Here is a 46265-nt window from a genome sequence, read left to right as displayed (position 1 = left end):
CTCCCAACTGAGCTACACACCCGTTTTAAGTCTTACAACTGAGCCAAACGCTCACATTTAATTTAGCCTTTAATGGTGCCGCCACCAAGAGTCGAACTCGGGACCCTCTGATTACAAGTCAGATGCTCTACCAACTGAGCTATAGCGGCTAAACGCTAAATTAATTTTCCAATTACTCTAAGAGTAAAAGTGGTGCCGCCACCAAGAGTCGAACTCGGGACCCTCTGATTACAAGTCAGATGCTCTACCAACTGAGCTATAGCGGCATTACATGACGCAGTTTACTTTTACATACACTTCCTATTAGGAAATGGTGCCGCCACCAAGAGTCGAACTCGGGACCCTCTGATTACAAGTCAGATGCTCTACCAACTGAGCTATAGCGGCTTTAATAAAAGCAAAATCTTTTTTTATTTCTACTCTTTATCACTAAAGAATAAGAAACTTTGACCAAGTAATGGTGCCGCCACCAAGAGTCGAACTCGGGACCCTCTGATTACAAGTCAGATGCTCTACCAACTGAGCTATAGCGGCATTTCTATTCTTGGTCGGGACGGCAGGATTTGAACCTGCGACCACTAGCACCCCATGCTAGTGCGCTACCAGGCTGCGCTACGCCCCGAAAACTAACAACGACACTGTCGCTGTCAGCGGGTGCGTATATTACTATAACGAACTGAAAAGGGAAGACTTTTATCTGTTTTTTTTCAATTCAATTAGATAAATAAAATTAAACAGATCATTCGCTTAAACATTGATCTAAATATCATTCCAGTTTGTGGCGTTTTACTTATTACTCACAACAAATCATCTAAACAACATCCAGCAAATTACTCGAAATCTCTTAAATTAATAAGCACGTACAAAAAAGCCACCCTATTTAAGATGGCTTTTTATACAGAGACAACATCATTCCTGCATATAATCTTCTACTTTAGACTTAAGCTTTTGCCCAGGCCTAAAAGTGACGACAGTACGAGCGGTAATAGGAATTTCCTCTCCCGTCTTGGGGTTTCGACCTGGTCGCTGACTTTTTTCCCGGACTTCAAAATTCCCAAAGCCCGACAATTTAACTTGCTGCCTTTCTACAAGCGAATGACGAACGACATCAAAAAAACCTTCAACAAGATCTTTCGCGTCTTTTTTACTTAGACCAATTGCCTCTACTAAATTTTCAGCAATATCTGCTTTCGTCAACGATCCCATAAACTTATCCCCTTACAACGGCTCCCAACTGCTCAGACAATGCTGCAACAGCTTGTTCGACAGAGTTGTTCACTTCTTCATCACTAAGAGTGTGTGAAGGATGCTGCCACGTCAAGCCCAAAGCAACACTTTTTTTAGATTCATCAATACCCTGCCCTTGATAAACATCAAAAACCAAGACATTTTTAAATCCTTCTCCAGCCGACCCTACGATCACTCGCTCTAATTCGCTCACAGGAACCAAACGATCAACTAACAATGCCAAATCTCGTCTAACCTCAGGAAAACGTGAAACCACCTTATACTCTGGCAGAGTAGCACTCAGAACAGCATTCAATGCAATATCAAACACATAAACAGGCTGATTCGTCCCTAATGTTTTAGATAGCTGCGGATGAAGCTCTCCCATAAGGCCCACAAACAAACTATCTACATAGATATCAGCAGAACGTCCTGGATGAAGGAACTCACACTCAGAGCGCTTGTACGTTGGTTTTCCGCCGTCATTTAGCTCAAACAACGCTTCAACATGCGCCTTCAAATCATAAAAATCGACTTTTTCACTACCGTGATACCAAGCCTCAGCATTACGAACACCAGCAATAAGGCCAGATATTTGCTGTTGCTGATCTAAATCATCTAACGCATCCACAGAACCAATAAAACGACGCCCTGTTTCAAATAAACGCACACGAGGCTGTTGACGATTCTGATTATACAAATACGCTTTAACAAGACCTGGAATCAAGCTTGGTCGCATGACGCCCATATCAGCAGAAATAGGATTCTCTAACGGCACAGGTTCAATATGAGGCAAAAACTGTTTACTTAGATTCGGGTCAATAAAACTATACGTAATAGCTTCTTGATAACCTTGAGAAACCAAAATTGAACGTAAAGTTTGAATCGCCGTTTTACCTTCTGACAACGGTGTAAAGCTCACCGCCGCTTTAGGCATGGAAGAAGGCAAATTGTCATAACCATAAACACGGGCCACCTCTTCAATCAAATCAGCTTCAATAGCAATATCAAAACGATGAGATGGCGCTTTAGTTACCCAAGCCTCATCCGTCACTTCCAGCATTTCCAGACCAAGGCGTGTCAAAATATCAGTGACAAGGTCTTTATCAATCGAGATAGCTAGGTATTGATCTAACTTTTTACGACGCAAGGTAACAACCGCTGCATCAGGCAAAGAAGCTTCACTTACCACATGAGTAATAGGACCAGCCTGACCACCAGAAATCTCCAGCATTAATGCGGTAGCACGCTCAAGCGCCTTTTCCTGTAAGGTTGCATCAACACCACGCTCAAAACGATGAGACGAATCAGTGTGCAAACCATAAGAACGAGCCTTTCCAGCCAATGAAATAGGAGCAAAAAATGCACTTTCAAGAAAAACGTCTTTTGTTTCCGCGCTAACACCAGATCCTTCACCACCCATGACACCAGCAATGGCTAACGGTGCCTTGTCATCAGCGATAACCAGAGTATCTTCGCGAAGAGATACTTCCTGGCCATCTAACAACACTATTTTTTCACCAGCTGCTGCCATACGAACAACAATCGATCCAGACAAGTTTTCCAGATCAAATGCATGCATTGGCTGACCAAATTCGAGCATGACATAATTGGTAACATCAACTATCGGATCGATGGAACGAATCCCACTACGACGCAACTTCTCCACCATCCATAAAGGCGTTTGTGCGGTAACATCAACACCACGAACAACACGCCCCAAATAACGAGGACAAGCATCAACAGCATCCACTCGAACAGGGAATGTATCTTGAATCAGAACATCTCCAGCAACTACATTTACTGGAGTAAGGTCAACCTTGTTCAAGACACCGACTTCACGAGCTAATCCAGCCAAACTTAAGCAATCACTTCGGTTTGGCGTTAGATCTACATCAATAATTTGATCATCCAAACTTAGAAAAGCACGGAAATCTTCACCAGCTTTTGCAGCTTCAGGTAATTCCATGATGCCATCATTTTCATCACTCACGCCCAACTCAGAAGCTGAGCACAACATACCAAAAGACTCTATTTGGCGAAGTTTAGCCTTTTTGATTTTAAAGTCCGCACCCAGTACTGCACCAATCTTCGCGAAAGGAATTTTAATTCCTGCACGAGCATTCGGCGCACCACAAACAACTTGAAATATATCTGCACCATCCGACACCTGACAAACCTGAAGCTTGTCAGCATTTGGATGGGAATCTGCGCTGATAATTTCACCTACTACTACCCCCGAAAACTCAGACGCAACAGGTAAAACTTCATCAACTTCAAGACCAGCCATGGTTATTTGAGCCACCAAATCATCGCTACTGATATCTGGATTGACCCATTCTCTTAGCCAATTCTCACTAATTTTCATAAAAACATCCTAGATCCGACTGATTACTTGAATTGCTTAAGAAAGCGTAAATCATTCTCAAAGAACATACGCAGGTCATCTACCTTATAACGCAACATAGCAAAACGCTCTACGCCCATACCAAAAGCAAAACCGGTGTACTTCTCAGAATCAATTCCAGACATTTCAAGCACTTTAGGGTGAACCATGCCACAACCTAATACTTCCAACCAAGATTCTTCGCCCTTACTGTTAGTGCGCATAATATCCACTTCAATAGAAGGCTCAGTAAATGGAAAGTAACTAGGACGGAATCGAACTTTCAAATCATCTTCAAAGAAAACATTTAGAAACTCTTGCAAAATACCCTTCAAATCTGCAAAGGAAATATTTTCATCAATCAACAAGCCTTCAACTTGATGGAACATCGGCGTATGCGTTTGATCCGAATCACAACGATACACACGACCAGGACAAATAATTCGAATTGGCGGCTGAGTTTTTTCCATCGTGCGCACTTGAACAGGAGATGTATGGGTTCTCAGTACGGTTGTTGGATTAAAGTAAAAAGTATCCTGCATAGCTCGTGCTGGATGATGAGCAGGAATATTCAACGCCTCGAAGTTATGATAATCATCTTCAATTTCTGGGCCTGCTGCCACATCAAATCCAATACCACGGAAGAAGGTTTCAATACGCTCCATTGTTCTTGTTACTGGATGCAGACCACCCACTTCTTGACCTTTACCAGACAAAGAAATATCAATTGTCTCTGTAGCCAATTTAGCATTTAAAGCTGCCTTAACGAGACCAGCTTTACGCTCTGTAATTTTGCCTTGCACTTGATCTTTAGCTTCATTAACCATTTGACCAAACTTTGGTCTATCTTCTGCAGAAACATTACCTAGTTGTTTCAACAGAGCGGTCAAAGCGCCCTTTTTACCTAAATAATGCACACGTACATCATCCAGTGCGGACTCACTATCAGAAGCAGCAACTGCGCTTAGCGCATCAGCAAGAATCTGCTTTAGGTTCTCCATTTATACACTCCAAAAAATAAAATAGGGGAAGAGCGCTAGCTCTTCCCCTATCAAAGACTGCATTGAATAACTCGCTCTATTAAGATGAAATCTTTCAAGATTGAACTACTCTAAGGCTACGTCAGAAATTAAGCTAAGCTTGCTTTCGCTTTTTCAACGATTGCAGCAAAAACTTCTTTCTCGTACACAGCTAGATCAGCCAAAACTTTACGGTCAATTTCAATTGCTGCTTTTTTCAAACCAGCGATGAAACGGCTGTAAGATAGACCATTGATACGTGCAGCAGCGTTGATACGAGCAATCCACAATGCGCGGAATTGACGTTTACGCTGACGACGGTCACGGTACTGATACTGACCTGCTTTGATGACAGCTTGTTTAGCTACACGAAATACACGGCTACGTGCACCGTAGTAACCTTTAGCTTGCTTTAAAATCTTTTTGTGACGGCGACGAGCCTGAACACCACGTTTTACGCGAGGCATAATATAAACCTTATACTAATAAATTAATGAACTAAAAAATTGAGACTTAGATGTATGGCAACATGCGTACAATTAACGCTTTGTCGCTTTGAGCGATACTCTTCATTGCACGAAGATGACGCTTACGCTTAGTCGATTTCTTAGTCAAAATATGACTAGTATGAGACTGCTTATGTTTAAAACCATTCGCGGTACGTTTGAAGCGCTTAGCTGCGCCACTGTGTGACTTAATTTTGGACATGATAAAACCACTCTCGCATTCGTTAATGTTAGTGTAATTTCTTAATAACTAATGTTATTTAAAATTACTTCTTCTTTTTGGGGCCTAGCACCATAGTCAATTGACGACCTTCCATTTTCGCAGCTTGCTCTACTGCACCATATTCTTCTAAGTCTAAAGCGACTCGATTCATAAGTTGCATACCAAGCTCCTGATGGGCCATTTCACGACCGCGGTATCGTAGCGATACTTTAGCCTTATCCCCGCCTTCAAGGAAACGTATCAGGTTGCGGAGTTTTACCTGATAATCCCCTTCCTCCGTCCCTGGACGGAATTTCATTTCTTTAACCTGAATCTGCTTAGCATTTTTCTTTTGAGCGGCTTTTGCTTTTTTCGCTTCAAAAATATGCTTACCGTGATCCATGATTTTACAAACAATCGGATCTGAGTCAGTTATCTGCACTAAATCAAGGCTCGCTTCTTGAGCAGCTTTCAGTGCTTCCTCAATCGAAACAACACCAATTTGTTCACCATCAGCAGCGATTAAACGCACTTCAGTGGCTCGAATGTTCTCGTTGATTTGAGGACGCTGCTTACCAGCTGCACGTCCACGATTCATATTACCTTTTATAGCGCTATCTCCAAGTCTTGTTTACGGCTACGACGAGTCACTTCTTTTTGAAGTAAAGCTTCAAAATCAGAAACGCTCATCACTCCAAGATCTTCACCAGTCCGAGTACGAACGGCTACTTGGTTCTGTTCTACTTCTTTATCACCAACAACGATCATATATGGAACTCGTTGAATAGTATGCTCGCGAATTTTAAACCCGATCTTCTCGTTTCTCAAGTCAAGTTTTGCTCTAAAGCCATTTGAATTCAATCTTTTTTCTAATTCTGAGCAATAGTCAGCCTGACGATCAGTAATATTCATGATAATTACTTGCTCTGGCGCAAGCCAAACTGGGAAAGCCCCTTCTGTTTCTTCTATTAAAATACCGATAAAACGCTCCAACGAGCCAACAATAGCACGATGTAACATAACCGGAGTCTGGCGTGAACCATCTTCTGCCACGTATTTGGCGTCTAAACGAGTCGGCATTGAAAAATCAACCTGAATAGTACCACACTGCCATACACGACCAATGGCGTCTTTCAAAGAAAATTCAATTTTAGGACCATAAAACGCCCCTTCACCTGGTAATTCTTCCCAATCAAGACCAGCAGAGTTCAACGCATCAGCTAATGCCTTTTCAGACTTATCCCATACCTCATCAGATCCCACACGCTGTTCTGGACGAGTCGACAGACGATAAATAATCTTATCAAAACCGAAATCAGTATAAACTTCATGCAAAAGATCGATAAATTCAGATACCTCTTGCTGAATTTGACCCTCTGTTACAAAAATATGTCCGTCATCTTGGACAAAGTTACGAACACGCATAATACCATGCAAAGCACCGGAAGGCTCATTACGGTGACAAGAACCAAACTCAGCCATACGAAATGGTAAGTCACGGTAACTTTTCAAACCTTGATTATAAACCTGAAGGTGACACGGACAGTTCATCGGCTTAACTGCGTAGTCCCGGTTTTCAGAATGCGTCGTAAACATATTTTCATGATACTTACCCCAGTGCCCAGATTTCTCCCAAAGCACACGATCTACAATCTGTGGAGTTTTAACTTCTTGGTAATTGTTATCAATCTGCTGCTGACGCATATACTGCTCAACAGCCTGATACAGACGCCATCCTTTAGGGTGCCAAAACACCATGCCCGGCGCTTCTTCTTGAAGATGAAAAAGGTCTAATTTTTTACCTAACTTACGATGATCGCGTTTTTCCGCCTCTTCGATACGTGTTAAATAACCTTTTAATTCTTTTTTATCATTCCAAGCAGTCCCGTAAATACGTTGTAACTGCTCGTTATTTGAATCACCACGCCAGTATGCACCAGCCAACTTCGTCAATTTAAAATGACGTAGCACACGTGTATTTGGAACATGCGGGCCTCGACACATATCTGTGTATTCTTCATGAAAGTACAAACCAACTTCTTTAATTGATTCATCCATATCATCGATCAAGGCGACTTTATACGTTTCACCTCTTTCTTCAAATTGCTGACGCGCTTCAGAAATAGGTGTCATTTTTTTAATGACATCGTAGTCTGTTTTAACCAATTCGTTCATACGCTTTTCTATCGCCGTTAAATCTTCCGGCGTAAAAGGACGTTCATAAGCGATATCGTAATAAAAACCTTCGTCAATAACAGGGCCGATCGCCATTTTCGCGGTCGGATACAGCTGCTTAACAGCATGACCCATTAGATGTGCAAAAGAATGGCGAATGATCTCGACGCCTTCTGGATTTTTTCCTGTCACGATACTTAATTCAGCATCTTCAGAAATCAATTCACAGGCATCAACAAGTTGACCATTAATACGACCAGCAATGGTTGCTTTAGCAAGGCCAGGACCTATGTCCTCGGCAACTTGCATAACCGTTACAGAATTTGAAAAAGAACGTTGGCTGCCATCAGGCAAGGTAATTACAGGCATTTTATTCCCCTATCGGAGTCAGTGGTGCTCCATACTAAAGAGCACATGTAAATTTCAGCGCATAAACTATCATTTTTCAATTATTCATGCGAATCTAATTTAAATAACTCGTTTTTATCCGTATAAGCGCCATCCACAAAAATCAAGGCCTTTTTCTACCTTTCAGCCATAGACATTCTCTGTACTCAGAGTAAAATTAGCGTTTGTTTCATACAGACTCTACTTACCAAAAGGCAATATGCATCCTAATAATCTTGACGACTACTGCATTGAGACAACTCAAGCAGAACCTGACCTATTAATTGAACTAGTTGAAAAGACTTATTCAGATATGGGCTATCCAAACAAATTGTCAGGAAAAACGATTGGTCGCACATTAAAACTTCTAGCAAAGATAGCTAAGCCTAAACGTGCTCTTGAAATAGGTATGTTTACAGGCTATTCCGCGTTATCAATTGCAGAAGGCATGCCTGATGATGGCAAACTTATTTGCTGCGAAACAAACCCAAGAGCTATTGAGTTTGCTCAATCTTTTTTTGACCGTAGCGAATACGGAAAAAAAATCACTGCGATTTTTGGACCCGCCCTCGATACGATTGAATCCCTTGAAGGGGAATTCGACTTTGTCTTTATTGATGCTGATAAGCGCAACTACCTAAACTATTACGAAGCAGTACTACCGCTCGTTAGATCTGGTGGACTTATTATTATCGATAACTCCCTTTGGCAAGGACGAGTTCTAGACCCAAAAGAAAACAGCGACATTGCTGTCAACCAAGTCAACCGCCTAATAGCGCAAGACCTGCGAGTTGAAAATGTTCATCTAAATGTTCGAGACGGTCTCAACATCGTCATAAAACACTAAACCCTATTTTTTTTTTATAAACCCCACTTACCTTTGGGCTACCTTAGGTAAATGGAGCTTATATGCTATTTAAAAGATATTACGCAAGAGGCACGATTTTGGTCGTTTTTAAGATCACGAATAACATTACCGGAAAGCATTACATTGGCACTTCTTTTAACAGTGGCTTCCAACGTTTTGAACAATACATTGAAGCTACAAATGAAGGTTTAGACTTTCCTTTATACAATGACATTAGGGAGAATGGCGTTGAAGCATTTGTCGTTGAAGAGCTTTTCGAAACAAGTGACAAACAAGAACTTTATGAATTAGAGACTGATTACATCTCAATTTATAATGGTGAAAGCTTACGCGGTTACAAAATAGCGCAAACAGCTGAAAAAGCGGTAAACCTAAATACTGGTAAAAAAGCACTGTTTGACGCCAATGGCGTATCCACAGCAGAACAACCTAAAAAAACAAGAAAAACTGCGGTAAAAAAAACAGTAGCGCTCCCAAAAAAAACACTTGAACCGACTCCAACCACTAAATCCTTCTTCGGAGAGCTCATTGGCGAAGAAAGACTAGATACACCCACATCCTTGGTTGTTGAGAAAAAAAAGGCACCCGCTCGCACAAAAAGCAAAGCCAGTATTCAAAAAATGCTAAATGAAGCTGAAAGAGCTTCAAAGAAAGAGCGCGAGGAAAAATTAAAAAGTCAGCAACAAGCTGAAGCAGAAGAAATGGCCCTTATTATGGCGAAGGTTGACGTAACATCAAAATCAGCCACATCAGCGTTCCGTCGACGAAAAAGTTAATTTCAAATAAAACATACTAAAAAGCCCCAGCTGATTACTTCACAACTGGGGCTTTTTGGTTTCAAAAATCAATTTAAATAAAAGCTTAAGCTCTCGATTTTTTAAGCGTCTCAGAAATCATGAAAGCCAATTCCAAAGACTGATCCGCATTCAGTCGTGGATCACAATGAGTGTGATATCGGTCTGCCAAATCTGCCTCAGTAACCTCAAAAGAACCACCAACACATTCTGTCACATTCTGACCTGTCATTTCAAAATGAACACCACCGGCATAAGTACCTTCTGCATTATGCACTTGGAAAAATTGCTGGACCTCTTTTAACACATCATCAACACGGCGTGTTTTATAACCCGTTGATGCCTTCACCGTATTACCATGCATTGGGTCACTACTCCAAACTACATTCTTACCTTCTTTCTGAATGGCTTGAATCAGTTTTGGCATTCCATCTTCGACCTTATCCGCTCCCATCCGAACAATAACGTTCAAACGACCCGACTCATTGTCTGGGTTCAATACATCACATAAACGAACTAAATCTTCAGGGTCCATAGAAGGCCCAGCTTTAACACCAATCGGATTTTTCACTCCACGCAAAAATTCAACATGTGCGCCATCTAATTGACGAGTACGGTCACCAATCCATAACATATGGGCAGAGCAATCATACCAATCACCGGTCAAACTATCTTGGCGTGTTAACGCTTGCTCATAGGGCAACAATAAAGCTTCATGAGAAGTATAAAACTCAGTCTCTTTCAACTGCCCCAAGCCAGGACCTATTCCACAAGCTTCCATAAATTGCAACGCATCATCAATTTTACCTGCAACGCCGTGAAAACGATCACCTGCAGGACTCGTGTTTAAAAAGTCTAAGTTCCATTGATGTACTTGATGTAAATCTGCAAATCCACCTTGAGCAAACGCTCGAAGTAAATTCATAGTAGAAGCACTTTGATTATAAACTTGAACCAGTCGTTCAGGATCAGGAATCCGTGCCTGCTCAGTAAACTCAATACCGTTAATAATGTCGCCTCGATAACTAGGCAACTCAATACCATCGATCACTTCCATACCAGCAGATCTAGGTTTAGCAAATTGACCCGCCATTCGCCCCACTTTTACAACTGGGCACTTACCAGCATAAGTAAGCACAACCGCCATCTGCAACATAACTTTAAACGTGTCACGAATATTATTTGCGTGAAATTCAGCAAAGCTTTCAGCGCAATCGCCACCCTGCAGCAGAAATGACTGCCCATTAGCCACTTGAGCTAATGCTTTTTTTAATTGTCGCGCTTCGCCTGCAAAAACAAGCGGTGGCATTTTTTCTAAAGACTTCTCAACTTGAGCTAAATGCTCTACGTTAGGATAAACCGGCTGCTGCAAAGCCTCTCTCTCTCTCCAACTCGTCAATTCCCACTCTTTCATAGCTTTCCACAACCTTTCAATTATCTGTCATTTTTATAATATTTAACGTGCAACCACCCACAGTATCTCTGCATCTTTTGCCGATAAGGAAACAACGGCATGACCCATACTCGCGTCATAATACACACTATCACCTTCTTTTAATTCAATCGGCTCATAGAGTTCAGAGAAAAAATTAACTGTACCCTGTAAAACAAGAAGAAACTCTTCACCGTCATGGCGAACCCATTCTTTAAACTCAGCAAAAGACCTTGCTCGCACCTTAGTTTTAAAAGGCACCATTTTCTTACGACTAATTGAATAGTTTAAAAGCTCATGCTCATAAGTGGCAGTTGGATGCGGCTCTCCTTTTCCCTTGCGAGTTATATCTCTTCTACCGGCAATCGAATACTCACTTGCCTCAACAAACAACTGAGGCAAGTCCATTTCTAAACCATTAATTAACTTCTGAACAATTGTAAAACTAGGTGAAACCTGATCATTTTCAATTTTAGACAATGTAGAACGAGCAATACCAGTTCTCTTACCCACTTCCTCTAACGTCCAACCTTTAGCCAAACGTATCGCTTTCACGCGTTTCCCAAGCTCCAACGGTTCCACAAAACGATCTGGATCAGACGCTGTAGCTGTTTCTAATGACGGACGACTAACCATAATTTCCCAATACTAGCGCTCAAAAAAACCAACTCAAAATCAAGCGGCACTTTTACACTCTTTACCAGCCTATTTCTTTAACAAAGGCGTCATTGCTGAAACACATCGAGTAAGATCAAAGCCTTTACTAGACACATGCGCAGACAAATCATCATAACTCCCGCCTCGAGAATTATTAATCAACACCCATAAAACCGATGAACGCGTTCCTGTTCGACAAAAAGCCAGGGTCTTTTTCATCGTAGATAAAGCCGCGTCTTGAAAAAAAACATGTTCCTGAGAAAGTTTTGATAAATCAATAGGGTTACTAATATATTCAAGACCCAGCACCTCAGCAGCTTCTTGAAGGCTTTTTCCAGGTGGCTGATCCTCTGATTCTAACTCAGGGCGATTATTAATAATTCGCTCAAACCCTTGCTCTTTTAAAGCAGAAAAATCTTCTTTAGACAATTGTGGAGCAACAAAATAAAACTCATCTAATTGAATTGGATGACTCATACCTACTTCCTTTTTTTAAATTCACTTAAGATCGATATAACACCTTAATGAGATGGAAACCAAACTGTGTTTTAATAGGACCCTGAATTTTCAATAAGGGCCCACCAAACACAGCCTTATCAAAGGCCGGAACCATATCACCCTTACGAAACTCACCAAGATCCCCTCCCTTCTTCCCAGAAGGGCACGTTGAAAACTGTTTTGCCAACTTATAAAAATCCGCACCTTTATCTAATTTCAACTTAATTGATTCCGCTTCCGCTTTTGTTTTCACTAAAATATGGCACGCGCTTGCTGTAGACATTTATTGTCTCGACCTCACAAAAAATTGGATAAAACATGTTAACCTATTTATTATAAAAGAATTAACAATCATTAATCAGAAAAAGTAGCTATTAAAGCAAAGCTACCAGTATCGATAAATTAGGTAGCTTAACCAATGGATTCTTATACAGCAATCGGCGACCTCTCTTTTCTTCTTGTAGAACCTTCCGACACCCAAAAAAAAATCATTACCAAAGCCTTAAAAGATGCAGGCATAAAACAAATCGAGTACGCAAATAACATCCAAGAGACAATAGAATCTTTAAGCTCTTTTCCACCAGATCTTGTTATTTCATCAATGTATCTTCCTGACGGTTCTGCCAATGAACTAATTGACAGAATTCAAGCAAACAAAGCCACTGAAAATCAATGCTTTATGTTGATTTCCAGCGAAAGAAATAGAGACAATCTAGAGCACCTAAGGCAATCTGGTGTATTAGCCATTCTACCAAAACCATTTAATCCAAAAGATCTTCTGCGTGCTATTCACGCCACCCTAGATTTAATCGTGGAAGAAGAAATCAACTTAGAAATATTCGACCCTAGAACACTTCGAGTATTAGTAACTGATGATAGTCGAATGGCTCGTAAGCACATAAGCAAAACACTAAATTCAATGGGAATAGAAGACATACAGTTTGCCGAAAATGGTAAGGAAGCAATTGAACTACTTGCTCAATCAGAGTTTGATTTAATCGTTACTGATTACAACATGCCAGAAATGGATGGTAGAGAGCTAACTGAATCTGTTAGACAAGACCCAGAACTAGCTCATATCCCTATTTTGATGGTCAGCTCAAATTCTGAAGATAGCCAACTTTCAAACATCGCACAAGAAGGCGTTGACGCTATTTGCGGGAAACCGTTTGAACCAAGCGTCGTTCGCAAACTCTTAGCCCAAATATTAAATTAAAGATAAAAAAAGAGCTTCATAATGAAGCTCTTTTTAAAAAGTTAAATGCCAATTACTAGGCATTCATAAGCGCAGTCACAATAGACATATTAGCTTCTGGAAACTCATAAGACAATAAATCACCAATAGCCACCCAACGGACTTCCTGCCCTTCTTTCCCTACCGGGTCACCATCAAAACCAGTAACTTTATAAAAGAAAAGCTCAACCTGCTTATCACCATAGTCATGGGAGATTTTCTCAAAAAGAGCACAATCTGTGACAGAAATACCACACTCTTCTTTCAACTCTCTAAATAGCGCAATGGAAGCAGGCTCTGAAGACTCACACTTACCTCCTGGAAACTCCCATAAACCACCTTGATGCTGATTAGATTTCCTAAGAGCAATAAACACCTTATTATCACGAAGTATAATTCCGGCAGCCACTTTAACCAACATTAAGTACGATACTCAGCATTAATAGTGACATATTCATGAGAAAAATCCGTGGTCCAAACAATATCAGACTGTTGACCCATACCTAGATCCAAGCGGATATGTATCTCTTCTGGCTCCATGGCTTGCTTACCATGCTCTTCAAGATAATCAGGAGAACGACAACCATCGCGAGCAATTTCAAAACCATTAATATGAAGCTGAACACGATCCACATCCAAATCTTCAACTCCAGCTCGACCAACAACAGCTAATATACGGCCCCAGTTTGGATCAGAAGCAAACAAGGCCGTTTTTACCAATGGGGAGTGAGCTATCTCAAAAGCGACCTTAGTCGAATCTTCAATTTTTAAAGCACCAACAACCTCAACCGTAACGAATTTTGTCGCCCCCTCACCGTCTCTGACAATAGCGTGAGCCAGCTCTTGCATCACTTCTGTGAAAGCAACCAAAAAGGCCTGAGCCAATGGGTCATCAACTGATGTAACTATTTCATTACCCGCCAATCCAGTGGCTACAGCAATACAGGAGTCATTTGTTGAAGTGTCACTATCCACTGTAATACGGTTAAAGCTTTTATTAACAACATCCTTCAAAACAGATTGAAGCACATCAACACTCATTGCTATATCACTGCAAACATAACCAAGCATTGTCGCCATATTAGGGCGAATCATGCCAGCACCTTTTGAGATACCAGCAATAGAATAGGTACGACCATCAAAATTAAAAGTCCGAACAGAACCCTTTGGCAGGGTATCAGTTGTCATAATACCCAAACCAGCAGAGCGCCAATTGTCACCAGACAAATTCGCCAATGCAGTAGGAATAGCCGCAACGATTTTCTCAACAGGCAAAGGCTCACCAATAACACCAGTAGAAAAAGGTAAAACAGCTTCGAAATCCATTTCTACTTGAGACGACAAAGCCACACAAGTTTTTAACGCATTTTCAACACCAGACTTACCTGTACCAGCATTTGCATTGCCTGTATTTATCAATAAATAACGAGCATTTGTTGTTGCCAAATGCTTCTGACAAAGTCGCACAGGGGCTGCACAAAAAGCATTTTGAGTAAAAGCGCCCGCAACAGAAGCACCTTCACACAATTCGAAGATAACAACATCTTTCTTATTAGGCTTTTTAATTCCCGCTTCTGCAACTCCTATCCTAACCCCTTTAATTTCAGGGATTAGAGGAAATTCATGTAACCCTACTGCCATTTAAGCTTTCTCCAATTAAACTTACTCAAATCAAGCAAGACTACCATGACAATGCTTGTATTTTTTGCCTGAACCACAAGGACAAGGCTCATTACGACCAACCTTTGGATACTCTTGATCCGTAGCAGGATCAGCAGAAGGTTCAGAGGGTGAAGCCAAAGAGTCATGCACCATATTCATAGTGGTTTTCTCTTCTTGTTGCCGACGAGCTTCTTCAATTTTTTCAGCTTCATCAGCTGATTGAACTTTTACACGAGTAATAATTTGAATCACTTCAAATTTTATCTGCTCAAGCAAACCTTGAAATAACTCAAACGCTTCACGCTTATACTCTTGCTTCGGATTTTTTTGAGCATAACCACGCAAATGAATACCTTGCCTCAGCATATCCATTGTCTGAAGATGCTCTTTCCAAAGCGTATCCAACACTTGAAGAAGCACTTGCTTTTCAAAAGAGCGGAACCCTTTCTCTCCAGCGGTTTGCTCTTTAAGCTTATGATCACTAACAAAACTGTCTAGAATTTTCTGACGCAATGGTTCTTCATAAAGCTTTTTATCATCCTCAACCCATTGAACAATAGGAAGCGATAGACTAAATTCATTACGAATCTTCTCTTCCAAACCTTCAAGGTCCCACATATCAAAGATACTTTGTGGCGGGATAAACTCATCAATAAGATCGGAAACAACTTCTTCTCTCATCGCAGTAACAGCACCAGACAAGTCTTCAGAAACCATCATTTCAAAGCGCTGACGATAAATAACCTGACGCTGATCGTTAGCAACATCATCATATTCTAGTAGCTGCTTACGAATATCAAAGTTACGACCTTCCACTTTACGCTGAGCTTTCTCAATCGCATTTGAAACCATCTTATGCTCGATCGCTTCACCTTTCTCCATACCAAGCGACATCATCATTTTTTTGATGCGATCAGACATAAAGATACGCATTAAATTATCTTCTAAGGAAAGATAGAAACGAGACGACCCAACATCACCTTGACGACCTGCACGACCACGAAGCTGGTTATCAATACGACGAGACTCATGACGCTCAGTACCAATAATATGCAAACCACCGGCAGATAAAACAGACTCATTTCGCAATGCCCAATCAGCCTTAAGAGCATCAATACTTTCTTGACTTGCACTTTCGCCAAGCTTAGCCAACTCAACTTGCAAGTTACCACCCAAAACGATATCCGTACCACGTCCCGCCATATTTGTCGCTATGGTCACAGCACCTGGACGCCCAGCATCAGCAACAATTTCAGCTTCACGCTCATGCTGCTTAGCATTTAATACATTATGCTTAACATCTTTTTTATTGAGATAGTTCGATAACAATTCTGAATATTCAATAGATGCTGTACCAACAAGAACAGGACGACCTTGCTTTACGATATCTTCGATATCCAACACAATGGCTTCAAATTTATCTTCCGTAGACATATAAATTAAATCATTGAAGTCTTTACGCTGCACCTGACGGTTAGTTGGAATAACGATGACAGACAAACCATAAATTTGTTGAAACTCAAACGCCTCCGTATCTGCCGTACCAGTCATACCAGACAGCTTTTCATACAAACGGAAATAGTTTTGAAAGGTCGTTGATGCTAGTGTCTGACTTTCAGCTTGAATAGTCACACCTTCTTTTGCTTCAACCGCTTGGTGGATACCTTCAGACCAGCGACGCCCAGCCATAGTACGACCCGTATGCTCATCAACGATAACAATTTGGTCACCTTGAATAACATAATCAACGTCTTTCTTAAAAATAACATGTGCTTTTAAGCAGGCATGAACATGGTGCAACAAAGACAGATTAGCAGCCGCATAGAGACTTTCTCCTTCGCCCAACATATTTTGTTCTACCAACCAACTTTCAACAAATGAATGACCTTCTTCTGTCAATTCTATGCTGCGCTGAGATTCATCAAAAACATAATGCCCAGTAGGCTCTTCGCCTTCAACTTCAGAATCCTTTTGCTTAATCAAAAGTGGCGCCAGCAGATTAATTTTTCGATATTGTTCCGAACTATCTTCAACAGCACCAGAAATAATAAGCGGCGTTCTGGCTTCATCGATTAAAATAGAATCGACCTCATCCACAACAGAAAAATTCAACTCACGCTGAACTCTATCTTCCAAACGAAAAACCATGTTGTCGCGAAGATAATCAAAACCAAATTCGTTATTTGTACCGTAAGTGATGTCACACAAATAAGCTGCTTTCTTATCATCACGATCTTGACCAGAAAACACGACCCCAACACTCATGTCTAAAAATTCGTAAAGAGGCCTCATCCAGTTAGCATCACGACCAGCCAGATAATCATTTACTGTAACAACATGAACACCTTTTGATGATAATGCATTAAGGTATACCGCTAAAGTTGCTACTAGCGTCTTACCTTCACCAGTACGCATTTCTGCAATTCGACCTTCATTCAGAACCATACCGCCAATGAGCTGGACATCGAAATGTCGCATCCCCATTACACGACGACTACCCTCTCGAACAACCGCAAAAGCCTCAGGTAAAATCGATTCTAAAGATTCACCGCTCTCTAAGCGTTCCCGAAAACTACCAGTTTTTGAAGTTAAGTCATCATCAGACAGATTATGAAAAGATTCTTCAAGTTGGTTTATCTGTGTAACGACTTTTTTATATCGTTTTACTTCTCGGTCATTCTTTGTACCGACAATCTTTTTAATTACACTTCCTAACATCTTGCACTCAACATAGCCAATTAGTAATAAATACAGTCTATCATGGTAATGTGTGACAAAACATGAAATATCAAGGGACCATATACAAAAAAACCAGACATAAAGTCTGGTTTTTTAAGAAACTGCTTAAGATTTAATCACTCACTAGGCACCAGCAAATGCAGGCTCAACATAGGATATCGGATTAGTTTGTGACTCATCTTCAAAAACAACATATTCCCAAGCATCAGGTTGCTCAATCAACGCTAATAAAAGCCTATTATTTAAACCATGCCCAGACTTATAAGCTTTATATTCGCCAATTAGACTATGCCCTAGAAGATAAAGATCACCAATGGCATCAAGTATTTTATGACGAACTAGCTCATCTTTATAGCGCAAGCCTTCATCATTTAACACTCGATAATCATCAAGAACAATAGCATTATCCATGTTTGCGCCACGAGCAAGATTATTATTCTTAAAGTACTCTAGATCCTTCATGAAACCAAAGGTTCTAGCTCGACTAATCTCTTTAACAAATGTCGTCGTTGAAAAATTAAAAGAAGTACTTTGAACATCTTCCTCTATCGCAGGGTGCTGAAAATCGATAGTAAACGTCAAACGGAAACCAGCGGAGTAAGGTTCAATTGAAGCAAACTTATCGTCTTCGTCAACCCTAATAGGCTTCTTCACACGAATGAATTTCTTCGGTGCATTCTGAGCCTCTAAGCCTGCCGACTGCAGAAGGAAAACGAAAGGGCTAGCACTTCCATCCATAAGAGGAACTTCACTAGCACTTACTTCTACATAAGCATTATCAACACCTAGACCAGCCATTGCAGATAACAAATGTTCTACAGTACTAACCTTCACATCACCTTGACATAAAGCCGTAGCAAAATTCGTTGACCCAACCGATTTCGCATTACCATGAATCTCAACAACAGGGTCTAGATCCGTGCGAACAAATACAATACCGGTATTCACAGGAGCTGGCTTTAGTGTCAAATACACTTTTTCGCCGGAGTGTAAACCGACTCCAGTCGCTCGAATAATATTCTTTAGTGTGTGTTGGCGTACCATTATATTCCTACAATTTTATGACTGGTTACTCTTCTTTACAAATAGTACCAATAAGACATTTTTTATACAATCCAACATTTCAAAATTGCATCTTTTTTGCGCAAATTAATCCGCTTGTCGACGCAAAAATGCAGGAATGTCCAAATACGATAATTTATCGCCACTTGACTCAGAGGTAGAATCCGCAGATTCACTCTTCTCACCCAAGCTTTTCTCTACCACTTGCACTTTTGCTTCTGGTGCAAGATTTAACTCCGATTGAGCCATAACCGCTTCAGCCTCACGACTTTCAACAGCTTGCTCAACCTTAGTTATAACTGGCTGAGAGACAACAGATTCACCAACAGCAGCTTTCAGCTCAACTATCGACTTACCCTCTAAACCAGTAGCAACCACCGTGACTCGCATTTCATCACCAACATTGGGATCAATAGCACAACCAATCACGACGGTAGCATCTTCCGATGCATATTCTTCAATAATCCCACCAACCTCAGTAAATTCAGACAAACCAACTTCTTCGTTCGCTGTAATATTTACCAGCACGCCACGCGCACCTCTAAGATTGATATCTTCCAATAACGGATTATGTATTGCCGCTTCCGCAGCCACTCTAGCTCTATCATCACCAGAGGCAGAACCTGTCCCCATCATCGCCATCCCCATTTCAGACATAACCGTTCTTACATCTGCAAAGTCAACGTTGATCAAACCTGGGCGCATAATAAGGTCTGTAATACCTTGAACCGCATTAAATAAAACATTATTCGCTTCACCAAATGCTTTGAGCAATGAGATATTTTTTCCCAATACTGGCAAAAGACGTTCATTTGGCACTGTTATTAATGAATCGACATTTTCACGTAATTCTTTAACACCTTCTTCAGCTACCTTAGCTCGGCGGCGGCCTTCAAACGGAAAAGGCTTAGTAACAACAGCGACAGTTAAAATACCCAATTCTCGAGCCACTTTAGCAATAACAGGTGCCGCACCCGTCCCTGTTCCACCACCCATTCCAGCAGTAATGAAAACCATATCAGCACCAGTAAGTAGCTGGGTAATCTTTTCTTGATCTTCCAAAGCAGAGTCTCGGCCTACTTCGGGATTTGCACCAGCACCCAAACCTTTTGTTATTGTTGAGCCTAACTGCAAAGATATTCCTGTATCAAATCCTATTAACGCTTTGGAATCTGTATTAGCGCAAATAAACTCAACACCTTCCAATCTGTTTTGTAGCATATGGCGAACAGCATTACCGCCACCACCACCTACACCAATAACCTTAATAACAGCATTATCAGATAAATTCTCTTCGGCTAAATCAAAGACGTTCATGGGCTTATCGCTCCTCAATAATTTCACTATCAACCTTGACTAGATATAATTCTGAAACCAATGTTTCAGTTTCTGCCAAGCCTTCGCTGCACTGAAGGCCTGTCCAATTTCCTTAGGAGCCAGGATCGATGCTTCTCGTTTAGTTTGCGTCTTAGACATCATCCGTTTCGAGATCTCTGTTACTTCAGCCTCTTTACTACCATAAGCCAATAATCCAACACTTGTTGAATATATAGGGTTATCGACAATGCCTGACATACCTTTAGTACAATCTGGTACGGATAATCGAATTGGCATTTGAAAAATCTTCTCAGCCAAGTCTGCAGCGCCTTCCATAAGCGACGTACCACCAGTAATTACAATACCTGCAGGGATACGCTCCGCATACCCACTACGCCTCAATTCATCTAAAATTAAGTTGTAAATTTCTTCATATCTAGCCTCAACAACCTCGGTTAGAGCATGTCGAGTAATCGATCTTGGTTGACGATCGCCAACACTAGGAACCTGTAAAACTTGTTCTGCAGAGGCCATTGAAGACATCGCACAAGCGTATTTTACTTTAATTTCTTCAGCATGTTGTGTTGGCGTACGTAACGCCATAGAGATATCATTTGTAACTTGATCTCCAGCCACTGGCACTACTGCTGTATGATGCAATGCACCATCAATCCAAACGGCTATATCTGATGTGCCTGCACCAATATCAATCAAGCACACACCTAAATCTTTCTCATCTTCACTCAATGAAGATTCACTAGACGCCAATTGCGATAAAATGACACCATCCACACCTAAACCACAACGCTTAATACACTTTTCAATATTCATTACGGCATTCACCGCTCCTGAAATCAAATGTACATTTGCTTCAAGGCGAACGCCTGACATTCCCAGCGGATCTTTAATTCCTTCTTGGGAGTCAATATGGTATTCCTGGGGTAAAATATGAAGTACTCGCTGATCAGAAGAAATAGGCACGGCTTGAGCGGCATCAATCACCCGATCGATATCTTCTTGCTGAACTTCACCGTCTTTGACAGCCACGATACCATGTGAGTTCAAACTACGAATATGACTTCCAGCAACACTTACATAAACAGAATGTATATTACAACCTGCCATTAACTCAGCTTCTTCAACAGCACGTTGGATAGACTGAACTGTTGACTCTATATTGATAACAACCCCACGCTTCATTCCTTTTGAGCTATGAGAGCCAATACCGACAATTTCCAAGCCTCCATCAGCTAAAACTTCGCCAACTAAACAGATAACTTTTGATGTGCCTATATCCAAACCGACTATCATTTCACCTTCCCGGCAATACGTGTTTATGGTTGCTCTAATCTTGATAGTCAAAAACCTCAAAACAGACCAATATCAATTATTTTCTTTCCAACCGACAGCGACCCCATGTGGGTAACGGGCATCAACTGATGTAATTTGATCTATTCTACCCGATAAATCACTTTTATACACCGCTATAAATCGTTGTAATCTTTCTAAAATACCCTCCCTACCTAGCTTAACCTTAACACCGTTGGTAAAGATAATATTCCATGCCCCTCTCGGCTCCAAAGTAAGAGTATTAATCCGTAAAGAGGTTGAAGCAAGAACCTGACCTATCAGACCGAATTGTTCAAGAACAACATCACTTGAATCAGCAGGACCGTATAGTTTTGGCAATGACAAACTTGGCACCTCATCAGGAGAAATGACAACGGCTGAAGTCGATATTAACTGCCCATCCCTCCAGTATGCGAGAGGAGTATACTCATGGACAAGCACCTGCAATGTATTTGGCCAAACTTTACGAATTTCTGCACTTGCTACCCACTCCGATGACAATACAACAGACAGTACATCTGCCATCGGCACCGTCAAAAGGCTTTGATCGAACAAAGAAGAATAGTCAGATATCAACTGATCTTCTGATGAGTATTTCAAATCGCCCTTAATCTTAATTTCTTTAATAGCAAACCAAGTATCCGGCGAATCATCGCCTTGAAAAGTAGCGACCAATATCAATACAATCGCCCCAATTAATGCCGCTATCCTCATAAACTAATGACGTCCCACTTGATCCCAAGCATTTTTCGCAATATTCTCAACAAGTGAAGCATAGTCAATACCTACATATTTTGCCGCCATAGGTACAAGACTATGAGTTGTCATACCTGGCGCAGTATTAACTTCCAACACCCAAAAAACACCAGCCTGATCCCTCATAATATCGACTCGCCCCCAACCAGAACAACCAAGCGACCGATAGGCATCCAGGGCAAGCATCTGAAGTTCATTTTCATCATCACTATTCAGTCCGCATGGCAACAAATACTCAGTATCATCTGCCACGTACTTAGCCTCATAATCATAAAGCTTGTGATCTGGTGCCGGCTTCAACCCAATAGCGGGATAAGCAACGTCATCAATAACTGTAATGGTAAACTCTGGACCATCGACAAACTCTTCAACCAAGATATCTGAATCGTATTCAAGTGCTTTCAACAATGCTTCATCAAGTTCCAAGCGATTGACAGCCTTATTAATACCGATTGTAGAGCCCTCCCTAGAAGGCTTAACAATAACCGGGTAAGCCATTTTCGTTTCAATGACATCGGCGTCGGCTTGCCCAACAAAAGACAAATACGCTGGCGTTGGTATTCCAATACCACGCCAAAAACGCTTAGTTAATACTTTATCCATAGCTAAACCACACGCTAATGGAGAACTACCAGAATATGGTTTATCCAGCATTTCAAGTAAAGCCTGAACTCGACCATCTTCTCCCTCACCGCCATGAAGCGCAATAAAAGCGAAATCGAAATCAATGGACTGTAGCTGCACAACAGGATCTAAATTCTTTCCCGGACCATACAAATCAAGCTCAATCACTTGATATCCTTTTGAGCGTAAACCTTCCGCTACCAAAGGGCCGCTCTGCAAAGAGACTTCACGTTCAGCTGAACGACCACCATAAATAACAGCAATAACTGATTCTTTTAATGTACGAGACATTTTAAATACCACTTGCAGATAAGTTTTTAGACACGGAACCAATATCTCCAGCACCTTGAGTGATCAACAAATCACCTTCTCGCAACACATTACTTAAAATAGATCGAAGGTCAGCTTCACTACCAACATGAATTGGATCAACATTACCTCGTTGACGAATACTGCCACACAAAGAACGACTGTCAGCGCCGTTAATTAAGGCCTCACCCGCTGCATAAACATCCAACAAAAGCAGCACATCAACCTGTGATAACACTCGAACAAAATCTTCATACAAATCACGGGTCCTAGTATAGCGATGCGGTTGATACACCATTACCAATCTTTTTTCAGGCCAGCCCGCACGAATCGCTTTTATTGTCGCTAAAACCTCACTCGGATGATGCCCGTAATCATCAACAAACATCACTTCAGAACCATTAGAAAGTAATAAGGGTTTCTGTTCCTGGAAGCGACGCCCGACACCTTCAAACCCCATTAAACCGGCTTGAATAGCGGTTGCTTCCACCCCCAAATCTGTTGCAACAGCAATGGTTGAAAGCGCATTAAGAACATTATGACGACCCGGCATTGGCAAACGAATTTTTAGCGGCTCACCTTCTGGTCGATGCGCTAGAAATTCACAATGGCGCCCTGTCTGAAGGATATCCGTCGCATAAAAATCCGCTTTTTGATCAATACCATAGGTCAACACTGGGCGACTTAAAGATGGCAAAATTTCTCGTACATTTTCATCATCAACACACAACACCGCCAAACCATAAAAAGGCAAATTATGGATAAACTCAATAAAAGTATGTTTCACTTTCTCAAAGTCACCACCATAGGTATCCATGTGATCTTCATCAATATTTGTCACTATGACGGTTTGTGGCTGCAAATGAAGGAAAGACGCATCACTCTCATCCGCTTCTGCAACCAGGTAAGAGCTGCTTCCTAACTGAGCATTGGCACCAGCGCTCGTTAAACGCCCACCAATCACGAAAGTTGGCGCTTCACCTGTCGCAGCCAAAATCGACGCCATCAAACTTGTCGTCGTTGTTTTACCATGAGTACCTGCCACAGCAATACCGTGACGATAACGCATCAACTCAGCAAGCATCTCCGCTCGACGAACAATCGGAATACGATGCTCTTTACCCCAAATGATTTCCGGGTTTTTTTCGTTAACTGCGGTAGACACCACAATGACATGAGCGTCATAGACATTTTCTTCTAAATGACCAATAAAAACCTTAATACCCAATTCTTCTAAACGCTCAGTCACAGAAGATGACTTAAGATCCGAACCAGATACTTGATACCCTTGATTATGCAAGACCTCAGCAATACCACACATACCAACACCACCAATACCAATAAAATGAATATTTTGGATGCGGCGCATAGTCGGAATATTGTACTGAACTTTATTATCTATCATGATTTTATTAACCTTAAACAATGTGCAACGACGTCTTGCGTAGCAGTTGGGTGAGCAACACTTTTCGCCTGCGCACCCATTTTTAATAATGCATTTTCACTTTCAATTAAGCCTGAAAGCAAAGTAATAATTTTCTCATATGTTAATTCTGGTTGTGGAAGTAAATATGCCGCACCCACTTTTTCTAAATAATGCGCATTGGCTGTTTGATGATCATCTATTGCATGAGGATATGGAATCAAAATAGAAGGCAATCCAGCAACAGCCAATTCACTTACCGTCATCGCACCAGAACGACACAATACAATGTCGGCCCAATAATAAGCTTGATCCATATTATCTAGATAAGGCTCAACACGGGCCTCAACTCCCGCATTTTTATACAACTCAGAAACCTCATCAAGGTTTCGCTTACCGGTTTGATGCCAAACATCCAAACGCTGAGAAAAAGGCCAATTAACCAAAACCTGAGGCACAACATCATTGATTGCCTTGGCACCCAAACTGCCTCCCACAACCAACAAACGTAACGGTCGTGCAGAACCCTCTCTCAATGGGCGAATCGACTGATTTAAAATATTACTTCTAATAGGATTACCCACACTAACGCCATTAGGAAGCGCACCATCGAAAGCCTGCAACCTAAGGCTGGCAATTTTAGCAAGCAGCTTATTGGTTGTACCAGCGATCGCATTTTGTTCGTGAATGACCAAAGGAATACCTAAAATACGAGCCGCTACGCCACCAGGTCCAGCAACAAAACCGCCCATACCCAAAACAACATCAGGTTTACTCTTTTGCAAAACAGCAATAGCTTGACCAATCGCATGCAAGATTCTAAAAGGTGCAGCAAACAAACCCAAAACTCCTTTTCCTCTTACACCTTTAATAGACAAAGAGCGCAAAGGAATATCATGTTCAGGAACAAGAGATTCTTCCATCCCTCCTTTAGATCCTAACCACTGAACATCCAATCCCTTTTCTTTAAAGTTATGAGCACACGCTAAAGCCGGATAAATATGACCGCCAGTTCCTCCAGCCATTATGACGATTTTTTTTACATCGCTCATACAAGCACCCCTTCCACGTCACTTAACTTATCAGCACGATAGCTTTTTTCAGCGCGTCGATTCTCAACGTCAACACGCATGATCACAAACAAGCTACCTAAGGTTACAATCAGACTACTACCGCCATAACTAATCAATGGCAAAGTAAGTCCTTTCGTTGGCAGAAAACCTGTATTTACACCTATATTAATAATAACTTGCGCTAAAATTAAAATGGAAAAACCGAAGCACATATACGCAGCAAAAGGTCGAGCCAAATCCATGGCTCTACGCCCAATTTTAAACGCTCGACCAATCATAACGGCAAACAAGAAAATCAACAGCAAGCCACCAAACATACCCGTTTCCTCCACCCAAATGGAGAACACAAAATCTGTATGCGCTTCAGGCAAATAAGAGAGCTTCTGAACACTGTTCCCCAAACCAAGACCAAACCACTCGCCACGCCCATATGCGATAAGCGCCTGACTTAATTGATAGCCTTCATTAAAAGGATCAGCCCATGGATCAATAAAATTCATCAATCGCTTTAAGCGATAGCTCTCTGAAATAGCAACAACACCTAACATAGCCACAGCAGCCATCATCAAGAGTAAAAATTGGTATAAAGGAGCACCACCTAAAAACAACAACACCATCACAGTACCAAGCAAAACAACAGAAGCACCGAAATCTGGCTCAAACAATAAAAACAGAAGAAAAATACTACAAAGACTAAGAGGCAGAATAAAGCCCGCCCAACCAGCTCTTACTCGATCCGCTCTTCGCACCAAATAACCGGAAACATAAACCACCATACACACTTTGGCGACTTCAGATGCCTGCAAATTAAACACCACTAAATTAATCCAACGGCGACTACCGTTTACACTTTTACCAATACCAGGTACCAACACTAAAATAAGCAAAACCAAAGACAACCCCATCATCAGGATGCCCCACTTCTGTAATTGACTTGTTGGCAAAAGAAGTAAAAGCCAACCAAAAATCAATCCTAATATCAGATATAAGCCTTGTCGCCCCATAAAAAAATAAGGGTGCCCATGAATATTTTCTGAAATTGATATTGATGCGCTAGATACCATGACTAAACCCAACGCGAGAATAGAAATCACAGACGCCATAAAAATAGAGTCGACTTGAATAAATTCACGAAGAGAAACGCGATCAAACACTTTCAACCAAGTCATAGTTCTGAAACCAGTCGAGCAAAATGCTCGCCACGTACTTCATAATTTTTATACATATCAAGACTGGCACAAGCAGGCGAGAATAAAACAATGTCGTTTTCTTTTGCCTCTTGCGAAGCGCTCAATACAATATCATCGAGCGAAGAAAATCGTTTTACTTGAGTATTAACAGGTAGAATCTCTGCGATACGATCTGCATCTTTACCAAACAAATAAACGATACGAACAAAATCAGATACAGGCTTAGTTAAAGCGCTAAAATCAGCCCCCTTTCCTTCACCACCGGCAATTAGCAAAATATTTTTCTTTGCTAAAGAACCAAGCCCTTGAAGAGCCGCCAATGTCGCACCAACATTCGTACCTTTTGAGTCATTAATAAAGGTAACGTTGCGAAGAGTTCGAACCGTTTCACATCGGTGCGCCAAACCACAAAACTCACCAAGGACTTTAGCAATACCATCTGACATAAGGTCAATACCAAGTAACTCAAGCATAGCTAATGAAGCCAATACATTGGCATGATTATGAGAGCCTTTCAGCGCAATTTGAGAAGTATGGTAAAGACGCTCAACACCACGGCAAAGCCACGCACCATCACCGTTTTTTAACATACCAAACTCTTTTAAGTCAGGACTTTTCGTCGTGAAAGCACGAACTGGGGTTGATTCAGCCAAAAGCGGAGCTGTTAATATATCTTGTTTATTACATACCGCAGCTTTGCAGCCCCGATAGACTTTTTGCTTTACACGTTGATATTCATAAAAATCATCATAGCGATCCATATGATCTTCTGAGACATTAAGGAGGCAAGCCAAATCGGCTTTTAATGCATGCGTTGTTTCGAGCTGAAAACTGGACAATTCGAGCACATAAAAATCAGTATCGGGAGAGAGTAAGTCCAAAGCAGGCAAACCTAAATTCCCTCCTGCCTTAGCATTTTTACCACAGGCCCGCAGCAACAGTGCCACAAGTGTTGTGACTGTACTTTTAGCATTAGATCCTGTGATGGCGACGAAAGGAGCATCAACATAATCACAAAATAAATCAATATCCCCTCGCATTGCCACTCCACGCTCAGCTAATTTAGCCAAAACGGGCGTTTTCAAAGCAACACCTGGGCTAACATAAAGCTCAGAAACTCCCAGCGTTTCAAGTACTGACAAGTCACCAGTAAAAATACGACGTTCAGGACATAAAGCCTTCGCTTGCTCTAATCCCGGAGGGTTATCACGGGAATCCACAACGTAAAACTCAATACCTTTACTGGCTAAAAAGCGTACGCAAGACAAACCTGTCGCCCCCAAGCCTACAACGGCTCTAACCCGATCTGACCCGATCAACGACATGCAAAAACTCCTAGCGTACTTTTAAAGTAGCAAAACCTACCAAGACAAGACAAACTGTAATGATCCAAAAACGAACAATAACTTTTGGTTCCGCCCAGCCTTTCAACTCAAAATGATGATGGATAGGTGCCATTCTAAATATTCGCCTTTTTGTCAACTTATAAGAGGCAACCTGCAAAATCACAGACACAGTTTCCATTACAAAAATGCCCCCCATGATAAACAACACCAATTCCTGACGAACAATAACAGCGATCACACCTAAAGCGGCACCCAAAGCCAAAGACCCGACATCACCCATGAATATTTGTGCTGGATACGTGTTAAACCATAAAAACCCCAATCCGGCACCGGCCAAAGCTGCGCAGAAAACAATCAATTCACCAGAGCCTTGAATATAAGGAATCAAAAGATAATCAGCGAATCGCACATTCCCCGTTAAATAAGCAAATACGCCTAATGCCCCACCAACCAAAACCGTAGGTAAAATAGCCAACCCATCAAGCCCATCAGTCAAATTCACGGCATTACTTGTCCCAACAATAACAAAATAGGTCAGAACAACAAAAAACACACCCAATGGAATAGCGACATCTTTAAACAAAGGAATAATCAAAGCAGTTTCTTGTGGCGTACTTGCCGTGTAATACAAATAGAAAGCGGCGATTAGGCCAAAAACACTCTGCCAAAAATATTTCCATTTTGCTGGAAGTCCTCGTGGGTTCTTCTCAACAACTTTTCGATAGTCATCAACCCAACCGACAATACCAAATGCCAACATAACCAAAAGAACAACCCAAACATATTTATTGCTCAAATCGCCCCATAACAGAGTACTAACAGTAATAGAAAAAATAATCAGAGCGCCACCCATTGTTGGCGTACCCGCTTTAGATAAATGGCTCTGAGGGCCATCATCACGAATCGCCTGACCGATCTGTAGGCGCTGCAATAAAACAATGACTTTATTACCAATCAAAAGCGAAATTGCCAAGGCAGTAAGAACACCTAAAATGGCACGAAGAGACAAGTAATCGAATACTGTAAAAAACGTATAATACTTACTTAAATAAGCCGTTAGCAGAAGTAACATTGGTAAAGAACATCCTATTTTATTAATGCTTCAATGACATTTTCCATTTTAGCTGAGCGAGAACCCTTTACTAAAATGGCATGCCTTTTATCGAGCGTGCAAACAACGGCTGCCGCCTCTTCATGTGTATCACAAAATATTGCATGACCACCGCCACTTCTAAAAGAAATACCAGCAATGCTGGCCACAGGACCAACACAAACTAAACAAGAAATTCCTTTTTTCTTAGCGTAGATCCCTAACGCTTGATGAATACTTCCTTCCTGCTCGCCAAGCTCACCTAACGCCCCTAAAATCAGCCATGTTTTCTCTACAGGCTGAATTGCAAGCACATCAATTGCCGCTTCGACAGAAGTTGGGCTCGCATTGTAACAATCATTAATTAATAGAGCTTCATTTTTTGTTCTTAGTCGCTCCAATCGGCCCGAAACCAAAATTGGAGACATCAACGCTTTAACCGCACTAGAAAAACGTACACCAACTGCAACCATTGCAAGAACAACCGCCATGCCGTTTGCAACGGTATGTTTACCCGCTCCAGCAACAACAGCAGAAATAGATTCCCCCCGATATTTCAAGGTTACCGTACTGGATTCTGCGCTCAAAACGACATCATCAACGTATAAATCTGCTGCATTCGTAAAACCAAAAGAAAGAGTCTGGCGGCCATGAGCTAAACCACACCAATAATCAAAAAACGGATCGTCCGAATTTAAAATAACAATCGCATCAGGTTCTGCACCTGAAATTAAACAACCTTTTTCACGAGCAATACCTTCAAGATTACCAAAGCCTTCAAAATGGCTACCACTCGCATTGGTCAATACAACCACATCAGGAGAAACAATGTTAGCCAATCGCTCAATCTCACCCGGAACACTTGTTCCAGCTTCAATAACAGCTATTTCATGTTGATCATCTAATTCGAGCAAGGTTTGCGGCAAACCAATTTGGTTGTTTAAATTTGCGTGCGTTTTTAACACATTTTTGCCAGAAAGCGATTGAGACAGCCAGTCTTTTACTGTTGTTTTACCATTACTGCCTGTTATGCAGACAACAGGACCTGCAAAAGCATTTCGTATCAAACGAGCAATGCAACCATAAGCCAATGTTGTATCTGACACTTTTACATATGAAATCACATCTATATCACGGTCAGAAACAACACCAACAGCGCCCGAATCCATAGCTGAAATAGCATAATCATGGCCATCAAAACGCTCTCCTTTTAAAGCAACAAATAGGCAACCGGCTGATACTTGACGAGTATCAGTCACCACAGTATCAATTTCTTGATCAGGTCCAATTAGCTCACCTTCACAGGCTCTTGCTATTTCAGAAAGCGTAAGTTTAATTAACATACATTTTTAACGCTTTTTGCGCCTCTTCCTTATCATCAAAGTGATATTTAACACCTTGAATATCTTGATAATTTTCATGACCTTTACCTGCAATGAGAACAACATCACCCTGATTGGCAGACAACACAGCCTTCTGTATGGCAACACGACGATCTGGCTCAAAACGAAATAGCTCGTTATTCGGAGGCGTATCAATCAAAACATCAGAAAAAATTTGACCTACTGATTCAGTACGAGGGTTATCAGAAGTTAACCAAACATAATCAGCGTTAGACAAAGCAGCGTCCATCATCAGTGGGCGCTTCCCTCTATCTCTATCACCGCCACATCCGAAAACACAAATAAGCTTACCATTTGAATGCACTTTCAATGCCTGCAGAGCCACCTTTAATGCATCTGATGTGTGCGCAAAATCAACAACAACCAATGGGGCATTATTTCTTTCTACTTTATCCATTCGCCCAGGCGCACCACACAAAGAAGACAAGCCTTTTATAAGTGCTTCTTTACTCTTCACCTCATACCAAAGGCTCGCCAACGCAGCCAATGCGTTCTGAACATTAAACCGTCCAAGCAGTGGTAATCGAATACGGCTTTCTCCCTCTGGGTGACACAAGACAAAATGACAACCGGAAGGTGCAAAAGATAAATCTTTAACGTAAAAATCAGCGAGTGAATTTTGTTCACTATAGTAATAACAATCAGAATTTCCAACCGCTTCAGCCATGAAAGGAGCATACTCATCGTCCATACAAAAAACAGAATGAGACACACCTGGAAAGGAAAACAATCGCTGCTTTGCTAATGCGTATGAGGCCATATCCCCATGATAATCAAGATGATCACGGGTTAAATTTGAGAAAACAGCCGTTTGAAAAGGTACACCCTCAATACGCCCTTGATCGAGCGCATGAGAAGAAGCCTCAAAAGCGACTAAATCCACTCCAGACTTAGCCATTTCCATCAAAGTAAGATGTAACGACAAAATATCCGGTGTCGTTTGTTTCGCTTCGGACAAATTACCCAAAGGACCAACACCAAAGGTTCCAACCAAACCACTACGCAACCCAATAGATTGAGCAAGTTGAGCTATATAATAACAAATTGAAGACTTACCATTTGTTCCTGTTACAGCAATCATGTTTTTCGGCATATGACCAAAAAAGCGATGAAGACAAGTAACCAATAGTTTCACAGGATCAGCGACAGAAATGAGTTCAAGCTTATTGTGCTGAAGATCTAAATAAGAAGGAACAACCGCAACACTACAACCTAAGTCCGCAACTTTATCTAAGTAATCCCAGCCATTAGAAGTAACACCAGGCAAAGCAAAAAAAACCGTTTGCTCATCTACCTTACGACTATCAACTTCCAAATGAGTATAGATACGGGAAAGCGAACCATCCTTGGAAGGACAATTCGCTAAATTAAGCAGTTGAGCATGTGTTAACTGATGAAAACCTGACTGCTCCATCTATCCACCTTGAACCACTTGCAAAGGCGTTTTCTTAGGCTCTAAACGAACTTCTCTAAGCCCTTCAGGTAAGTCTGGATAAATATTCAGCGTCGTCAAAGCACCCTCCATCACACGAGAAAATACAGGAGCAGCAACCTCACCACCATAATATTCACGCCCTTTAGGATCATTAACCATTACGACCATGGCTAACCTAGGGTTGGACGCAGGCGCAACACCCGCAAACAAAGCAATATATTGATCGTATTCATAACCCTTCGAACCGACTTTATGCACTGTACCTGTTTTCCCAGCCACTCGGTAACCTGGAATTTTTGCCGCTTTACCAGAGCCTTTCTGAACAACTGACTCCATCATTTTAACAACGTCTTTTGCAACTTCTCGTGAAATAACCTGTTTACCATCAGCTGGAGCATCTTGTTTAAAAATAGTTACAGGGACTCGATAACCATCATTAGCTAACGTCATATAGGCCTGAGCCAATTGCAATGTCGAAACTGATAAGCCATATCCATAAGATAATGTAGCAATTTCTGATGGATGCCATTTAGGATGAGACGGCAAAACACCAGATGCTTCACCAGGAAAACCTATTCCCACTGGCGAACCTATACCAAGCTCATAATCCATATTCCAAATAGCATCTTGGGGGAGAGATAAAGCAATTTTTGATGCACCAACATTACTCGACTTAATTAATAGCCTCTCAAAATTCATGTCACCATAATTTGCCGCATCACGAATTGTAAAACGCCCAAAGCGCAAGTACCCCGGAGACGTATTGATAGTTGTCTCCGTTGTATACTGACCTGACATAAGCGCAGCAGAAATTGTAAACGGCTTCATCGTTGAACCTGGCTCAAACAAATCAATTACCGCTCGATTACGAAGCTCTTCATACTCCAATTTAGAACGATCATTTGGGTTATAAGATGGCTGGTTCACCATCGCTAAAATCTCACCCGTTTTAACATCCAAAATAACCGCAGAAGCAGAAGTTGCTCTATGCTCATTCACAGCCGCTTTAAGCTCACGATAAGCTAAATACTGCAACCTAAGATCAATACTTAACTCTATATTCTCACCTGGCCGCTCGGTTTCAGCGACACCAACACTATGAATAATATTCCCAGAAAGATCTTTTAGATAACTACGTCGACCCGGCTCACCCTCTAACGCTTGATCATATGCCAGCTCTATACCCTCCTGCCCTTTATCATCTATATTGGTAAAACCAACAACATGAGATGCCACTTCACCAGCAGGATAAAAACGCTTATATTCTTTAGTCTTAATAACCCCGACAATTCGCTCCGCCATAATAGCATCGGCTTCATTAGGTGATATCTGTCGCTTTAAATACATAAAAGAGCGATTTTTATTTGACTCGAATTTCTCTTGCAACCACGCACGACCAACACCCATAACTTCCGCAAGTCGTTTAATTTCCTGTTCAGGACCTAAATTTAATGCCGGATCGGATTTCATTTTCCACAGAGCTTTAGGATTTGCAACAATCGTCCAAGTGGTCGTACTGACTGCCAAGGGTTCACCACGACGATCTAAAATCATTCCACGCGTAGCAGGAATAGACTCAGTTCTAACCGCCCGAATCTCACCTTGGTTTTTTAGAAATGCCTTATCGACAACCGTCAGATAAAAAAGACGGCCGCCAGCAACTAGGAACAGCACCAAGGCCATTCCATATACAAATCTAAAGCGCCATTTTCCTGGGCTGTGAACACTATTTTCAATACTCATGGTTTCACTATTACCAATTCATCCTGTGATGGTGCGTGCATGTTTAAATCTTTAATCGCCGCTTGCTCTAAACGACTAGGCTGGGTAAGAGCACTCTGCTCTAATAATAACTGCCCCCACCTCACCTCATAATCCACTTCCTCCTGCTTTAAAGCCTGAAGACGAGAAAAATTTTTTCTAAAATCGTAAACCTGAGCAACAACGGCAATAGATACGACAACTAACATCAAAACACCGACAACAAATATTAGTGGCGTAAAATGCGACTTAATCACTGACTCGCTCCAAAACCCGCAACACGGCACTGCGTGAACGAACGTTGTCACTTACTTCTAATTCTGATGGTTTGATCGCCTTACCAATTGTTTTAAATTTGATATCAAGATGCGCATTTCGAATCGGCAAATGTCTTGGCAGCTCAGGCCCTTTGGCTTTCAACTTCATAAAACGCTTAACGATTCGGTCTTCTAGTGAATGGAAACTAATCACCACCAAACGACCACCCACCTTTAAAGATTCTGCAGCAGCATCAAGACCTACTTCCAAATCACCTAATTCATTATTGATGTAAATCCGAATACCTTGGAAAGCACGTGTTGCTGGATTTTTGCCTTTTTCCCAAGCGGGATTTGCCTCTGCAACCACTTTTGAAAGTTGGAGTGTCGTTAGGATCGGAGTATGAGCTCGATACTCACAGATCGCTTTTGCGATACGACGAGAAAACCGCTCTTCACCAAACTGATACATAACATCAGCAATCTCTTTTTCTTTAGCCACTGCGATCCACTGCGCTGCACTCATCCCCTTATCAGGATTCATTCGCATATCCAACGGACCATCATTCATGAAACTAAAACCACGTTCTGCATCATCGATCTGAGGTGAAGACACACCCAAATCCATCATTACACCATCAACTTTATCAACACCAAATACATCTGAAATGTGCGCAACCATGTTGGCAAAGCTATCTTGCACAATGGAAAAACGTGAATCTTCTTGCGCCAATGATTTGCCATGAGCAATAGCAACAGGATCTTTATCAAAACCAAGCATTCGCCCTTTATCCAATCGATCAAGAACCAAGCGAGTATGACCACCACGGCCAAAAGTACCATCGACATAAAGGCCATTTTCGTCGGTAACTAGCATATCGACGGATTCATGAAGCATTACGCTTATATGTTCTGCCATTGTCGTTGTCATAAAGAAATATCCATCATGGTTTCAATTTGTAGATCCTCAAGCGCATCTTGAGATAAGTAATCTTCACGCTGAGCTTCCCATTCTTCTTGACTCCAAATTTCTAGTTTTTTGCCTTGCCCAAGAATGGTGAGCTTTTTATCTAAACGAGCAAATTCACGCAGTGGTGCTGGTAATAGAATGCGCCCTGCTTTATCCACCTCTAAATCTGTCGCATGCCCAACCAACAATCGCTGGAGTCTTCGTGCCTGTGGCTGAAAAGTAGGTAATTTATCTAACTTTTGTTGAATCAACTCCCACTCTGATAAGGGATAAAGCAATAAACACCGAGACACTGGATCTATGGTTACAACCACACCATCGTCGTCGTACTGTGCAAGATCATCGCGCAGACGTGCAGGAAGCGACATACGCCCCTTTGCATCCACACTAATTTGATGAATCCCTCTAAACACAGCCATATCCCACTTATCGACACTTTATCCCACAATTTAACACCTTTTTACCACAATAGTAAAAAAAATATTAATTAAAAATGCAAAAGATAAGGAACAACCACAAACAAAGCGCACACAAAAAAGCGCTCTAAAGAAGAAATTTCTAGCGAGAAGTAAAAATAAAAACGCAAAAAAGCCGAGAGCGACAAAGACCCTCTAGCGATTAGGTATAAAAATGGGAATATAAAAAGAAAGGGAAATTTGCAAGTTGGCCGATAAGCCGGGTTCTGTCGTGGACAGTCATTCATCTAATCCGTACATCACTGCACGTCTCTAGCAACCTACCCGAACTCAGCGCGGGTCACGCCAAAGAGTTCCTATTTGGTCTTGCTTCAAGTGGGGTTTACCTTGCCACGAACTGTTACCAGTCGCGCGGTGCGCTCTTACCGCACCATTTCAACCTTACCGGCAGCGAACTGCTTAGGCGGTTTATTTTCTGCTGCACTTTCCGTAGGCTCACGCCCCCCAGGCGTTACCTGGCACTTTACCCTGCGAAGCCCGGACTTTCCTCCCCCCAATAAATTGAGCGGCGACTGCCTAGCCAACTTGCGAGGCGCATAGTACTTATGTCAAAGCATAATGACAAGCCATTTCTTTTCAGACAGAAAATTGAAAACACCTAAAATTAAGCAATCGGTAATTTGAAACAAACCTCTAAACCACCAACTTCACGATTATGGGCTGTTATCGTACCTTTGTGCGCACGAATGATTCTCTGTGAAATAGTAAGGCCAACACCAAATCCACCACTATTCGCCTCCCTAGCTTCAGAAGACCGATAGAAAGCATGGAAGATTTTCTCAAGCTTATCTTCAGAAACACCCGGCCCATTATCTCGAACATAAATCAAAGCAAAACCAGACTTTTCCTCTGTCTCAACTTCAATAACTCCACCTTCTCCAGCATAAAAGCAGGCGTTTCGTAAAACATTCTCGATCGCATGACGCAATTGCAGAGGGTCACCTAATATTGCCTTGGGAACACGACCCAACTTAGAAACAGAAATACCTTTTAGCTGGCTCTCAAAACTGACATCTTCAACAATATCACTAAGCCACTCTTGTAAGTCCATCTCCTCCTTAATAAGAGAAGCCGCCTCTAAGCGACTCAAAGTTAAAACCTGACCAATCAATTCATCAAGCTCATGAAGCTCTGTACGTATTCGACACAAATAACCTTTTTGAGCCTCAGTAGCGTACTTATCTTCCGCTATCGTTAACGCCACTTCTATTCTTGCCAACGGCGTTCTCAATTCATGAGAAACGTCTCGCATCAATCGCTCTTTAGATGACAACAAGGTATCAATCCTCACTGCCATCTGATTAAACTCTCGGGCCAGTTTACCAACCGCATCACTACGTCGGGTCAATTTACTTTCCACCCTAGCAGCCATATCGCCTTGACCAAAAGAGCGAGCCACTCGCTGCAACTTAAGTAGCGGCCCTAGCAACCAATAAGCCAATACACCACTAGACACAAGAAGACCAAGTAAAGAAAAACCAACTACCGCCTCTGGCGCAAGCGAACTTATTTTTGGATTAGGTTTGAATATCAACAAATACTGAACATTATTTCCACCAATCACCTGTATAAATTGGCTATGCAAGAAATCTGCTGACGGACGAGCACTGACGCTCGGCGTATTTTGCTCTCTAAAATTACGAGGTAACGACTTAAGAAGAGGACGACCATTTTCCTGATATAAATAAATAGTCCCAGATAATTTCTTCTCAGCCTTTGTCACCTCTTCTTGCAAAGAAGTAATACCAAACTTTTCATACCCAGCAACCAACTGAACACCGACATCACCAAGTAAATCAGCAGACACCTGATTGCGCTTTTGGATAAATTGCACCATGCCTAAACCAATACTAACAACAACAATATTAGACAACAGCACTACCAAAAACACGCGCAGAAAAGTATTTTTCATAAAAGATTAAGAACCTTGTTCATTCGATACAAAAATATAACCAACACCCCGTACAGTTTTAATCCGAGGATCGCCAGTTTCTAGATTACCAATTTTCTTACGCAAATTACTAATATGCATATCTAGACTGCGATCATACATGGTCAACTTACGACCAAGCGCTTTTTCAGAAAGCTCTTGCTTTGTAAGTACCTGACCTGGCGCCATCAACATGCATTCTAACAAGGTATATTCTGACGTTGTTAACTCAACCAACTCACCTTCCAGATAAACAGTTCTATCTTTACGACGTAACAGTACACCAGAAAGCTCAATATCTGCCGTTGGATCATCTTCACGCTCTTGGCTGGCTCTACGCAAAATTGCTTTTATTCGAGCCAATAACTCTCGCGGATTAAAAGGTTTAGATAAATAGTCATCTGCCCCCATTTCTAACCCCAAGATACGATCAATGTCATCGCCTTTTGCTGTCAACATAATAACAGGTACAGCACTTTTATTACGGATTTGCTTTAATGTTTCAAACCCATCCAATTCAGGCATCATTACATCAAGAATAATAATATCCGGCATATCAGCCGCCATCAGCTCCAATGCTTCACGACCATTCCAAGCATGAGCTACCTCGTAACCCTCACCATCAAAGTATTCTTTTATTAGATCCGATAAACGAGCATCATCATCAGCAAGCAACAACTTAACCATAATTATTTCCTCTCATTTTTTTCATTATTTAGCTGGCAGTTAAATCGCCATAAATTCAATTGTAAATATTACCTTAGCACTTGATAAACTCCGCCCCCTCTTTTCACTCTATTTACAAAGAATACTAATATGATGAACTTAACAGTCTATAAAAACGAAAAAACCGCAAAAAGCGGCTTTTTTATCACAACAATTAATTTAAAATAAATTATTGATTGAAAGGATCACGAATAACAATTGTTTCATTACGATCAGGACCAGTAGAAATAATATCAACAGGAACGCCGACCTGCTCTTCTAAAAAGCGAATATAGGCTTGAGCATTTTTCGGTAACGCATCAAAATTCTCTGCCCCAACCGTTGACTCAGCCCAACCTGGCAACTCTACATAAACAGGCTTCGCTTGCTCATAACCTTCACTATCAACCAAAGAATCAACAACAGGCTTACCATCAGCACCTGTATAAGATACACACACTTTGATCACAGAAGATCCATCTAGAACATCAAGCTTAGTTAAACACATACCCGATACTGAATTAATTTGAACTGCGTGACGCAAGGCCACAGCATCAAACCAACCACAACGGCGAGAACGACCAGTTGTCGCACCAAATTCATGACCACGAACACCTAAACGCTCACCATCTTCATCGAATAATTCTGTCGGAAATGGACCAGAGCCAACTCGAGTCGTGTAAGCCTTAGTAATACCTAATACATAATCCAAGTACAAAGGACCAAAACCAGTACCAGTAGGCGCACCACCAGCCGTCGTATTAGATGATGTAACATATGGATAAGTACCATGATCAACATCCAACAATGAACCTTGAGCACCTTCAAACATAATGTTCGCACCTGCTTTACGCAAGTCGTGCAACAAAGTAATCGTATCAGCCACCATAGGACGTAAAAACTCAGCCATTTCTAAGCCTTCCGCATAAACCTCATCAAAGGAAATCGGATCAACTTTATGATATTGAGTTAGCACGAAGTTATAGTACTCAAGCACTTCTTTTAGCTTCGTAGCAAAACGCTCAGAGTCCAACAGATCTCCAACACGAATCGCACGACGCGCAACCTTATCTTCATACGCAGGCCCAATACCACGGCCCGTTGTACCAATTTTCTTCTCACCTTTGGCAAGCTCACGCGCCTGATCAATTGCAATATGATAAGGAAGAATCAAAGGACACGCAGCACTGATTTTCAAGCGCTCTACTGCTGGAACACCTTGCTCTAGAAGCTCAAGCACTTCCGCTTTCAAAGCTGCAGGAGACAAAACTACACCGTTACCAATAATACATTGAACACCTTCACGCAAAACACCTGAAGGTATTAAATGCAACACAGTCTTTTTACCATCAATAACCAAAGTGTGACCAGCATTGTGACCACCTTGAAAACGTACAACAGCAGCAACATCTTCAGTAAGTAGGTCAACAACCTTACCCTTACCTTCATCACCCCATTGAGTGCCTAGAATAACAACATTTTTACCCATAATTTCAGGTCTCATTTTGATAGTTCTTAAAGAAAAGTCTAGTTTTGAACAGGCATCAACTGCCAAGCTTCATCAACAAAATCCAGTTTGAAATCTGCATCTCCAGAATAAAAGTCATCCAAGACCTCTACCACACGATAACCTTCAGTTCGTAAAGCGTTTACTTTCTTCCAAAGTTTATCATTCGAACAAACAGGCGACAGAACCGTTTTCGGCCTATTAACCACAACATTAGTCAAAGCGACCAACGCCTTTACATCTGTACTAAAACCAGTTGCAGGTCGAGAGCGACCAAACACCTGACCAATATTATTGTAACGTCCACCACGAGCAATCGCATTCCCATGCCCGGGGACATAAGCAGCAAAAACAACACCTGTGTGGTAACTATAAGAAACCAAATCACTCAGGTCAAAATGCAAACCTACTGTAGGGAATCGCTCAGAAATGGAATCACTAAGCTGTTTTAACAGCACAATTGCACTATTTATGGACTCACTAACATCGCCAAATAAATTAGCTGCAAGCCCTAAGACTTCTTTCCCGCCACATAACCGCGGCAAACCAACAAGCCATTGTTTTTTAACTGAACTGACATCTAAACCGTCAACATATCGATCAAGCTCAGGAAGATCTTTGGTTTTATACAGTTCGATCAATTTACTTTCTTGATCCGCGCTTAGATCACAAGCAGCAAGAACGCCATTTACAACATCAACATGACCAAGATCAAGAACAAGGTTAGACAATCCAGCAACTGACAATGTTTGCAACATCAAAGACAAAACCTCAATATCGCTTTCTACACCACCATGACCATAAACTTCCGCACCGAGCTGAATCGGACTACGAGTGCCATCCAAACCAGCAGGCATTGTTCTCAAAACACTGCCGCAATAACTTAAACGCTGAACCCCATCATCTTTAAGACAATGGGCATCAATACGAGCAACTTGCGATGTAAAGTCCGCACGTATTCCCAGAAGTCGACCCGATAATTGGTCAATAACTTTAAATGTTTCAATTTCTAGGTCTGAGCCAGCACCTGTAAGGAGTGAATCCAGGTACTCTAAAAGAGGAGGTATTACTAAATGATATCCCCAACTTTCATGGAGATTAAGCAGTGTTCTTCTAAGATGTTCAATTTTAGCTGCCTGTTCTGGCAACGCTTCATCGACTCCCTCAGGAAGCAACCAGCGATCTGCTAATGTCATTAAATTATCCTTTTAGCTTCGTGTCAGCAAAAGAAGCGCTAATCCAAGAATCATACTAACCACACCCAGAATACGTAAATTAAAGTCTGAGCTTGCGATTGCTTTCTCCATTATTTTCCGCCACAACTTAGGTGCAAGAAAAGGTAAAAAGCCTTCGACGATCAATAAAAGGCTGACGCCAACCAACAGCGACTGCAACAACTCTTGCATAGATTCTCTTTATTTTGACCATTAAAAAACCGGGCAATGCCCGGTTTGCGTAATAGTACCATGTTTCCTATTTTAACAAATAGACCTCACGTACGATTATTAATGAATATCCACTCTATTTTGTGGCACTGCTCGTTGAGCTATTCAAATATTTAAAGAATTCACTGTCTGGTTCAAGAACAAATAAATCGCTATTACCATTAAAGCTTTCACGGTAAGCCTGTAGACTACGATAAAATTCGTAAAATTCAGGATCCTGTGTATACACTTTAGAGTAAATAGCAGCTGCATTTGCATCACCATCACCGCGAATCATCTCAGCGTCACGCTGCGCCTCAGCTTCTAATACAACCTGCTGACGATCTGCATCGGCACGAATACCCTCCGCTAGCTCCAAACCTTTCGATCTGTGCTCACGCGCTTCACGCTCACGCTCCGTTCTCATACGCTGATAAACAGATTCACTAACATCAGGTGGCAAATCAATTCGCTTAACACGAATATCAACAATAGAAATGCCCAATTCATTTTGAGCAACCTGATTTAGGTCATCACGCAACTCAGTCATTAATTGATCACGTTCACCTGAAACCACTTCATGCATGGTTCGCTCACCAAACTTGTTCCGAAGCCCCGTATCAACACGAGATGACAAAACGCGATTGGCAACAACCTCATCTCCAGAGGTCGCCTGATAGAACTTAGCAACTGAATCAATTTTCCATTTGACGTAAGAATCCACAACAACCGCTTTTTTCTCTAACGTCAAATAACGCTGAGGACGAGAATCCATTGTTAAGATTCGAGCGTCAAACTTCTTAACTTCGTTCATAATCGGCAATTTGAAATGCAAACCAGGTTGCACATCAGCTTCAACTATTTCACCAAATTTAAGAATAACTGCGCGCTCAGTTTCATTCACAACAAACAGTGTTTGCGAAGCAACCAACATACCGAGAAGAACAACAAATAATACTGAAAAAGAAAAACCTTTCATTAGTTTCTGCCCTCTCTACGAACTGTTGTACCTTGACGTTTACGAATCTCTTCAATCACTTGATCCGTTAGTGTCCCAATATTTCCAGCACCGTTAGACCCAGTCCCATCAGAGGAACCAGGACGCTGCTTCATCAATTGATCCAAAGGTAAATACATCATGTTATTTCCACCCTCAGTATCAACTACAACCTTATTCACACCTTTATAAACCGACTCCATCGTTTCAATATATAAACGACGACGAGTCACTTCTGGCGCCTTAACATACTCACGATACAAGCGATCAAAACGATCCGCCTGACCACTCGCACGAGCAACTATTTCAGATCGGTAAGCTTCAGCCTCCTCACGAATACGCTGCGCACGACCACGAGCCTCAGGGATAATACCGTTAGCGTAAGATTCAGCTTCATTACGAACTCGCAACTCATCCTCTTTCGCTTTGATAACATCATCAAACGCTTCTTGCACCTGATTTGGCGCTTGAGTATTTTCAACGTTAACTTTCGAAATCAATAAACCTGTACCGTAGGCTGTACTGTAATCTTGGAGACGCGTTTTCACTTCTGCCGCTAGTAATTCACGACCTTCCGTTAAAATTTGATCCATCTCTGAACTACCAACAACATGACGCAATGCACTTTCAGTAGCCTGAGCCAAGGACTCCTCAGGATTACGAACATTGATCAAAAAGTCTTTAGGATCCTGAACTGAGTACTGAACTGAAACACCAACCTCAACAATCGCATCATCAACCGTAAGCATTAATGCTTTATGATCATGTGAACGAACTTTAGTCACGTTCACCTTACTCACTGAATCAATCATAGGTGGATTCCAATGAAGACCCGGCATCACAGTAGAATGATATTTACCTAAACGAAGCACAACACCACGCTCTTGCTGATCAACCTGATAGACACCAGTAGAAGCCCACAATGCAATCAGCGCAATTAGAATAATAGCAATTAAACCACCTCCTAATTTCCCTGACATACCTGAACCACCATTATTAGGACCACCTGCTTTGCGACCTTTCTTAACGCCAAGCATGCCCATTAGCTTCTGAAAAGCTTCATCAAGATCCGGAGGACCTTGCTCTTTTCCACCTGATGGACGACCCCAAGGATCATTCTTTTCGGTATCTTTTTCACGATCAGCATCCGGACGCCCAGAACCATTATTACGGTTTTTATCTGGATTCCATGGATCTTTGTCGTTATTACCCGGTTCATTCCAGGCCATACTACATCTCCACTTTATTTTAATGATAATCCTACGCAATTTATGCAGTCTGTATCTGATTCTCAGATAATTCAGCACGCGCTAAAATTTGCAAATAATCTTTTTTAGGTAATCTCACTTCAAGAACAGATCGACCCGTTTCATCAAAACGCTCCGATCTAACAGCACCATGCTCAAACAACATCGCTCTTAAACGACCCGACTCATTAGATAATGAAAGTGTCTCATTAAAAACATCCTCTGAAAGCAGTTCTGCTATCGCTTGCTTAAGTAAGTCAATACCTTGCCCATCACGAGCAGACAACCAAACTCTATAAGGGTTCCCGTCAACATCTCGATCTATACGCGGTTCAGCCGTTTCTAGAGCATCAATTTTATTGAAAACTTTCAATGTTGGCACCTCACTAGCCCCGATCTCCTCCAATACAGAATCAACATGAGCCATGTTTTCATCACGAGAAATATCAGCAGCATCAACAATATGCAACAACAAATCCGCTTCAGAAGACTCCTTGAGAGTAGCCTGAAAGGCTTTAATCAACCTATGTGGAAGCTGTCGAATAAAGCCAACAGTATCCGCCAGAACAATTGAGCCAATCTGCTCGACATCTAAGCGCCTTAGCGTAGGATCAAGCGTAGCAAATAATTGATCTGCCGCATAAACCTCAGCACCAGTCGCACGGTTAAACAAAGTAGACTTACCAGCATTAGTGTAGCCAACCAAAGAAACGGTTGGAACTTCAGATCGAGAACGAGAACGGCGATTTTGATCTCGCTGAGAACCTACTTTACTCAATCTTTTTTGAATAGCTTTAATACGCTCTCGCAACAATCTACGGTCAGTCTCTAATTGAGTCTCACCAGGCCCACGCATACCAATACCGCCTTTCTGGCGCTCAAGATGCGTCCAACCACGAATAAGACGAGTAGACATATGCTGTAACTGGGCAAGTTCGACTTGCAACTTACCTTCATGAGTTCGTGCACGTTGAGCAAAAATATCCAAAATCAGACCAGTACGATCCAACACCCGACACTGCAAAATACTTTCAAGATTACGTTCTTGGGAAGGAGATAAAGCATGATCAAAAAGAACCACTTCCGCCTCTTCTCGATCAACAATATCTTTTATTTCGGCTAGCTTACCAGTACCAATAAAATACCGAGCATCTGGGCGCTGACGTGAACCTGTAACAACAGCAACAGGGTCAGCGCCAGCAGAAATAGCAAGTTCAACGAACTCTTCCGGACCATAAGACTCATTCTTATCATGAAAATCTATATGAACCAGCACAGCCACATCACCACTATCTGGACGTTCAAAAAACAATAGAATATTCCTCAGCTTGCCATATCAGAGGCAAACTATTCAGCTTCGTTTGCTTGCTGTTCAGGAGCAGGCACATTAATTGTGCGAGAAGGGACAACAGTAGAAATAGCATGTTTGTATACCATTTGACTTACTGTATTTTTCAAAAGAATCACGAATTGATCAAATGATTCAATTTGTCCTTGAAGTTTAATTCCATTAACAAGAAAGATAGACACAGGCACTCTTTCTTTACGTAGAATATTTAGATAAGGGTCTTGTAATGATTGCCCTTTTGACATTGGAATCTCCTTAAGCAAGCGATAAATATAAAATTAAATATTGATAAAACAATCTTGTAGATACTACACCAAATTTTTATCCATTTCCCCTATATAATCCTGCTTTCTATATAATTCAAGGCCTCAGGCACAAGATCTTTCGATAAACTATCAAAAACCATCAGTTCTTCCCACCCTCTCAGCCAAGTAAGCTGCCTTTTGGCTAACTGACGAGAAGCTACGATGCCTTTAAAGATAGCATCTTCTAGCAAATCATCACCATTTAAATACTGCCACAACTGCCTATAACCGACACAACGCATAGACGGCATATCAACTGACAAATCACCGCGATGATAAAGACCTTCAACTTCTGCCAAAAAGCCTTGCTCCATCATTTCATAGAAACGCTGTTCAATACGTTCATGAAGAACACTTCTTTCTTGCGGCATCACTGCCATATTAATCATATCAAAAGGCAAAGAAACACTGCTCTGCTCAGACCAAAGCTGAGTCATGGATTTTCCCGTTAAACGATAAACCTCAAGCGCCCTTTGCAATCGTTGAGGATCATTAGGATGGATGCGTAAAGCCGCATCAGGGTCAATTTTTTGCAACTCTTCATGTAAAGCCGCCCACCCTTTAATCAAAGCCTCCTGCTCAATCTCAGCACGCAATGCCAAATTAGCATTTGGCATCTCAGCCAAGCCCTTCTGCAAAGCATTGAAGTACATCATAGTACCGCCAACCAAAAGAGGCGTTTTATCTTTTGATAAAATCTCTTGTGCTTGCTCTACAGCATCTGTTACAAAATCCGCAGCCGAATAAGATTCGAGCGGATCAATAATATCAATCAGCCTATGAGGTGCTCTTGCCAGTAAAGCGGCATCCGGCTTTGCCGTCCCAATGTCCATCCCTTTGTATACCAAAGCAGAATCCACACTGATAATTTCGAAATTATGATTTTCAGCCAATTCTACTGCTAATCCTGTTTTCCCTGAGGCTGTCGGACCCATCAAACAAACAACATATGGTTTTGTCATCTTATCGCCCTCTCAAAAAGAGTTTATCCAAATCAGACATACTTAAATGCGCCCAAGTTGGTCGACCATGGTTACACTGCCCACTTCGCTCTGTTATTTCCATATCTCGAAGTAGACTGTTCATTTCTGAAATCGTTAGTTTACGATTAGCACGAATAGCGCCATGACACGCCATAGAAGCCATCAACTCGTTAGCACGAGATTCTATAAGA

Annotated in this window: 44 protein-coding genes, 5 tRNA genes and 1 other RNA gene (1 of these 50 only partly in view); 3 read left to right on the top strand and 47 right to left on the bottom strand. The window is 41.5% G+C overall.

The features are described 5' to 3' along the window. Nucleotides 1–73: 73 nt before the first annotated feature. The 12 genes from MUS1_RS11290 to thrS all read right to left on the bottom strand — a co-directional run bounded on the left by MUS1_RS11290 (nt 74) and on the right by thrS (nt 7884). Nucleotides 74–149 (bottom strand) — tRNA-Thr (locus tag MUS1_RS11290). A 41-nt stretch (nt 150–190) separates the two neighbouring features. Next, nucleotides 191–266: transfer RNA gene (locus MUS1_RS11285), tRNA-Thr, on the bottom strand. 45 nt (nt 267–311) lie between these two features. Beyond that, nucleotides 312–387: transfer RNA gene (locus MUS1_RS11280), tRNA-Thr, on the bottom strand. Nucleotides 388–458: 71 nt separating this feature from the next. After that, nucleotides 459–534, bottom strand: a tRNA-Thr gene (locus MUS1_RS11275). Between the two features lie 11 nt (nt 535–545). Then, nucleotides 546–622, bottom strand: a tRNA-Pro gene (locus MUS1_RS11270). Between the two features lie 287 nt (nt 623–909). Next, a complete protein-coding gene (locus MUS1_RS11265) occupies nt 910–1206 on the bottom strand; it encodes an integration host factor subunit alpha (RefSeq protein ID WP_036162547.1) in 297 nt (98 codons plus the stop codon). A 4-nt stretch (nt 1207–1210) separates the two neighbouring features. Beyond that, nucleotides 1211–3595 carry a phenylalanine--tRNA ligase subunit beta gene (pheT, locus tag MUS1_RS11260; RefSeq protein WP_036162545.1) on the bottom strand — a complete coding sequence of 795 codons (2385 nt, stop codon included), beginning with the start codon at nt 3593–3595 and terminating at the stop codon, nt 1211–1213. Nucleotides 3596–3618: 23 nt separating this feature from the next. Then, complete coding sequence (gene pheS / locus MUS1_RS11255; protein WP_036162543.1) at nt 3619–4614, bottom strand: phenylalanine--tRNA ligase subunit alpha; 996 nt, start codon at nt 4612–4614, stop codon at nt 3619–3621. Nucleotides 4615–4742: 128 nt separating this feature from the next. Continuing rightward, a complete protein-coding gene (gene rplT / locus MUS1_RS11250) occupies nt 4743–5099 on the bottom strand; it encodes a 50S ribosomal protein L20 (protein ID WP_024023333.1) in 357 nt (118 codons plus the stop codon). 46 nt (nt 5100–5145) lie between these two features. Then, nucleotides 5146–5340, bottom strand: a complete 195-nt coding sequence (rpmI, locus tag MUS1_RS11245) for a 50S ribosomal protein L35 (protein ID WP_036162540.1) — start codon at nt 5338–5340, stop codon at nt 5146–5148. A 64-nt stretch (nt 5341–5404) separates the two neighbouring features. Then, complete coding sequence (infC, locus tag MUS1_RS11240) at nt 5405–5938, bottom strand: translation initiation factor IF-3 (RefSeq protein WP_036162538.1); 534 nt, start codon at nt 5936–5938, stop codon at nt 5405–5407. An 8-nt stretch (nt 5939–5946) separates the two neighbouring features. After that, complete coding sequence (gene thrS, locus MUS1_RS11235) at nt 5947–7884, bottom strand: threonine--tRNA ligase (protein ID WP_036162536.1); 1938 nt, start codon at nt 7882–7884, stop codon at nt 5947–5949. A 238-nt stretch (nt 7885–8122) separates the two neighbouring features. Between thrS and MUS1_RS11230 the strand changes: the two genes are divergently transcribed. Next, nucleotides 8123–8749: an O-methyltransferase gene (locus MUS1_RS11230; RefSeq protein WP_036162534.1), complete on the top strand. Its 627-nt coding sequence runs from the start codon at nt 8123–8125 to the stop codon at nt 8747–8749. 62 nt (nt 8750–8811) lie between these two features. Next, nucleotides 8812–9546, top strand: coding sequence for a GIY-YIG nuclease family protein (locus MUS1_RS11225; RefSeq protein WP_245595800.1), 735 nt, complete (start codon nt 8812–8814; stop codon nt 9544–9546). Nucleotides 9547–9631: 85 nt separating this feature from the next. On the opposite strand, the gene MUS1_RS11220 is transcribed toward MUS1_RS11225, so the two are convergent. From MUS1_RS11220 to ppiC, 4 genes are all read right to left on the bottom strand, one after another. Then, nucleotides 9632–10978, bottom strand: a complete 1347-nt coding sequence (locus tag MUS1_RS11220; protein ID WP_036162533.1) for a class II 3-deoxy-7-phosphoheptulonate synthase — start codon at nt 10976–10978, stop codon at nt 9632–9634. A 42-nt stretch (nt 10979–11020) separates the two neighbouring features. After that, a complete protein-coding gene (locus tag MUS1_RS11215) occupies nt 11021–11632 on the bottom strand; it encodes a helix-turn-helix domain-containing protein (protein WP_036162529.1) in 612 nt (203 codons plus the stop codon). A gap of 69 nt (nt 11633–11701) precedes the next feature. Further along, complete coding sequence (locus MUS1_RS11210; RefSeq protein ID WP_036162527.1) at nt 11702–12130, bottom strand: protein tyrosine phosphatase family protein; 429 nt, start codon at nt 12128–12130, stop codon at nt 11702–11704. 25 nt (nt 12131–12155) lie between these two features. Then, nucleotides 12156–12434, bottom strand: coding sequence for a peptidylprolyl isomerase PpiC (ppiC, locus tag MUS1_RS11205; RefSeq protein WP_036162524.1), 279 nt, complete (start codon nt 12432–12434; stop codon nt 12156–12158). Between the two features lie 135 nt (nt 12435–12569). Here ppiC and MUS1_RS11200 point away from each other — a divergent pair, with 135 nt between their 5' ends. Then, a complete protein-coding gene (locus tag MUS1_RS11200; protein ID WP_036162521.1) occupies nt 12570–13367 on the top strand; it encodes a response regulator in 798 nt (265 codons plus the stop codon). Between the two features lie 55 nt (nt 13368–13422). Here MUS1_RS11200 and mutT read toward each other — a convergent pair whose 3' ends face one another. The 31 genes from mutT to mutL form a co-directional block, all read right to left on the bottom strand. Beyond that, nucleotides 13423–13794, bottom strand: a complete 372-nt coding sequence (gene mutT / locus MUS1_RS11195) for an 8-oxo-dGTP diphosphatase MutT (protein WP_245595799.1) — start codon at nt 13792–13794, stop codon at nt 13423–13425. Nucleotides 13795–13805: 11 nt separating this feature from the next. After that, complete coding sequence (gene argJ, locus MUS1_RS11190; protein ID WP_036162517.1) at nt 13806–15026, bottom strand: bifunctional glutamate N-acetyltransferase/amino-acid acetyltransferase ArgJ; 1221 nt, start codon at nt 15024–15026, stop codon at nt 13806–13808. A 30-nt stretch (nt 15027–15056) separates the two neighbouring features. Next, entirely contained in the window at nt 15057–17765 is a 2709-nt protein-coding gene (gene secA, locus MUS1_RS11185) for a preprotein translocase subunit SecA (protein WP_036162516.1), read from the bottom strand. A 144-nt stretch (nt 17766–17909) separates the two neighbouring features. Continuing rightward, the gene (lpxC, locus tag MUS1_RS11180) at nt 17910–18830 is read right to left on the bottom strand and encodes a UDP-3-O-acyl-N-acetylglucosamine deacetylase (RefSeq protein ID WP_036162514.1); all 921 of its coding nucleotides are present in this window, start codon (nt 18828–18830) and stop codon (nt 17910–17912) included. A 105-nt stretch (nt 18831–18935) separates the two neighbouring features. After that, nucleotides 18936–20165, bottom strand: coding sequence for a cell division protein FtsZ (ftsZ, locus tag MUS1_RS11175; protein WP_036162513.1), 1230 nt, complete (start codon nt 20163–20165; stop codon nt 18936–18938). Between the two features lie 39 nt (nt 20166–20204). After that, nucleotides 20205–21476 carry a cell division protein FtsA gene (gene ftsA, locus MUS1_RS11170; RefSeq protein WP_036162510.1) on the bottom strand — a complete coding sequence of 424 codons (1272 nt, stop codon included), beginning with the start codon at nt 21474–21476 and terminating at the stop codon, nt 20205–20207. Between the two features lie 72 nt (nt 21477–21548). Beyond that, nucleotides 21549–22229, bottom strand: a complete 681-nt coding sequence (locus MUS1_RS11165) for a cell division protein FtsQ/DivIB (protein WP_036162508.1) — start codon at nt 22227–22229, stop codon at nt 21549–21551. Nucleotides 22230–22232: 3 nt separating this feature from the next. Beyond that, entirely contained in the window at nt 22233–23186 is a 954-nt protein-coding gene (locus tag MUS1_RS11160) for a D-alanine--D-alanine ligase (protein WP_051436224.1), read from the bottom strand. 1 nt (nt 23187) lies between these two features. Then, nucleotides 23188–24609 carry a UDP-N-acetylmuramate--L-alanine ligase gene (gene murC, locus MUS1_RS11155; protein ID WP_036162505.1) on the bottom strand — a complete coding sequence of 474 codons (1422 nt, stop codon included), beginning with the start codon at nt 24607–24609 and terminating at the stop codon, nt 23188–23190. Continuing rightward, a complete protein-coding gene (gene murG / locus MUS1_RS11150) occupies nt 24606–25679 on the bottom strand; it encodes an undecaprenyldiphospho-muramoylpentapeptide beta-N-acetylglucosaminyltransferase (protein WP_036162503.1) in 1074 nt (357 codons plus the stop codon). Before murG ends, murC begins: the two co-directional genes overlap by 4 nt. Continuing rightward, a complete protein-coding gene (ftsW, locus tag MUS1_RS11145) occupies nt 25676–26869 on the bottom strand; it encodes a putative lipid II flippase FtsW (protein ID WP_036162501.1) in 1194 nt (397 codons plus the stop codon). Before ftsW ends, murG begins: the two co-directional genes overlap by 4 nt. Then, entirely contained in the window at nt 26866–28215 is a 1350-nt protein-coding gene (murD, locus tag MUS1_RS11140) for a UDP-N-acetylmuramoyl-L-alanine--D-glutamate ligase (RefSeq protein ID WP_036162499.1), read from the bottom strand. Before murD ends, ftsW begins: the two co-directional genes overlap by 4 nt. A 10-nt stretch (nt 28216–28225) precedes the next feature. Continuing rightward, nucleotides 28226–29308: a phospho-N-acetylmuramoyl-pentapeptide-transferase gene (gene mraY / locus MUS1_RS11135; protein WP_036162498.1), complete on the bottom strand. Its 1083-nt coding sequence runs from the start codon at nt 29306–29308 to the stop codon at nt 28226–28228. 14 nt (nt 29309–29322) lie between these two features. Then, nucleotides 29323–30669 carry a UDP-N-acetylmuramoyl-tripeptide--D-alanyl-D-alanine ligase gene (locus MUS1_RS11130; protein ID WP_036162496.1) on the bottom strand — a complete coding sequence of 449 codons (1347 nt, stop codon included), beginning with the start codon at nt 30667–30669 and terminating at the stop codon, nt 29323–29325. Next, nucleotides 30659–32143, bottom strand: a complete 1485-nt coding sequence (locus MUS1_RS11125; protein ID WP_036162494.1) for a UDP-N-acetylmuramoyl-L-alanyl-D-glutamate--2,6-diaminopimelate ligase — start codon at nt 32141–32143, stop codon at nt 30659–30661. The genes MUS1_RS11130 and MUS1_RS11125 overlap by 11 nt, the downstream gene beginning before the upstream one ends. Then, nucleotides 32144–33907 (bottom strand): peptidoglycan D,D-transpeptidase FtsI family protein, encoded by a 1764-nt coding sequence (locus tag MUS1_RS11120; protein ID WP_036162493.1) that lies wholly within the window; start codon nt 33905–33907, stop codon nt 32144–32146. Further along, nucleotides 33904–34182, bottom strand: a complete 279-nt coding sequence (ftsL, locus tag MUS1_RS11115; RefSeq protein ID WP_036162486.1) for a cell division protein FtsL — start codon at nt 34180–34182, stop codon at nt 33904–33906. Before ftsL ends, MUS1_RS11120 begins: the two co-directional genes overlap by 4 nt. Next, a complete protein-coding gene (gene rsmH, locus MUS1_RS11110; protein ID WP_036162485.1) occupies nt 34175–35113 on the bottom strand; it encodes a 16S rRNA (cytosine(1402)-N(4))-methyltransferase RsmH in 939 nt (312 codons plus the stop codon). Before rsmH ends, ftsL begins: the two co-directional genes overlap by 8 nt. Next, nucleotides 35110–35565 (bottom strand): division/cell wall cluster transcriptional repressor MraZ, encoded by a 456-nt coding sequence (gene mraZ / locus MUS1_RS11105; protein WP_036162590.1) that lies wholly within the window; start codon nt 35563–35565, stop codon nt 35110–35112. Before mraZ ends, rsmH begins: the two co-directional genes overlap by 4 nt. Nucleotides 35566–35807: 242 nt before the next feature. Continuing rightward, nucleotides 35808–36156: RNase P RNA component class A (rnpB, locus tag MUS1_RS15700), an RNA gene on the bottom strand. A 76-nt stretch (nt 36157–36232) separates the two neighbouring features. Continuing rightward, the gene (locus tag MUS1_RS11100; RefSeq protein ID WP_036162482.1) at nt 36233–37540 is read right to left on the bottom strand and encodes a HAMP domain-containing sensor histidine kinase; all 1308 of its coding nucleotides are present in this window, start codon (nt 37538–37540) and stop codon (nt 36233–36235) included. A 6-nt stretch (nt 37541–37546) separates the two neighbouring features. Next, nucleotides 37547–38245: a response regulator transcription factor gene (locus MUS1_RS11095; protein WP_036162481.1), complete on the bottom strand. Its 699-nt coding sequence runs from the start codon at nt 38243–38245 to the stop codon at nt 37547–37549. A gap of 208 nt (nt 38246–38453) precedes the next feature. Further along, on the bottom strand, nt 38454–39752 hold the full coding sequence (locus tag MUS1_RS11090; RefSeq protein ID WP_036162587.1) for an adenylosuccinate synthase: 1299 nt from the start codon (nt 39750–39752) through the stop codon (nt 38454–38456). Between the two features lie 38 nt (nt 39753–39790). Beyond that, a complete protein-coding gene (locus MUS1_RS11085; RefSeq protein ID WP_036162479.1) occupies nt 39791–40966 on the bottom strand; it encodes an ATP phosphoribosyltransferase regulatory subunit in 1176 nt (391 codons plus the stop codon). Between the two features lie 12 nt (nt 40967–40978). Continuing rightward, nucleotides 40979–41176 (bottom strand): DUF2065 domain-containing protein, encoded by a 198-nt coding sequence (locus tag MUS1_RS11080; protein WP_036162477.1) that lies wholly within the window; start codon nt 41174–41176, stop codon nt 40979–40981. Nucleotides 41177–41291: 115 nt separating this feature from the next. After that, on the bottom strand, nt 41292–42173 hold the full coding sequence (gene hflC / locus MUS1_RS11075) for a protease modulator HflC (protein ID WP_036162475.1): 882 nt from the start codon (nt 42171–42173) through the stop codon (nt 41292–41294). Further along, nucleotides 42173–43420, bottom strand: a complete 1248-nt coding sequence (hflK, locus tag MUS1_RS11070) for an FtsH protease activity modulator HflK (RefSeq protein WP_036162473.1) — start codon at nt 43418–43420, stop codon at nt 42173–42175. The genes hflC and hflK overlap by 1 nt, the downstream gene beginning before the upstream one ends. A gap of 40 nt (nt 43421–43460) precedes the next feature. After that, the gene (gene hflX / locus MUS1_RS11065) at nt 43461–44750 is read right to left on the bottom strand and encodes a ribosome rescue GTPase HflX (protein WP_036162471.1); all 1290 of its coding nucleotides are present in this window, start codon (nt 44748–44750) and stop codon (nt 43461–43463) included. 35 nt (nt 44751–44785) lie between these two features. Continuing rightward, entirely contained in the window at nt 44786–45031 is a 246-nt protein-coding gene (gene hfq / locus MUS1_RS11060) for an RNA chaperone Hfq (RefSeq protein WP_036162470.1), read from the bottom strand. 89 nt (nt 45032–45120) lie between these two features. Then, entirely contained in the window at nt 45121–46053 is a 933-nt protein-coding gene (gene miaA / locus MUS1_RS11055) for a tRNA (adenosine(37)-N6)-dimethylallyltransferase MiaA (protein ID WP_036162468.1), read from the bottom strand. A gap of 1 nt (nt 46054) precedes the next feature. Beyond that, nucleotides 46055–46265 carry the 3' portion of a DNA mismatch repair endonuclease MutL gene (gene mutL, locus MUS1_RS11050; protein ID WP_036162466.1) on the bottom strand. It continues 1715 nt past the right edge of the window, so only the last 211 of its 1926 coding nucleotides appear in the window; its start codon lies off the right edge, out of view; its stop codon occupies nt 46055–46057.

The organism is Marinomonas ushuaiensis DSM 15871 (assembly GCF_000521805.1).
GTDB classification, from domain to species: Bacteria; Pseudomonadota; Gammaproteobacteria; order Pseudomonadales; family Marinomonadaceae; genus Marinomonas; species Marinomonas ushuaiensis.
The sequence above is the reverse complement of the archived record's forward strand: the minus strand, read 5'-3'. Positions and strand labels throughout refer to the sequence as shown.

Excerpts from the sequence above, each read along its gene's own strand:
- MUS1_RS11095 (WP_036162481.1), bottom strand. The coding sequence starts at position 38,245 with ATGGTTAAGTTGTTGCTTGCTGATGATGATGCTCGTTTATCGGATCTA.
- hfq (WP_036162470.1), bottom strand. The coding sequence starts at position 45,031 with ATGTCAAAAGGGCAATCATTACAAGACCCTTATCTAAATATTCTACGT.
- MUS1_RS11215 (WP_036162529.1), bottom strand. The coding sequence starts at position 11,632 with ATGGTTAGTCGTCCGTCATTAGAAACAGCTACAGCGTCTGATCCAGAT.
- MUS1_RS11200 (WP_036162521.1), top strand. The coding sequence starts at position 12,570 with ATGGATTCTTATACAGCAATCGGCGACCTCTCTTTTCTTCTTGTAGAA.
- MUS1_RS11225 (WP_245595800.1), top strand. The coding sequence starts at position 8,812 with ATGCTATTTAAAAGATATTACGCAAGAGGCACGATTTTGGTCGTTTTT.
- MUS1_RS11125 (WP_036162494.1), bottom strand. The coding sequence starts at position 32,143 with ATGGAGCAGTCAGGTTTTCATCAGTTAACACATGCTCAACTGCTTAAT.
- hflK (WP_036162473.1), bottom strand. The coding sequence starts at position 43,420 with ATGGCCTGGAATGAACCGGGTAATAACGACAAAGATCCATGGAATCCA.
- miaA (WP_036162468.1), bottom strand. The coding sequence starts at position 46,053 with ATGACAAAACCATATGTTGTTTGTTTGATGGGTCCGACAGCCTCAGGG.
- MUS1_RS11230 (WP_036162534.1), top strand. The coding sequence starts at position 8,123 with ATGCATCCTAATAATCTTGACGACTACTGCATTGAGACAACTCAAGCA.
- MUS1_RS11220 (WP_036162533.1), bottom strand. The coding sequence starts at position 10,978 with ATGAAAGAGTGGGAATTGACGAGTTGGAGAGAGAGAGAGGCTTTGCAG.
- MUS1_RS11130 (WP_036162496.1), bottom strand. The coding sequence starts at position 30,669 with ATGTTAATTAAACTTACGCTTTCTGAAATAGCAAGAGCCTGTGAAGGT.
- murD (WP_036162499.1), bottom strand. The coding sequence starts at position 28,215 with ATGTCGTTGATCGGGTCAGATCGGGTTAGAGCCGTTGTAGGCTTGGGG.
- rsmH (WP_036162485.1), bottom strand. The coding sequence starts at position 35,113 with ATGACAACGACAATGGCAGAACATATAAGCGTAATGCTTCATGAATCC.
- ftsA (WP_036162510.1), bottom strand. The coding sequence starts at position 21,476 with ATGATAGTCGGTTTGGATATAGGCACATCAAAAGTTATCTGTTTAGTT.
- murC (WP_036162505.1), bottom strand. The coding sequence starts at position 24,609 with ATGATAGATAATAAAGTTCAGTACAATATTCCGACTATGCGCCGCATC.
- MUS1_RS11120 (WP_036162493.1), bottom strand. The coding sequence starts at position 33,907 with ATGAGTATTGAAAATAGTGTTCACAGCCCAGGAAAATGGCGCTTTAGA.
- MUS1_RS11090 (WP_036162587.1), bottom strand. The coding sequence starts at position 39,752 with ATGGGTAAAAATGTTGTTATTCTAGGCACTCAATGGGGTGATGAAGGT.
- pheS (WP_036162543.1), bottom strand. The coding sequence starts at position 4,614 with ATGGAGAACCTAAAGCAGATTCTTGCTGATGCGCTAAGCGCAGTTGCT.
- infC (WP_036162538.1), bottom strand. The coding sequence starts at position 5,938 with ATGAATCGTGGACGTGCAGCTGGTAAGCAGCGTCCTCAAATCAACGAG.
- ftsW (WP_036162501.1), bottom strand. The coding sequence starts at position 26,869 with ATGACTTGGTTGAAAGTGTTTGATCGCGTTTCTCTTCGTGAATTTATT.
- MUS1_RS11210 (WP_036162527.1), bottom strand. The coding sequence starts at position 12,130 with ATGAGTCATCCAATTCAATTAGATGAGTTTTATTTTGTTGCTCCACAA.
- MUS1_RS11080 (WP_036162477.1), bottom strand. The coding sequence starts at position 41,176 with ATGCAAGAGTTGTTGCAGTCGCTGTTGGTTGGCGTCAGCCTTTTATTG.
- MUS1_RS11085 (WP_036162479.1), bottom strand. The coding sequence starts at position 40,966 with ATGACATTAGCAGATCGCTGGTTGCTTCCTGAGGGAGTCGATGAAGCG.
- pheT (WP_036162545.1), bottom strand. The coding sequence starts at position 3,595 with ATGAAAATTAGTGAGAATTGGCTAAGAGAATGGGTCAATCCAGATATC.
- lpxC (WP_036162514.1), bottom strand. The coding sequence starts at position 18,830 with ATGGTACGCCAACACACACTAAAGAATATTATTCGAGCGACTGGAGTC.
- rpmI (WP_036162540.1), bottom strand. The coding sequence starts at position 5,340 with ATGTCCAAAATTAAGTCACACAGTGGCGCAGCTAAGCGCTTCAAACGT.
- secA (WP_036162516.1), bottom strand. The coding sequence starts at position 17,765 with ATGTTAGGAAGTGTAATTAAAAAGATTGTCGGTACAAAGAATGACCGA.
- argJ (WP_036162517.1), bottom strand. The coding sequence starts at position 15,026 with ATGGCAGTAGGGTTACATGAATTTCCTCTAATCCCTGAAATTAAAGGG.
- MUS1_RS11100 (WP_036162482.1), bottom strand. The coding sequence starts at position 37,540 with ATGAAAAATACTTTTCTGCGCGTGTTTTTGGTAGTGCTGTTGTCTAAT.
- MUS1_RS11265 (WP_036162547.1), bottom strand. The coding sequence starts at position 1,206 with ATGGGATCGTTGACGAAAGCAGATATTGCTGAAAATTTAGTAGAGGCA.
- MUS1_RS11165 (WP_036162508.1), bottom strand. The coding sequence starts at position 22,229 with ATGAGGATAGCGGCATTAATTGGGGCGATTGTATTGATATTGGTCGCT.
- hflC (WP_036162475.1), bottom strand. The coding sequence starts at position 42,173 with ATGAAAGGTTTTTCTTTTTCAGTATTATTTGTTGTTCTTCTCGGTATG.
- thrS (WP_036162536.1), bottom strand. The coding sequence starts at position 7,884 with ATGCCTGTAATTACCTTGCCTGATGGCAGCCAACGTTCTTTTTCAAAT.
- mraY (WP_036162498.1), bottom strand. The coding sequence starts at position 29,308 with ATGTTACTTCTGCTAACGGCTTATTTAAGTAAGTATTATACGTTTTTT.
- murG (WP_036162503.1), bottom strand. The coding sequence starts at position 25,679 with ATGAGCGATGTAAAAAAAATCGTCATAATGGCTGGAGGAACTGGCGGT.
- ppiC (WP_036162524.1), bottom strand. The coding sequence starts at position 12,434 with ATGTCTACAGCAAGCGCGTGCCATATTTTAGTGAAAACAAAAGCGGAA.
- MUS1_RS11160 (WP_051436224.1), bottom strand. The coding sequence starts at position 23,186 with ATGTCTCGTACATTAAAAGAATCAGTTATTGCTGTTATTTATGGTGGT.
- rplT (WP_024023333.1), bottom strand. The coding sequence starts at position 5,099 with ATGCCTCGCGTAAAACGTGGTGTTCAGGCTCGTCGCCGTCACAAAAAG.
- ftsZ (WP_036162513.1), bottom strand. The coding sequence starts at position 20,165 with ATGAACGTCTTTGATTTAGCCGAAGAGAATTTATCTGATAATGCTGTT.